The sequence below is a fragment of the Blastococcus sp. TF02A-35 genome, from assembly GCF_004571075.1.
Classification (GTDB): Bacteria; Actinomycetota; Actinomycetes; order Mycobacteriales; family Geodermatophilaceae; genus Blastococcus.
Window position 1 is genome coordinate 1 of sequence record NZ_SPQP01000015.1, and the last position, 56,298, is coordinate 56,298.

General features: G+C 74.7%; 57 protein-coding genes (1 of these 57 only partly in view). 16 read left to right on the forward strand and 41 right to left on the reverse strand.

Annotated features, from left to right (window positions below; translation table 11 throughout):
* The coding region (locus E4P43_RS09205; RefSeq protein WP_209313807.1) for a hypothetical protein at positions 1 to 1,149 on the reverse strand (1,149 nt) is incomplete at its 3' end.
* A gap of 67 nt (positions 1,150 to 1,216) precedes the next feature.
* Between E4P43_RS09205 and E4P43_RS09210 the strand changes: the two genes are divergently transcribed.
* From E4P43_RS09210 to E4P43_RS09230, 5 genes are all read left to right on the forward strand, one after another.
* Positions 1,217 to 2,509 carry a polysaccharide biosynthesis protein gene (locus tag E4P43_RS09210; RefSeq protein WP_135145158.1) on the forward strand — a complete coding sequence of 431 codons (1,293 nt, stop codon included), beginning with the start codon at positions 1,217 to 1,219 and terminating at the stop codon, positions 2,507 to 2,509.
* A gap of 141 nt (positions 2,510 to 2,650) precedes the next feature.
* Positions 2,651 to 3,052 carry a cupin domain-containing protein gene (locus tag E4P43_RS09215; protein WP_135145159.1) on the forward strand — a complete coding sequence of 134 codons (402 nt, stop codon included), beginning with the start codon at positions 2,651 to 2,653 and terminating at the stop codon, positions 3,050 to 3,052.
* Between the two features lie 104 nt (positions 3,053 to 3,156).
* The gene (locus tag E4P43_RS09220; protein ID WP_135145160.1) at positions 3,157 to 6,030 is read left to right on the forward strand and encodes an FAD-binding and (Fe-S)-binding domain-containing protein; all 2,874 of its coding nucleotides are present in this window, start codon (positions 3,157 to 3,159) and stop codon (positions 6,028 to 6,030) included.
* A 22-nt stretch (positions 6,031 to 6,052) separates the two neighbouring features.
* Positions 6,053 to 6,538, forward strand: coding sequence for a cation:proton antiporter regulatory subunit (locus E4P43_RS09225; protein WP_135145161.1), 486 nt, complete (start codon positions 6,053 to 6,055; stop codon positions 6,536 to 6,538).
* 6 nt (positions 6,539 to 6,544) lie between these two features.
* Positions 6,545 to 7,708, forward strand: a complete 1,164-nt coding sequence (locus tag E4P43_RS09230; protein WP_135145162.1) for a cation:proton antiporter — start codon at positions 6,545 to 6,547, stop codon at positions 7,706 to 7,708.
* 15 nt (positions 7,709 to 7,723) lie between these two features.
* On the opposite strand, the gene E4P43_RS09235 is transcribed toward E4P43_RS09230, so the two are convergent.
* From E4P43_RS09235 to E4P43_RS09300, 14 genes are all read right to left on the reverse strand, one after another.
* Positions 7,724 to 8,362, reverse strand: a complete 639-nt coding sequence (locus tag E4P43_RS09235) for a GDSL-type esterase/lipase family protein (RefSeq protein WP_245159037.1) — start codon at positions 8,360 to 8,362, stop codon at positions 7,724 to 7,726.
* Between the two features lie 42 nt (positions 8,363 to 8,404).
* Positions 8,405 to 9,931, reverse strand: a complete 1,527-nt coding sequence (locus tag E4P43_RS09240; protein WP_135145163.1) for an MDR family MFS transporter — start codon at positions 9,929 to 9,931, stop codon at positions 8,405 to 8,407.
* 120 nt (positions 9,932 to 10,051) lie between these two features.
* Positions 10,052 to 10,654: a TetR family transcriptional regulator gene (locus tag E4P43_RS09245; RefSeq protein WP_209313808.1), complete on the reverse strand. Its 603-nt coding sequence runs from the start codon at positions 10,652 to 10,654 to the stop codon at positions 10,052 to 10,054.
* A 57-nt stretch (positions 10,655 to 10,711) separates the two neighbouring features.
* Positions 10,712 to 11,479 (reverse strand): crotonase/enoyl-CoA hydratase family protein, encoded by a 768-nt coding sequence (locus E4P43_RS09250; RefSeq protein WP_135145164.1) that lies wholly within the window; start codon positions 11,477 to 11,479, stop codon positions 10,712 to 10,714.
* A 79-nt stretch (positions 11,480 to 11,558) separates the two neighbouring features.
* Positions 11,559 to 12,326 (reverse strand): 3-oxoacyl-ACP reductase FabG, encoded by a 768-nt coding sequence (fabG, locus tag E4P43_RS09255; RefSeq protein ID WP_135145165.1) that lies wholly within the window; start codon positions 12,324 to 12,326, stop codon positions 11,559 to 11,561.
* A gap of 96 nt (positions 12,327 to 12,422) precedes the next feature.
* A complete protein-coding gene (locus E4P43_RS09260) occupies positions 12,423 to 12,845 on the reverse strand; it encodes an ATP-binding protein (RefSeq protein WP_245159038.1) in 423 nt (140 codons plus the stop codon).
* Between the two features lie 17 nt (positions 12,846 to 12,862).
* Positions 12,863 to 14,200 carry an AI-2E family transporter gene (locus E4P43_RS09265; RefSeq protein ID WP_135145166.1) on the reverse strand — a complete coding sequence of 446 codons (1,338 nt, stop codon included), beginning with the start codon at positions 14,198 to 14,200 and terminating at the stop codon, positions 12,863 to 12,865.
* Between the two features lie 68 nt (positions 14,201 to 14,268).
* On the reverse strand, positions 14,269 to 14,667 hold the full coding sequence (locus tag E4P43_RS09270; protein ID WP_135145167.1) for an ankyrin repeat domain-containing protein: 399 nt from the start codon (positions 14,665 to 14,667) through the stop codon (positions 14,269 to 14,271).
* Between the two features lie 48 nt (positions 14,668 to 14,715).
* Positions 14,716 to 15,189, reverse strand: coding sequence for a GNAT family N-acetyltransferase (locus E4P43_RS09275; protein ID WP_245159039.1), 474 nt, complete (start codon positions 15,187 to 15,189; stop codon positions 14,716 to 14,718).
* A gap of 2 nt (positions 15,190 to 15,191) precedes the next feature.
* Positions 15,192 to 15,944 (reverse strand): dienelactone hydrolase family protein, encoded by a 753-nt coding sequence (locus E4P43_RS09280; RefSeq protein ID WP_135145168.1) that lies wholly within the window; start codon positions 15,942 to 15,944, stop codon positions 15,192 to 15,194.
* Positions 15,945 to 15,960: 16 nt separating this feature from the next.
* Complete coding sequence (locus tag E4P43_RS09285) at positions 15,961 to 16,506, reverse strand: hypothetical protein (protein ID WP_135145169.1); 546 nt, start codon at positions 16,504 to 16,506, stop codon at positions 15,961 to 15,963.
* A 70-nt stretch (positions 16,507 to 16,576) separates the two neighbouring features.
* Positions 16,577 to 17,101 carry a hypothetical protein gene (locus E4P43_RS09290; protein WP_135145170.1) on the reverse strand — a complete coding sequence of 175 codons (525 nt, stop codon included), beginning with the start codon at positions 17,099 to 17,101 and terminating at the stop codon, positions 16,577 to 16,579.
* The gene (locus tag E4P43_RS09295) at positions 17,098 to 17,685 is read right to left on the reverse strand and encodes a hypothetical protein (protein ID WP_135145171.1); all 588 of its coding nucleotides are present in this window, start codon (positions 17,683 to 17,685) and stop codon (positions 17,098 to 17,100) included. The genes E4P43_RS09290 and E4P43_RS09295 overlap by 4 nt, the downstream gene beginning before the upstream one ends.
* Positions 17,686 to 17,723: 38 nt before the next feature.
* Positions 17,724 to 18,191, reverse strand: a complete 468-nt coding sequence (locus E4P43_RS09300; protein WP_135145172.1) for a PPOX class F420-dependent oxidoreductase — start codon at positions 18,189 to 18,191, stop codon at positions 17,724 to 17,726.
* A gap of 78 nt (positions 18,192 to 18,269) precedes the next feature.
* Here E4P43_RS09300 and E4P43_RS09305 point away from each other — a divergent pair, with 78 nt between their 5' ends.
* Complete coding sequence (locus E4P43_RS09305) at positions 18,270 to 19,562, forward strand: AI-2E family transporter (protein ID WP_135145173.1); 1,293 nt, start codon at positions 18,270 to 18,272, stop codon at positions 19,560 to 19,562.
* Between the two features lie 93 nt (positions 19,563 to 19,655).
* A complete protein-coding gene (locus E4P43_RS09310; protein WP_135145174.1) occupies positions 19,656 to 20,603 on the forward strand; it encodes a PAC2 family protein in 948 nt (315 codons plus the stop codon).
* A 66-nt stretch (positions 20,604 to 20,669) separates the two neighbouring features.
* Here the strand turns inward: E4P43_RS09310 and E4P43_RS09315 are convergent, their stop codons facing one another.
* From E4P43_RS09315 to E4P43_RS09350, 8 genes are all read right to left on the reverse strand, one after another.
* Positions 20,670 to 21,971 carry an aromatic acid/H+ symport family MFS transporter gene (locus E4P43_RS09315; RefSeq protein ID WP_135145175.1) on the reverse strand — a complete coding sequence of 434 codons (1,302 nt, stop codon included), beginning with the start codon at positions 21,969 to 21,971 and terminating at the stop codon, positions 20,670 to 20,672.
* Positions 21,972 to 22,149: 178 nt separating this feature from the next.
* The gene (locus tag E4P43_RS09320; RefSeq protein ID WP_135145176.1) at positions 22,150 to 23,811 is read right to left on the reverse strand and encodes a catalase; all 1,662 of its coding nucleotides are present in this window, start codon (positions 23,809 to 23,811) and stop codon (positions 22,150 to 22,152) included.
* A complete protein-coding gene (locus E4P43_RS09325) occupies positions 23,808 to 24,296 on the reverse strand; it encodes a Fur family transcriptional regulator (protein WP_135145177.1) in 489 nt (162 codons plus the stop codon). The genes E4P43_RS09320 and E4P43_RS09325 overlap by 4 nt, the downstream gene beginning before the upstream one ends.
* A 97-nt stretch (positions 24,297 to 24,393) precedes the next feature.
* Positions 24,394 to 25,269, reverse strand: coding sequence for a formyltetrahydrofolate deformylase (gene purU / locus E4P43_RS09330; protein ID WP_135145178.1), 876 nt, complete (start codon positions 25,267 to 25,269; stop codon positions 24,394 to 24,396).
* 33 nt (positions 25,270 to 25,302) lie between these two features.
* Positions 25,303 to 26,232 carry a non-homologous end-joining DNA ligase gene (gene ligD, locus E4P43_RS09335; RefSeq protein ID WP_135145179.1) on the reverse strand — a complete coding sequence of 310 codons (930 nt, stop codon included), beginning with the start codon at positions 26,230 to 26,232 and terminating at the stop codon, positions 25,303 to 25,305.
* Positions 26,233 to 26,260: 28 nt separating this feature from the next.
* A complete protein-coding gene (gene ligD, locus E4P43_RS09340; RefSeq protein WP_245159040.1) occupies positions 26,261 to 27,229 on the reverse strand; it encodes a non-homologous end-joining DNA ligase in 969 nt (322 codons plus the stop codon).
* Position 27,230: 1 nt separating this feature from the next.
* Complete coding sequence (locus tag E4P43_RS09345; protein ID WP_135145180.1) at positions 27,231 to 28,241, reverse strand: Ku protein; 1,011 nt, start codon at positions 28,239 to 28,241, stop codon at positions 27,231 to 27,233.
* A gap of 140 nt (positions 28,242 to 28,381) precedes the next feature.
* Complete coding sequence (locus E4P43_RS09350) at positions 28,382 to 28,957, reverse strand: DUF1360 domain-containing protein (RefSeq protein WP_135145181.1); 576 nt, start codon at positions 28,955 to 28,957, stop codon at positions 28,382 to 28,384.
* 188 nt (positions 28,958 to 29,145) lie between these two features.
* On the opposite strand from E4P43_RS09350, the gene E4P43_RS09355 reads away from it, so the two are divergent.
* Both E4P43_RS09355 and E4P43_RS09360 read left to right on the forward strand, forming a co-directional pair.
* A complete protein-coding gene (locus E4P43_RS09355) occupies positions 29,146 to 29,559 on the forward strand; it encodes a hypothetical protein (RefSeq protein WP_135145182.1) in 414 nt (137 codons plus the stop codon).
* A 264-nt stretch (positions 29,560 to 29,823) separates the two neighbouring features.
* Positions 29,824 to 30,216 (forward strand): STAS domain-containing protein, encoded by a 393-nt coding sequence (locus tag E4P43_RS09360; RefSeq protein WP_135145183.1) that lies wholly within the window; start codon positions 29,824 to 29,826, stop codon positions 30,214 to 30,216.
* A gap of 67 nt (positions 30,217 to 30,283) precedes the next feature.
* Here the strand turns inward: E4P43_RS09360 and E4P43_RS09365 are convergent, their stop codons facing one another.
* Together E4P43_RS09365 and E4P43_RS09370 are read right to left on the reverse strand one after the other, a co-directional pair.
* Positions 30,284 to 31,309 (reverse strand): DNA topoisomerase IB, encoded by a 1,026-nt coding sequence (locus tag E4P43_RS09365; protein WP_245159041.1) that lies wholly within the window; start codon positions 31,307 to 31,309, stop codon positions 30,284 to 30,286.
* Between the two features lie 58 nt (positions 31,310 to 31,367).
* The gene (locus E4P43_RS09370; RefSeq protein WP_135145184.1) at positions 31,368 to 33,197 is read right to left on the reverse strand and encodes a SpoIIE family protein phosphatase; all 1,830 of its coding nucleotides are present in this window, start codon (positions 33,195 to 33,197) and stop codon (positions 31,368 to 31,370) included.
* A gap of 222 nt (positions 33,198 to 33,419) precedes the next feature.
* On the opposite strand from E4P43_RS09370, the gene E4P43_RS09375 reads away from it, so the two are divergent.
* A complete protein-coding gene (locus E4P43_RS09375; protein ID WP_135145185.1) occupies positions 33,420 to 33,914 on the forward strand; it encodes an ATP-binding protein in 495 nt (164 codons plus the stop codon).
* On the forward strand, positions 33,911 to 34,843 hold the full coding sequence (locus E4P43_RS09380; protein WP_135145186.1) for an RNA polymerase sigma factor SigF: 933 nt from the start codon (positions 33,911 to 33,913) through the stop codon (positions 34,841 to 34,843). The genes E4P43_RS09375 and E4P43_RS09380 overlap by 4 nt, the downstream gene beginning before the upstream one ends.
* A 52-nt stretch (positions 34,844 to 34,895) precedes the next feature.
* Here the strand turns inward: E4P43_RS09380 and E4P43_RS09385 are convergent, their stop codons facing one another.
* Together E4P43_RS09385 and E4P43_RS09390 are read right to left on the reverse strand one after the other, a co-directional pair.
* Entirely contained in the window at positions 34,896 to 36,116 is a 1,221-nt protein-coding gene (locus tag E4P43_RS09385) for an SPFH domain-containing protein (protein ID WP_135145187.1), read from the reverse strand.
* 76 nt (positions 36,117 to 36,192) lie between these two features.
* Positions 36,193 to 36,630 carry an NfeD family protein gene (locus tag E4P43_RS09390; protein WP_135145188.1) on the reverse strand — a complete coding sequence of 146 codons (438 nt, stop codon included), beginning with the start codon at positions 36,628 to 36,630 and terminating at the stop codon, positions 36,193 to 36,195.
* A gap of 109 nt (positions 36,631 to 36,739) precedes the next feature.
* Here E4P43_RS09390 and E4P43_RS09395 point away from each other — a divergent pair, with 109 nt between their 5' ends.
* The 4 genes from E4P43_RS09395 to E4P43_RS09410 are packed head-to-tail and all read left to right on the forward strand — an operon-like array spanning position 36,740 to position 40,060.
* Complete coding sequence (locus E4P43_RS09395) at positions 36,740 to 37,477, forward strand: hypothetical protein (protein ID WP_135145189.1); 738 nt, start codon at positions 36,740 to 36,742, stop codon at positions 37,475 to 37,477.
* A 44-nt stretch (positions 37,478 to 37,521) separates the two neighbouring features.
* Positions 37,522 to 38,973 carry an argininosuccinate synthase gene (gene argG / locus E4P43_RS09400; RefSeq protein WP_135145190.1) on the forward strand — a complete coding sequence of 484 codons (1,452 nt, stop codon included), beginning with the start codon at positions 37,522 to 37,524 and terminating at the stop codon, positions 38,971 to 38,973.
* Positions 38,974 to 38,986: 13 nt separating this feature from the next.
* Positions 38,987 to 39,400: a shikimate kinase gene (locus tag E4P43_RS09405; RefSeq protein WP_135145191.1), complete on the forward strand. Its 414-nt coding sequence runs from the start codon at positions 38,987 to 38,989 to the stop codon at positions 39,398 to 39,400.
* 9 nt (positions 39,401 to 39,409) lie between these two features.
* On the forward strand, positions 39,410 to 40,060 hold the full coding sequence (locus E4P43_RS09410) for a hemerythrin domain-containing protein (RefSeq protein WP_135145192.1): 651 nt from the start codon (positions 39,410 to 39,412) through the stop codon (positions 40,058 to 40,060).
* Positions 40,061 to 40,184: 124 nt separating this feature from the next.
* Here E4P43_RS09410 and E4P43_RS09415 read toward each other — a convergent pair whose 3' ends face one another.
* From E4P43_RS09415 to E4P43_RS09435, 5 genes are all read right to left on the reverse strand, one after another.
* Positions 40,185 to 41,465, reverse strand: coding sequence for a cutinase family protein (locus E4P43_RS09415; protein ID WP_135145193.1), 1,281 nt, complete (start codon positions 41,463 to 41,465; stop codon positions 40,185 to 40,187).
* Positions 41,466 to 41,612: 147 nt separating this feature from the next.
* Positions 41,613 to 42,758 carry a ferrochelatase gene (locus E4P43_RS09420; RefSeq protein ID WP_135145194.1) on the reverse strand — a complete coding sequence of 382 codons (1,146 nt, stop codon included), beginning with the start codon at positions 42,756 to 42,758 and terminating at the stop codon, positions 41,613 to 41,615.
* 37 nt (positions 42,759 to 42,795) lie between these two features.
* Entirely contained in the window at positions 42,796 to 43,578 is a 783-nt protein-coding gene (gene fabI, locus E4P43_RS09425) for an enoyl-ACP reductase FabI (RefSeq protein ID WP_135145195.1), read from the reverse strand.
* Positions 43,578 to 44,291 (reverse strand): beta-ketoacyl-ACP reductase, encoded by a 714-nt coding sequence (locus tag E4P43_RS09430; protein WP_167759135.1) that lies wholly within the window; start codon positions 44,289 to 44,291, stop codon positions 43,578 to 43,580. The genes fabI and E4P43_RS09430 overlap by 1 nt, the downstream gene beginning before the upstream one ends.
* Before the next feature lie 168 nt (positions 44,292 to 44,459).
* Positions 44,460 to 44,966 (reverse strand): hypothetical protein, encoded by a 507-nt coding sequence (locus E4P43_RS09435; RefSeq protein ID WP_135145196.1) that lies wholly within the window; start codon positions 44,964 to 44,966, stop codon positions 44,460 to 44,462.
* Between the two features lie 71 nt (positions 44,967 to 45,037).
* On the opposite strand from E4P43_RS09435, the gene E4P43_RS09440 reads away from it, so the two are divergent.
* Positions 45,038 to 45,433, forward strand: a complete 396-nt coding sequence (locus E4P43_RS09440) for a DCC1-like thiol-disulfide oxidoreductase family protein (protein WP_135145197.1) — start codon at positions 45,038 to 45,040, stop codon at positions 45,431 to 45,433.
* On the opposite strand, the gene E4P43_RS09445 is transcribed toward E4P43_RS09440, so the two are convergent.
* From E4P43_RS09445 to uca, 9 genes are all read right to left on the reverse strand, one after another.
* Complete coding sequence (locus E4P43_RS09445) at positions 45,421 to 46,668, reverse strand: hypothetical protein (RefSeq protein WP_135145198.1); 1,248 nt, start codon at positions 46,666 to 46,668, stop codon at positions 45,421 to 45,423. The genes E4P43_RS09440 and E4P43_RS09445 overlap by 13 nt on opposite strands.
* Complete coding sequence (locus E4P43_RS09450; protein ID WP_135145199.1) at positions 46,665 to 47,204, reverse strand: sigma-70 family RNA polymerase sigma factor; 540 nt, start codon at positions 47,202 to 47,204, stop codon at positions 46,665 to 46,667. The genes E4P43_RS09445 and E4P43_RS09450 overlap by 4 nt, the downstream gene beginning before the upstream one ends.
* A gap of 96 nt (positions 47,205 to 47,300) precedes the next feature.
* Entirely contained in the window at positions 47,301 to 48,332 is a 1,032-nt protein-coding gene (locus E4P43_RS20820; RefSeq protein ID WP_280790953.1) for a transglycosylase family protein, read from the reverse strand.
* A gap of 284 nt (positions 48,333 to 48,616) precedes the next feature.
* Entirely contained in the window at positions 48,617 to 49,027 is a 411-nt protein-coding gene (locus tag E4P43_RS09460; RefSeq protein ID WP_245159042.1) for a hypothetical protein, read from the reverse strand.
* A gap of 2 nt (positions 49,028 to 49,029) precedes the next feature.
* A complete protein-coding gene (locus E4P43_RS09465; protein ID WP_135145200.1) occupies positions 49,030 to 50,265 on the reverse strand; it encodes a 3-deoxy-7-phosphoheptulonate synthase in 1,236 nt (411 codons plus the stop codon).
* The gene (locus tag E4P43_RS09470) at positions 50,262 to 50,981 is read right to left on the reverse strand and encodes a TetR/AcrR family transcriptional regulator (protein ID WP_209313809.1); all 720 of its coding nucleotides are present in this window, start codon (positions 50,979 to 50,981) and stop codon (positions 50,262 to 50,264) included. The genes E4P43_RS09465 and E4P43_RS09470 overlap by 4 nt, the downstream gene beginning before the upstream one ends.
* Positions 50,982 to 51,035: 54 nt before the next feature.
* Positions 51,036 to 52,517: a sodium:solute symporter gene (locus E4P43_RS09475; protein ID WP_135145201.1), complete on the reverse strand. Its 1,482-nt coding sequence runs from the start codon at positions 52,515 to 52,517 to the stop codon at positions 51,036 to 51,038.
* Positions 52,518 to 52,597: 80 nt separating this feature from the next.
* On the reverse strand, positions 52,598 to 54,364 hold the full coding sequence (gene atzF, locus E4P43_RS09480; protein WP_135145202.1) for an allophanate hydrolase: 1,767 nt from the start codon (positions 54,362 to 54,364) through the stop codon (positions 52,598 to 52,600).
* Positions 54,361 to 56,298: the 3' portion of an urea carboxylase gene (uca, locus tag E4P43_RS09485; RefSeq protein WP_135145203.1), read on the reverse strand. The gene runs 1,716 nt beyond the window's last position; the window shows 1,938 of its 3,654 coding nt (coding positions 1,717-3,654); the start codon falls outside the window, past its right edge — the gene reads right to left on this strand; it ends in the stop codon at positions 54,361 to 54,363. Before uca ends, atzF begins: the two co-directional genes overlap by 4 nt.

Below are 56,298 nucleotides of genomic sequence, written 5' to 3' on the forward strand. Positions count from 1 at the left end.
GTCCCGCGCTCTCCGCCACGTCGGCTGACAGTACGCACCGTGCGTTGCGTGCGCCCCGCTCACCCCACGTGTCCGCGCATTAGCGCACCGGGGGCGGCGGCGCGAGGCGAAACGCTCGGCCAGGGGCAGCGCCCACCACGCGGCCCACTTCTGGCCGTCGCGCAGCAGCCCGGCCCCGGGGACGGACCCGACGGCCCACTCGAGCAGCTGGGTCGCGCCGGGCAGCGCGCCGGCGCAGGCCAGCAGCAGGCCGGCGCCACCGAGCACGAGCAGGCCGCGGGCCGCCGGCGAGCGCGCGCCCACGCTCGCCCAGCCGAGCACCGCGACCGCCACCAGCAGCAGGGTCAGCACCGGGACGAACGCCGACGTCCGGCTGCCCGGCACCGCGTCGGCGTTCCAGATGCCCCCGGTGCCCAGGACCGCGACCAGCGTCCCGCCCCAGTTCTCCGCCCGGGCCGCGAAGGCGGCGACACCTGCGGGGTCGGAGGCCCCACCGGCCGGGTGCAGCGCCCCGGCCACGACCCACGGCAGGGACAGCAGCACCCCGCCGGCGGCGGAGGGCAGGCGGGCCCGGCCGACGAGGGCCAGGACCAGGCCACCGGCCAGCAGGGAGCCGGTCGGCGTCAGCGCCGCCGGCGCGCACACCAGGAGGAGCCGGGGCAGCGCGCCCGGCTCGCCGGCGCGCACGCGCAGCGCCGCGCGGGCGATCCAGGGCAGGGCGGCGTAGGCGACCAGCAGCGTCCAGTGGCCGATCAGCAGCCGCTCGCCGAGGTAGGGGCTCCAGCCGTAGACCAGCCCCGCCACCAGCCCGGCGGTCCCGCGGCGCCCGTCCGCCGCGGGCGGCACGAGCCGGGCAGCGCCGAGCACCGCGGCGTAGACGGTGGCGACGAGCACCAGCTTCTGCACAACGTCGCCCGGTACGACGGCGGTGAGGACCGCCATCGCCGCGTCGGCCGGGACCGCGCGCGGCAGCGAACCGCCCAGGCCCAGCGCGTCGGCATCCAGATCCTGCCGCGGGACGAAGACCATGTCCCGGAGGAGCACGAAACCGGGGCCCAGCGCGGGCCCGGTGACCAGGAGGGCGACGACCAGGGCCAGGACGCGCGCCGGCCACGGCGCCGCGTCGGCGCGGGCCCATCGCTCGTCCACCTGCTCGGTCTCTCCCGTTCCGACACCCGCGCGCCGGGTTCCCGGCCGACGTGCGCAGAGTAAGGGGGTGAGTGCGCTGCGATCGAGGACCCGCCAGGGACGGCGCTCCCCCGGCGCAGCCCCGTCCTCCGGGCTGCTCGGGGCGACGGCGGTCGTGTCCGTCGCCTTCCTGGGTGCGAACGCGCTGGCCTACGTCTTCACCGTCGTCGCCGCGCGGCAGCTGGCCCCCGCGGCCTACGGCGAGCTGGCCGCGCTGCTGAGCGTCCTGCTCGTGGGCTCGGTCCCGGCGGCGGGCCTCCAGACGGCGGCGGCGCTGCACCTGGGCGGCCGCCCCGGCGACGAGCGGACGATGGCCCGGCTGCACGCCTCGAGCGCCTTCCTGGCCGTCGGCGTCTGCGCCCTGGGGCTGGTCCTGGTGCCGGTGCTCGTCGCCGCCCTGCACCTGCCGGCGGCCTCCGCCGCCGTGTGGCTGGCGGCGCTGCTGCTCCCGCACACGCTGGTGCAGGGGTACCAGGGGATGCTGCAGGGGTCGGGCCGCTACCGGCAGCTGGCCCTCGTCACGCTGGTGCTCGGCGCCGGCAAGCTGGTCGGCGGCGTCGCCGGGCTGCTGCTCGGCGGCACCACGTCCGCGGCCCTGGCGGGGATGGCCGCCGCCGCTGTCGTCGCCGCCGTCATCGGCTGGCTGGCCGTGGGGCGGCCGGGCCTGGGCCGCGGCACCCGGGCGCCGGTGACCGCCGCGCTGCGCGCGGCCGGCGCCCTCCTGGGGTTCACCGTGCTGCTCAACCTCGACGTGCTGCTCGCGCGGCACCACCTGCCCGCCGCGGTCACCGGTGAGTACGCCGTCGCGGCGATCGTCACGAAGGTCGCGTTCTGGCTCCCGCAGGGCGTGGGGGTGGTGCTGCTCCCCCGGCTCGCCGACGCCGCCGGCCGCCGGCGGGCGCTGCCCGCCGCCCTGGCCGCGGTGGGCGGTCTGGGCGCCGTACTCACCCTGGGCACGGCCCTGATGGGCGAGCGGGCGCTGCCGCTGATCGGCGGGGCGGCCTACGGCGGCACGCTCGGCTCGGCCACCTGGGTGTTCGCCGCGCTGGGCACGCTCCTGGCCCTGGCGCAGCTGCTGCTGTTCTCCGGCATCGCCGCCGCGGACCGGCTGGCCACGGTGGCGGTCTGGTCAGCGGCCGGGCTGGAGGCGGTGGTCGTGGCGCTCCTGGCGACGACGGACCGGCTCACCCTGCTCTCGCTGGCGACGACCTCGGTGCTCACCGCGGCCGCGCTCGTGGCGACCGGGCTGGTCCGCTCCCGCCGCGACCGCGCCGTCCCGGTGCTGGCCCCCGAGGGGGTCGTGCCGGCCCCCACCGCCTGACCGGCCCGTTCGTGATCAACACCGCGGGCCGGGGAGGACTACTCCGCCTCCGGTCAGGGCAGGAGCACCTCGTCGTCCGCCCGGAACGCCCTCCGGCGACCGGGCGGCAGCCTCGGCCCCGAGACGAGAGGAGCGCCGCCCATGGCGTCCGTCATCCACTACACGATCGCCACCGAAGCCGAGAAGAGCCCCGACTTCCGTCGCGTGCTCTGGACCGGCACGAAGACCCAGCTGGTCATCATGACCATCCCGCCGGGCGGTGAGATCGGCGAGGAGGTCCACGAGGACATCGACCAGATCCTCACCTTCGTCAGCGGGACCGGTAAGGCGATCGTCGCCGGCTCGGAGAAGAACGTGGCCCAGGGCGACCTGGTCGTGGTGCCCGCCGGCAAGAAGCACAACTTCGTCAACACCGGCGCGAACCCGCTGATCCTCTACACGGTCTACGGCCCGCCGGAGCACGCCGACGGCGCGGTGCACAAGACCAAGGAAGAGGCCGACCGCCTCGAGGAGGAGGGCAAGGACGAGCCTCCGACGGAGTGACGTCGACGTCCCACCGGCTGTGGCCGGGCACCGCGGGTGCCCGGCCACAGCCGTGCCGGGGGCCGGACGTGCCCGCCGGAGAGGCCCGGGCGAGACTCGGCGTCATGAGCGCACCCGCGGCCCCTCCCTCGACCGACGCTGCCGACGCCGCCCGTGCCGTCGTCGACGAGCTCCGGCGGGCGGGGATCGCCGACGTCGACGACTCCGGGCTGGCCCGCGCCCTCTACTCCTCCGACGGGTCGCTGTACCGCGTGCTCCCGCGGGCCGTGGTCCGCCCGCGCAGCACCGACGAGGTCGTCGCGGCCCTCGACGTGTGCCGCCGGCTGGGGGTGCCGCTGACCGCCCGCGGCGCGGGCACGTCGATCGCGGGCAACGCCGTCGGCACCGGGGTGGTCCTGGACACCAGCCGCCACCTGGCGCGGGTCCACGCGGTCGACGCCGAGGCGCGGACGGCCACCATCGACCCCGGGGTCGTCCAGGCGGCCCTGCAGACCGCCGCGCGCCCGTACGGGCTGCGGTTCGGGCCGGACCCGAGCACGCACAACCGGTGCACCGTCGGCGGGATGATCGGGAACAACGCCTGCGGCTCACGCGCCCTGGGCTACGGCCGGACCTCGGACAACGTCGTCGGCCTGGACGTGGTGACCGGGTCCGGGGAGCGCCTCACCCTGGCCTCCGGCAGCACACCCGGGGACTCGGCCGTCCTGACGGCGCTGCGCCGGGTCGTGGACGGCGACCTCGCCACCCTGCGGACCGAGTTCGGCCGCTTCGGCCGGCAGGTGTCGGGCTACTCGCTCGAGCACCTGCTGCCCGAGCGGGGCTTCGACGTCACCCGGGCGCTGGTGGGCAGCGAGGGCACGCTCGCCGTCGTCCTCGGGGCCACGGTGAAGCTGGTCGCCGACGCCCCGGTGCGCGGGCTGGTCGTGCTGGGCTACCCGAGCATGCCGGAGGCGGCCGACGCGACCCCGGCGCTGCTCCCCCACGAGCCGACCGCCGTCGAGGGCCTGGACGCCCGCATGGTGCAGCGCCTTCGCGACGTGCCGGCCGCCGTCGTCCCCGACCTGCCCCGGGGCGAGGGCTGGCTGGTCGTGGAGCTGACCGGTGACACCGAGGCCGAGGTCGTGGCCAAGGCCCGCGGCGTGCTGGCCGACGCCGGCGCCCTGGACTCCCTGGTGGTCACCGACCCGGCCGAGGCCGCCGCGATCTGGCGGATCCGGGAGGACGGCGCCGGGCTGGCCGCCCGCACCTCGGACGGGCACCCCGCGCACGCGGGATGGGAGGACGCCGCCGTCCCCGTGGAGCAGCTGGGCGCCTACCTGCGCGAGTTCGACGCGCTGCTGGACCAGCACGGCCTCCAGTGCGTCCCCTACGGCCACTTCGGCGACGGCTGCGTGCACGGCCGGATCGACTTCCCGCTCGGGTCCGGCGACGACGCCGGGCGGAGCCGGTACCGGGCGTTCGTGCGCGACGCCGCCGGGCTGGTCGCCGGCTACGGCGGCTCGCTCTCCGGGGAGCACGGCGACGGCCGGGCGCGCAGCGAGCTGCTGCCGCTGATGTACTCCCCCGCCGCGATCTCGCTGTTCGAGCAGGTCAAGGCCGTGTTCGACCCCGACGACGTGCTCAACCCGGGGATCCTGGTCCGCCCCGTCCCCGTCGACGACGACATCCGGATGGCCCAGGCCCCGCGGAAGCGCGACGGTCTCGCGCTGGCCTACCGGCACGACGGCGGCGACTTCTCGGCCGCCGTGCACCGGTGCACCGGTGTCGGCAAGTGCCGGGCCGACCTGCAGTCCTCCGGCGGGGTCATGTGCCCCTCGTGGCCGGCCACCCGCGAGGAGAAGGACACCACCCGCGGCCGCGCCCGGGTGCTGCAGGAGATGCTCGCCCCCGGCGGGCCGGTCAAGGACTGGCGCTCCCCCGAGGTGCACGACGCCCTCGACCTCTGCCTCTCGTGCAAGGGCTGCTCGCGCGACTGCCCGACCGGCGTGGACATGGCCTCCTACAAGGCCGAGGTGCTGCACCAGTCCTACCGCCGCCGGCTGCGCCCCCGCGCGCACTACACGCTCGGCCGGCTCCCGTTCTGGGCCGACCTGGCCGCGAGGGCGCCGCGGCTGGTCAACGCCGTCCTGCGCTCCCGGCTGGGCGGGCGGGTCGCCAAGTGGGGCGCGGGGATGGACCAGCGCCGGGAGGTGCCGCCCTTCGCCCAGCGCACCTTCCGCGACGAGTGGGCCGCCCGCCCCCAGGGTCAAGATGGCCATTCTGGCCCTGGGGAGGGGCGGCCGGTCGCGCTATGGGTGGACTCGTTCACCGACCACTTCGCCCCCGAGGTCGCGCACGCCGTCGCCCGGGTCCTGGAGGCGGCCGGCTACCGGGTGCAGGTGCCCGGCGCCGACACCTGCTGCGGCCTCACCTGGATCACCACCGGCCAGCTCGACACCGCCCGCGCGACCCTCGCGCACACGGTCGACACCCTGCTGCCGCTCGTGGACGCCGGCATCCCGGTCGTCGGCGTGGAGCCCTCGTGCACCGCCGCGCTGCGCGGTGAGTCCCTGGAGCTGGTCGGCGGGGAGGCCGCCGAGCGCGTCGCCCGCGGCACCCGCACGCTGGCCGAGCTGCTCGCGGCCACCCCCGGCTGGGAGCCGCCGTCGCTGGCCGGCGTGCAGATCGTGGCCCAGCCGCACTGCCACCACGCCTCGGTGCTCGGCTGGTCAGCCGACGCCGCGCTGCTGAAGAAGGCGGGCGCGACGGTGACCCGGCTCGGCGGCTGCTGCGGCCTGGCCGGCAACTGGGGCGTGGAGAAGGGCCACCACGACGTCTCGGTGACGATCGCCGAGCAGCAGCTGCTCCCGGCGGTGCGCGACCTGCCGGACGGCGCGGTGGTCCTCGCCGACGGGTTCTCCTGCCGGACCCAGCTCGACCAGCTGGCCGGGCGCCGCGGCCAGCACCTCGCCGAGCTGCTGGCCGACCGCCTGGGCTGACCCCGTCTGGGACCATGCGGGGGTGGACCTCGAGGAGACCCTGCTGCCCGGTGTCGGCGTCCGCTACGAGCTGCGCTGCAGCTCGGGGCAGGTGCTCGGCATCGTCGTCCAGCGCGAGGGGGGCGCGGAGATCGCCGTCTACGACCGGCGCGACCCCGACCGGGCGCAGGGCATGTTCCGGCTCAGCCCCGCCGAGGCCGACGCCGTGGCCGAGGTGCTCGGCGCCCCGCGGCTGACCCAGCGCTTCGCCGACCTGTCCAAGGAGGTCCCCGGCCTGGAGTCGGCACGGCTGGGCATCCAGCCGGGGTCGCCGTTCGACGGCCGCCCGCTCGGGGACACCCGGGCCCGCACGCTCACCGGCTGCTCGATCGTCGCCCTGGTGCGCGGCGCCGACGTCGTCCCATCCCCGGGGCCGGAAGACGTGCTGCACGGCGGGGACGTGCTGGTGGTGATCGGATCCGGCGCCGGCCTCGCGCAGCTCGAGCGCCGGCTCGCCGGCCGGGAGTAGCCCCGCGTGGACCACGTCGCCGCGCTGCTGGTCGAACTCGGCCTGCTGTTCCTCGGCCTGTCGGTGCTGGGCATGGTCGCCCGGCGCCTGGGCCTCTCCCCCATCCCCTTCGTGCTGCTCGCCGCCCTGGCGGTGGGCAACGGCGGGCTGGTCCCGCTGAGCACCGCCGAGCCCTTCCTCACCGCCGCCGCCGAGATCGGCGTGGTCCTCCTGCTGCTCACCCTCGGCCTGGAGTTCTCCGCCACCGAGCTGTTCAGCTCGTTCCGGCGGCACGCGCCGTCGGGGGTCGTGGACCTGGTGCTCAACGCACCCCCGGGCTTCGTCGCCGGGCTGCTCGTCGGCCTGCCGTGGCAGGGCGCCCTGGCGCTGGCCGGCGTCACCTGGATCTCCTCGTCCGGGATCGTCGCGCGGCTGCTGGGCGACCTCGGCCGGCTGGCCAACCGCGAGACGCCGGCCGTGCTCGCCGTCCTCGTGCTCGAGGACCTGGCGATGGCCCTGTTCCTGCCGCTGCTGGTGGTCGCCCTCGCCGGCCAGGGCCCGGCGGCGGCGGTGGCCGGTATCGGGCTGGCGGTCGGCGCGGTGGTCCTGGTGCTGTTCGCCGCGCAGCGGCACGGCCACCGGCTGGGCCGGCTGCTCAGCCACGACGACGACGAGCAGGTGCTGCTGCGCCTGGTCGGGCTGACCCTGCTGGTGGCCGGCGCCGCGCAGGCGATGGGCGCCTCCGCGGCGGTCGGCGCGTTCCTGGTCGGGCTGGCGCTCCCGGCGGACTTCGCCGAGCGGGCGCGGGCGATCCTCGGGCCGCTGCGGGACCTGTTCGCGGCGCTGTTCTTCGTGGCCTTCGGGTTCGCCACCGACCCCGGCGCGATCCTGCCGGTGCTGCCGGCCGCGCTGGCGCTGGCCGCCGTCAGCACCGCGACGAAGATGGGGACCGGCTGGTTCGCCGCCCGGCGGGACGGCGTAGGGGTGCCGGGACGCCTGCGCGCCGGCACCGCGCTCGTCGCGCGCGGCGAGTTCTCCATCGTGATCGCCGGTCTCGCGGTGAGCGCGGGACTGGCCGACGTCGGCCCCGTCGCCACCGGCTACGTGCTGGTCCTCGCCGTCGCCGGGCCGGTGATCACCCGGTTCGCCGACTCCGCGGCGCTCCGGCGGCCGGTCACCGCCCCGGCCTGAACCTCAGGTCGAGGGTCAGGCTGCTGCCTCGTCCCGCCGGGCGCGGGCCGCGGCCAGGACGTGCGGGGTGAGCGCCCGGGCGATCCGCGCGTAGCCGGCCGAGGAGGGGTGGAACCGGTCGGCGGAGAACAGCCCCGGGTCGGCGACGAAGGCGGTGGCCAGGTCGGCGACGACCGAGGCGACGGTGGCGCCCCCGGCCTCGGCCACCCGCGTCTGCCCCTCCTGCAGGACGGCGCAGGCCCCGCGGACCAGCGGCCGCAGCGCCGGCGGGACGAACGGGACCATGGACATGTCCGGCGCCGGCACGACCACCACGGCGCTGCCTGCGGCGCGCAGTGCAGCGACTGCAGCTCCCAGCGCCGCGGTCGCCTGCGCGGCCGGCACGAAGCGGGCGAGGTCGTTGGCGCCGATGACGACCAGGGCGAGGTCCGGGCCGAGCGCGACGGCGCGCCGCACCTGCGCGGCGAGGTCGGCCGAGACGGCACCGGGGACGGCCAGGGCGTGCAGGTCGACGTCGAAGCCGTCGGCGGTCAGCTCGGCAGCGAGCCGGCGGCCGATGGTGTCCTCGGTACGGGCCGCACCGGTGCCGTACGCGATCGAGTCACCCAGGACGACCATGCGCACGGGAGCGCGGCGGGAAGCAGTGGGGGCCACGACCGGACAACGCCGGTCGTGGCCCCCGTATGCCGCCGCGGGTCAGTGCAGCGGCAGGCCCGCGGCGCCCTGCTCCTCGGCCAGGCGCTGCGCGCCCGACGTCGTCTTGAGCGCCTTCTCCTTGATGAACAGCACCGTGACCAGCGCCAGCGCCGCCAGCGGCACGGCGATGCGGAACAGCTCCGCCGTCGCGTCCGCGTAGGCGTTGCGGATCAGCTCGCGCACCGGCTCCGGGAGCATGGACATGTCCGGGGCCGCGGCCTCGCCGCCACCCTCCACCGGGCCGAGCACGCTGAGGTCCTCGGCCACCCGGGTGGCCAGCAGGGCACCCAGGACGCTGACGCCGACCGTGCCGCCGAGGCTGCGGAAGAACGAGACCACCGACGTGGCCGCGCCCAGCTCGTGCGCCGGGACGTCGTTCTGCGCGGCCAGGACCAGGTTCTGCATCAGCGCACCGACGCCGGCGCCCAGGACGACCATGAACAGGCCGAGCACCCAGGGGGAGGTCTGCGCGTCGATGGTCGAGAACAGGGCGAAGCCGACCGTCATGAGGACCGCGCCGGCGACCAGCCAGCCCTTCCAGCGGCCGGTCTTGGTGATCAGGGCGCCGGCGACCGTCGAGGACACCAGCAGGCCGCCGACCAGCGGCAGGGTGAGCAGGCCGGACTCGGTCGGCGAGTAGCCGAGCGAGACCTGCAGGTACTGGGCCAGGAAGACGGTCCCGCCGAACATCGCGACACCGACCAGGGCGCTGGCGACCACCGACAGCGTGACGGTCCTGCTGCGGAAGATGTCGAGCGGGATGACCGGCTCGGACACCTTGGACTCGACGACCACGGCCAGGCCCAGCAGCACGACGGTGCCGCCGACCATGAGCGCGGTCTCGGTGGACAGCCAGTCGTACCTGTCCCCGGCGAAGGTGATCCAGATCAGCAGCAGGCTGACGCCGGCCGTGATGAGCAGCGCGCCCCACCAGTCGATGCTGGCCGTCCGCCGCGGGACGGCGGGGAGCTTGAGGGTGCGCTGCACGAGCACCATCGCCAGCAGCGTGAACGGCACGCCGAGCAGGAAGCAGAAGCGCCAGCCCAGCCAGTCGGTGTCGACGATGACGCCACCGATCAGCGGGCCGCCCACCGTGGCGACGGCGAAGATCGCGCCGAAGACACCGGCGTACCGGCCGAGCTCGCGCGGCGGGATCATCGCCGCCATCACGATCTGCACCAGGGCGGTGAGGCCACCGGCACCCATGCCCTGCAGCGCGCGGGCGACGATCAGCATGGTCGTGTCCTGCGAGAAGCCGGCGAGCAGCGAGCCCACCACGAACAGGCCGAACGAGAGCTGCAGCAGCAGCTTCTGGCTGAAGAGGTCGGCCAGCTTGCCCCACAGCGGGACGGTGACGGTCATCGCCAGCAGCTCGGCGGTGACCACCCAGGTGTAGATCGACTGGCTGCCGCCGATCTCGGGGATGATCACCGGGAGGGCGTTGGACACGATGGTCGCGGCCAGGATGGCCACGAACATGCCCATGAACAAGCCGGAGAGTGCCTGGAGCACCTCCTTGCGCGTCATCGGTGCAGCGACCGCGGGGTCCCCGCCGGGCGGGGTCGCCGCAGCGGCAGGTTCGACGGACGTGGACACGGTTCTCCTCGTGGTGCTTCGGGTCCCGGACGGCGATCGGCCGCCGGGGGGTCAGTGGGTGCGCGGGGCGGGCAGGCCGGCGGCGAGGACGTCGACCGCCTCGTCGAAGAGCGCGGCCAGCGGGCGGGTCTCGCCCAGGGCGTGCCAGCGGCCGAGGCTCACGCGGAAGGCGGCGCCGAGCACTGCGGCGAGCAGCGCCGGGTAGAGGTCGCCGTCGACGTCCTGGCCGGTGCGCTCGGCGATGGCGTCGGCGACCTCACGCTCGCCCGTGCTGCCGATCTCCAGCACGCGGGGCAGCGCCTCCGGTGCGGCGGCGAGCACGGCCAGCCGCTGGCGCCAGCTCTCCTGGTCCTCGTCGAACGCCTGGAGCTGGGCGCGCATCGCCCGCCGGGCCGCCTCCAGCACCGGCAGCGCCGGGTCCTGGTCGCGCAGGTGGGGGCCGAAGGTGGCGTCGCCACCGTCGGGCCGCAGCAGCGCCTCCTCCTTGCCGGAGAAGTAATTGAAGAACGTCCGGTAGGAGACGCCGGCGCGGGCCGCGATCTGCTCGACGGTGACCGCGGCCAGGCCGTGCTCGACCGCGAGGTCCAGGGTCGCGCGGGCCAGGGCGGCCCGGGTGCCCTGCTTCTTGCGCTCGCGCAGGCCCGGTTCGGTCACCGGCCCACTGAAGCAGATTTCTTGCACACCGTGCAATCTTTCACGGTGTGCAACGCATCACCGGCCGCGCCACACCGGCGCGCGCCGCTCGGCGAAGGCGGTCGACCCCTCGCGCGCGTCCTCCGAGGCGAAGACCGGGCGCACGACCTCGTCCTGCCGGTCCCACGCCTCCTCAGGGGACCACCCGGGGGCCGACAGCACGACCTGCTTGGTGGCCGCGACGGCCAGCGGCCCGTTGGCCGCGACCCGCTCGGCCAGGGCCAGGGCCGCCTCGAGCGCGTCGCCGTCGTCGACCACCCGGTTCACCAGCCCCACCGCCGCGGCCCGCTCGGCGTCCACGGGGTCGCCGGTGAGCAGCAGCTCGAGCGCGACCGCGCGCGGCACCCGCTGCGGCAGGAGCAGCGCGGCGCCGCCCGCCGCGACCAGCGAGCGCTTCACCTCGGGGACGCCGAACCGCGCGCTGCGGCCGGCCACCACGAGGTCGCAGGCCAGCACCAGCTCGAAGCCACCGGCCAGCGCACCGCCCTCCACCGCCGCCACCAGCGGCTTGCGCGGCGGGGTCCTCGTGATGCCGCACAGCCCCCGCCCCTCGATGGCCGGCGTCTCGCCGCGCAGGAACGCCTTGAGGTCCATGCCCGCGGAGAAGAAGCCGCCCGCGCCGGTGAGCACGCCGGCGCGCAGGTCCTCGGAGGCGTCCAGCTCGTCGACGGCGGCGGCCACGTCCCGGGCCACGGCGGCGTCGAGCGCGTTCTTCGCCTGCGGCCGGTTGATCGTGATGACCTGCACGGCTCCACGGCGCTCGACGAGGACGGGCTGCTCGGACACGGGACCTCCGGGGTCGAGGATGACGCTGGGCCGGGCAGCCTAGTGGCTGCCCGGCCCAGCGAGAGGGAACTGCCGTGCGTCAGGCCTTGGGGCCACCGGCGGCGTAGACGACCTGGCCGGAGACGAAGCCCGCGCCCTCGCTGACGAAGAACGACACGAGGTGCGCGATGTCCTCGGGCTGCCCCACGCGGGCGACCGGGATCATCGAGGCGGCGCCCTTGATGAAGTCGTCGAACGGCACGCCCATGCGGTCGGCCGTCGCCTTGGTCATCTCGGTCTGGATGAAGCCCGGGGCGATCGCGTTGGCGGTGACGCCGAACTTGCCCAGCTCGATGGCGAGGGTCTTGGTGAAGCCCTGCAGGCCGGCCTTGGCGGTGGAGTAGTTCGCCTGGCCGCGGTTGCCCAGCGCGGAGGTGCTGGACAGGTTGACGATCCGGCCCCACTTCTGGTCGATCATGTGCTTCTGGGCCGCCCGGGTCATGAGGAAGGCACCGCGCAGGTGCACGTTCATCACGATGTCCCAGTCGGAGTCCGACATCTTGAAGAGCATGTTGTCGCGGAGCACACCGGCGTTGTTGACCAGCACGGTCGGCGGGCCGAGCTCGGTGGCGATCCGCTCGACGGCGGCCTCCACGGCCGCGGAGTCGCTGACGTCGGCGCCGACGGCCAGGGCCTTGCCGCCCGCGGACTCGATCGCCTCGACGGTCGCCTTCGCGGCGCCCTCGTCCAGGTCGAGGACGGCGACGGCGAAGCCGTCCTGGGCCAGCCGGATGGCGGTCGCCGCGCCGATGCCCCGGGCCGCGCCGGTCACGATGGCCACGCGGGACGTGGTGCCTGCCTCGCTCATGAGAGATCCCTTCAGGTCGGATGCCGGCGGTCACCGGGAGCCCCGGTGCGCGGCGAGCTGCGCCCGACACGTTACGGCCGCCCGTTGCGGCCCCCGTCACAAGGTCCGCGGCGGCCCCGGCCGGACGACGTCGACCCGGTCGAACCCCTCCGCCACCGACGGCGGCACGAAGCGCGCCCGGGTGGCGAACACCCCCACGGGCGGCACCCGGGCCGCCCCCTCCCGGGCCTCGTTGCGGGCCAGGCTGACCTCCGGTGGGGTGTCCAGCCACACGGCCCGCACGGGCACGCCGGCCGCCCGCGCCGCGGCCACCAGCGGCGCCCGCTCCTCCGCGGAGGCGTTGGTGTTGTCGACGACGACGCTGCGCCCCGCCGCGAGGAGCATGGCGACCACCCGCTGCTGCCGGGCCTCGCGCCGCCGGGCGCGCGGCCAGTGGTCCTTGCTGACCACCGCGTGGGTGCCGGCCAGGTGCGCGGCGACCCAGGTGCTCTTCCCTGCGCCCTGGAGGCCGACCACCACGACCAGCTCCTGAGCGGTCAGCCCTTGTCCGTGGCGTCGACCGTCTCGGGCGCCTCGACCACGACCGGCTCGGCCACGGCCGGGTCGGCGGCCTCGGCCGCCTCGGCGGACGAGGACCGGCGGTGCGGGTGGTGGTGCAGGCGGCGCATCGAGGCCAGCGTCGCGTGCCGGGCGGCCATCCGCCGGCGGGCGCGGTTGGTGCGGGGGGCGCGGGGCTCCTCCCGCAGCAGGGCGTCCAGCCAGTGCCCCCGCGGGTCGACGTCGACCAGCAGCGCCTTGACCAGCAGGGTCAGCGGGATGGCCAGGAGAGCGCCGAGGGCGCCGAGCACCCAGCTCCAGAAGAGCAGCGCGATGAACGTGACGGTCATCGACAGACCGACCGAGTCGCCCACGAACCGCGGCTGGACCAGCGTCTGGACGACGAAGTTCAGCAGCGAGTAGACGACCAGGATGGCCACGAACTCGCCCCAGCCGCCGGCGAGCAGCCCGAGCACCGCGGGGGGCGCGACCCCCAGCACGAAGCCGATGTTCGGCACGTAGTTCGTGATGAACGCCAGCAGGCCCCACAGCGGCGCGGCCGGCACGTCCAGCCAGACCAGCGCGATGGTGTCGCCGACCGCCACGATCGCGCCGAAGACGGTGCTCACCAGCAGGTAGCTGCGGGTGCCGCGGGTGAACAGGGTGAGCGCCACCGGGAGGTGCGGCCGCTCGGAGGCGACGAGGGCCATGCGCCGGCTGAAGCCGCTGGACTCGATCGCCATGAAGACCAGCGCCGAGAGCAGGAGCACCAGCGTGGAGGCCGCGCTCGTGAGCCGGGCCAGCAGGTCGGTGGCCAGCCCGACCAGCGAGCCGTAGTCGATCTGCTGCACCAGGTCCGACACCTGCCCGGAGACGATCCCCCGGTTGTTCAGGTCGGCGACGACGTCGTTGATGAGGACCTGCGCCTGGTCGGCGTAGTCCGGGAGCAGCGCGGCGAACTGGGCCACGGAGACGACCAGCAGCGCGACGAACCCGAGCAGCACCGCCCAGACCAGCAGCAGGAGGACCGTCGTCGCCACCCAGCGGGGGGTGCCGATCCGCCGCAGCCAGCTCTGCACCGGCGCCAGGGCGATCACGACCACCAGCGCCAGGAACACCGGGGCCACGAGCCAGGCCACCGCCTGCAGGCCGGCGATGGCGATCGTGGCCGCGGCGGTCCCGCCGACCACCACCAGCCACCGCGGCAGCCCGGACGTGGCGGGGGCCTCGGGCGGGTCGGCGGGGACGGCGCCCGACCCGGGCGCGACGTCGTCCTGCTGCGTGCCACGGGCCGCCGTGCGCGGGCCCGCCGCCGGCAGGTCGCGTGCTGCTGCCATGCCCGCACCCTCCCCCTCGGTGCCGCCGATCATGCCCTCACCCTCGCCGGGAGGCGACGGCGGTGGCGCTAGGCGCGCCCGTCCAGCAGCGCGGCCATCGCCGGCAGGTCGAAGAAGGTCGCCATCTCGCGGGCGCTGGGCCCGCCGGCGTCGGGGTCGGCACCGGCGGCGAGCAGCGCCTGCACGGTCTCGGTGGACTGCTTGAAGACCGCCGCCGCGAGCGCCGTCTGGCCGCGGTCGTTGGCCCGCGCGTGGTCGGCCCCGCGGGCCAGGAGGGCGGCCACCGTCCCGGGGTGGCCGTGGTAGGCCGCGAGGATCAGCAGGGTGTCGCCCTTGTCGTTGGTCAGGTTGGCCGGCACCCCGGCGTCGAGGTAGGCGGAGAGCTCCTCGGTGTATCCGCCGCGTGCCAGGTCGAAGACCCGGCCGGCGAGTTCGATGACCTCGGGATCGATCTGCTGTCCGCTCACGCCTCCAGCGTAGGAGGCGGTCACGGCGCCGGCCCGCCACCTGCCCCGTCAGAGTGGGAGCTTGAGCCCCGCGTGCGAGTGGACGAACCCGAGCGCCTCGTAGAACCGGTGGGCGCCGGGGCGGGACAGGTCGCTGGTGAGCTGCACCAGGGCGCACCCCTGCCGGCGGCACTCCTCGACAGTCCAGCGGAGCAGCGCTCGCCCCAGCCCCTCGCCGCGGCGGTCGGCCCGCACGCGGACGGCCTCCACCTGGCCCCGCAGGGCACCGCCGCGGGCCAGCCCGGGCAGGAGGGAGAGCTGCAGGGTGCCGACGACGTCGTCGCCGTCCGCGGCCACGACGAGCAGGTGCGCGGGGTCGCCGTCGATCCGGTCGAACGCCGCCCGGTAGGGCGCGAGGTCCGCTCCCTCCCGGCTCCGGCCGAGCGGGTCGTCGGCCAGCAGCGCCACGAGGGCCGGCAGGTCCTCGGCCGTCGCCGGCCGCACCCGCACGGCGGTTCCGGGCAGCGGCCCCCAGGCCGGCACGCTCAGCGCCGGGCCACCTGGTCGGTGAGGGCGAGCAGGTGCTCCCACGCGTCGTCGCAGGCGTCGGCCCAGTCCCCGTAGGAGCGGTCGAAGAAGGAGTGCGGCGCGCCGTCGTAGACGACGGCGTCGACCTCGGCACCCGCGGCACGCATGCGCTCCGCGAGGGCCAGCTGCTCCTCGACCGGGGTGGCGGTGTCGGCACCGGCGATGAGCATCACCGTCGGCAGGTGCGCCCGGTCGGCGGCGTCGCCCACCAGCGAGGGCCGCCCGTAGAAGCCGGCGCAGCCGGCCAGGTCGAGGTCGCCGCCGGCCAGCCGCCACGCGTGGCTGCCGCCGAAGCAGAAGCCGACGGTGACGACCGGGAGGTCCTCCCCCGCCTCGGCCCGGAGGTGCGCCACGGCGGCGGCGACGTCGGCGTCGATGCCCTCCGGGGCGGTCCGCGGGATGTGCTGCTGCCAGTCGAAGTCCTCGCCGCGGGTGCCGCCCTCGCACACGCCCGCGGTGCGCCCGAACCAGTCGATCGCCACCGCCGCGACGCCGGCCTCGGCGAACCGCTCGACCAGTGCCACGTAGTAGGGGTGCAGCCCGCGGATGTCCGGGAGCACGACGACGCCGGTCCGCGCCGGCTCGGCGGGCAGGGCGGTGCTCACCGTGAACTCGGTGCCGTCGGCCGCGGTGAGCGTCGAGGACGAGGTGGCCCCGACGGCGCCGCTGCGCGGCGGTGCCGGGGGGCGGCTGTCGTGGCTGTGGCACATGCGGCGGTCCCCCGGATCAGGTGTCGGCGGCGTCGGACGCGGCCTCGGAGCGGCCACCGAAGACCTGGCCGGCGACCTCGCGCCGGGCCTCGGCCAGCCAGGTGTGCTGGTCGTCGGCCTGGTCGATGAGCCGCTCGAACAGACCGGCGTCGATCCGGTGGTCGACCTCGCCGAGGGCGCGCAGCGTCTCGAAGCCGGCCCGCTTGGCCAGCACCGCGGTGGCGATGAACTCGAACTCCACCAGGTCGCTCAGCGGCGACCGGGAGAACAGCCGGCCGTTGAGCTTGCCGCGGCTGAGCTTCTCCGCGACCCAGGTGGCCGCGAGCTTGTACTGGCGGACCGGCAGGCCCAACGCGCCCATCGTCGTGCGCAGCGCGGCCCGCTCCTCGCGCAGCTCGTCGAGCAGGCTCTCCATGGGGCCCTCGAACCGGGTGCCGCGGTAGCGGCCGATCATCCGGCCGACCAGCTCGATGCCGCCGGTCGCCGCGGCCAGGTGGTCGTTGCAGTAGATGGCCAGCAGCTCGGGGTTGCGGACGGCGCCGGTGGCGGACGGGTCGGGCACGGGGCCTCCAGGAGGGACGACGGTGTGCCGTCATTGTCGTCGCCTGGTGATCACCGCGCTCGGCGTGCGCTCACCCGCGCAGCAGCACCGCCACCCCGACGCACGCCGCGGCCCACAGCGCGCTGGCCAGCGTGCCGACGATGAAGCGCTCGGCGGCGGCGGGCGCGCGCAGCTCCGAGAAGCGGCCGAGACCCTTCACCGCCAGGATCACGGCCAGCCCCTCCGGCCACCCGACCAGCAGGGCGACGGCGAGGGCGGCGCGCTCGAGCACGCCGATCCAGGCCCCGCCACGCAGGATGTCGGGGTCCTGCGGGCCCCCGGAGACGCCGGCGGCGGCCGGGTCGGCCGCGTGCAGCACCGCCGTCGCCACGGGACCTCCGCCGCCGACGGCGGCGAGGACGGCGAGGACCGCCCCGGCCTGCAGCGCCCCCTCCCCAACCTGCTCGCCGAGCCAGGAGAGCACCGCGGCGACGGCGAGGGCGCCGACCAGCGCCACGGCGCCGCCGGCGACGACGGGCCTCCGCTCGCCGCGGAGGGTGAGGAACAGGCCCGCCAGCGCCACGAGCCCGAGCAGGACGAGGACGGCGGTGGTCATCCGGCGGCCCTCGCGAGGAGCCGGGCGCCGGTGGGCCGCAGCTCGCGCTCGAGCTCCCAGGCCGCGGCGGCCAGCCGCTGGCCCACCGCCTGCCGCGTGATGCCGAGCTCCGCGGCCGCCTCCGCCTGCGTGCGGCCGCCGTCGACCAGGTCGATGGCCTCCCAGGCCTGGGCGCTGCGCCGGCCGAGGAGGACCGCCAGGGCACTGAGCACCGACTGCGCGTCGGCGGCGTCCGGCGGCACCGCCCCGCGGACGGCGAGCCGCATCGGGCGCTGCTTGGCGGCGTCGACGGCGCGGCGGGCGGACAGGAAGGCCGGGCCGGTCGCCGCACGGGTGCTGGGCGGCAGCGGGGTCTGCACGGGGCCGGCGCCGATGCCGATGCTCCAGCCGCCGAGCCGGAGGAGCCGCACGGTCACGTCGACCACCGCCTCGGGCGTTCCCAGGACCCCCTGGAACTCGTCACCGGCGGTCCGCTCGAAGGGCAGCACGACGCGCACCCCGGTGGTGAGCTCGGCGAGGGCCTCGCCCACCCGGTCGGGCCCCCGGCGGCTGCCCTGCTGGTCCACGGTCAGTACGTACGGCACTCGACAAGGCTGACACCTTTCCTCGGCAGATGCAAGCCTCAGAGCTTGTCGGCCACCTCGGCGGGGAAACCGCCCGTGGCGATCGGCCCCCAGCCGGTGATGGTGACCCGCACCAGGGACTTCCCCTGCTTGGCCATCGCGGCCCGGTACTCGTCCCAGTCGGGGTGCTCCCCGCTGATGGAGCGGAAGTACTCGACCAGCGGCTCGAGCGCCTCGGGCAGGTCCAGCACCTCGGCCTGCCCGTCGACCTGCACCCACGGCCCGTCCCAGTCGTCGGACAGGACGCAGAGCGAGACGGCGGGGTCACGCCGGGCGTTGGCCACCTTGGCCCGCTGCGGGTAGGTGGAGACCACGACCCGCCCCTCGGCGTCCACCCCGCAGGTGACCGGGGACAGCTGCGGGGCACCCGAGGAGCGGCGGGTCACCAGCACCGCGCGGTGCCGGGGCCGGAGGAACTCCAGGAGCGCGGCGCGGTCGACCTTGTCGGCGGTGGCGATCTTCGGCATGCACGGAACGCTACGACTCGGGTGTGATGATCGTTTCCCGACCGGTCCCCGGGCGCGATCCGTGATGGGATCGCGGGCATGAAGCTGCGCCTGCCTGGTCGGACTCCCGCTGCCCCGCGCAGCGAGGACGAGCCGCGTCCCCAGCCTGCGCCCCCGCAGGACACCGTCGCCCCGGAGGTCTCGGGCTCGCCGGCGCCCACGCACGGCCGTGGCCCCAAGATGCAGCGCGCGCTGCGGACCCTGGCCACGACGTCGGCGCAGCTGCTGCTGATCCTCGCGGCCGTCTACGTGCTGGGCTACGTCCTCGGCAAGCTCTGGGTGATCCTGCTGCCGATCGTGCTCGGCCTGCTCATCGCCACCGTGCTGTGGCCGCCGACGCGCCTCCTGCGCCGGGTCGGCGCGCCGCCGGCGCTGGCCGCCGCCGTCGTCCTGCTCAGCTTCCTGGCGATCTTCGGCGGCATCATCGCCGCCATCGCCCCGCAGGTGGCCGACCAGGTGACCGAGCTGGCCGACCAGGCGACCGCAGGGCTGCAGGACGTCCAGGAGTGGGTGCAGGGGCCGCCACTGAACCTCGGCCAGGACCAGGTCGGCGACGCGGTCGACTCGGTCATCGACTCGATCCAGGGCAACGCGCAGAACATCGCCGGCTACGCCGTCACCGGCGTGTCCGCGGTCGGGAACGGTCTCATCAACCTGGTGCTGGCCCTCGTCCTGTGCTTCTTCTTCCTCAAGGACGGGACCCGCTGGGTGCCGTGGCTCTCCGCGCAGACCGGCCCCCGGGCCGCCCGCCACGTCGCGGCGCTGTCCTACAAGACCTGGTCCACGCTCTCGGAGTTCATCCGCCAGCAGGCCCTCGTCGGCTTCGTGGACGCCTTCTTCATCGGCATCGGCCTCTGGATCTTCGACGTGCCGCTGGTGATCCCGCTGGCGATCCTGACCTTCTTCGGCGCGTTCATCCCGATCATCGGTGCGTTCGTGGCCGGCGCCTTCGCCGTCCTCATCGCCCTGGTCAGCCAGGGCTTCACGACCGCCCTGATCATCCTGGTCATCGTGCTGGTGGTGCAGCAGCTCGAGGGCAACGTGCTGCAGCCGATCATCCAGGGCCGCGGGTTCAACCTGCACGCCGCCGTCGTCATCCTCGCGGTCACCGCCGGCGGCAGCCTGGCCGGCATCATCGGCGCCTTCCTGGGCGTGCCGGTCGCCGCGCTCATCGCCGTCGTCTACCGGTACGTGCGCGACGAGCTCGACGACAAGTCCCCCGAGGTCGCCGACGACGGCACCCGGGCGCGGGTCGACGGCGACGACTCGGGTACCACCGTGACGCGCGAGCAGGTGGCGCAGCCGCCGTCGTCGGAGCCCCGGCGGGCCTGACCCTCCCCCCGCGGGAGGACCACGGGAATGCCGGACGGGCGCCCGCGCGCTGCACCACCTGTCCGGCGTCAACACCCACCAGGAGGTCCCACCGTGGCCCAGTCACCGGAGGAGCTGTTCGAGCTGCTCCCCGCGGCAGACCGGTTCCTCGACCGCGAGGCCGCGGTCACCGACCCGGCCGAGCGACGCGGGCTGGTGCTGGTGCACGACCTGGCCGGCGACTTCGACGCCGCGTCGGCGGGCAGCCTGGCCGGCGCCCACCTGCTGAGCGCGCTCCCCCACGAGGTGGTCGCCCGGTTCGACGCCGACAGCCTGGTCGACTACCGCGCCCGCCGCCCGCGCATGACCTTCAACGCCGACCGGTACGAGTCCTTCGCCGCGCCCGAGCTGCTGCTCTACGCCGTCGAGGACGACACCGGCGAGTCGTTCCTGCTGCTGCACGGCGCCGAGCCGGACTACGCGTGGGAGCGGTTCGTCGCCGCGGTCGGGTCGCTGGTCGACCAGCTCGGCGTCACGAGCGTCGCCGCCCTGCAGGCCATCCCGATGCCCGTGCCGCACACCCGGCCGGTCACCGTGACCGCGCACGCCACGCGCCGCCAGCTGATCGAGCCCTACCCGGTGTACTGGGGCGAGATGAGGATCCCGGGCAGCGTCTCGGCGCTGCTGGAGCTGCGGATGGGCGAGGTCGGGGTGGACGCCTTCGGCGTGGCCGCGCACGTGCCGCACTACCTGGCGCAGGCCACCTACCCGGCCGCCTCGCTCACCCTCATCGAGCACCTGGAGCGGCTGACCGGCCTGCGGCTGCCCACCGACGCGCTGCGCGAGGCCGCCGAGGCCAACCGCACCGAGATCGACGAGCAGATCGCGCGTTCGGCGGACAACACCGCCGTCGTCGCCGCCCTGGAGCAGCAGTACGACTCCTTCGCCGCCGCCCGCGAGGGATCGGACCTGCTCGGCTCCGCCGGCGAGGTGCCCAGCGCGGACGAGATCGGCGCGGAGTTCGAGCGGTTCCTCGCCGACCAGGACCGCAAGCGCGACTGACCCGGCCAGATCTGCACACTCGCCCCCATCAGCGTGCTGATGGGGGCGAGTGTGCAGATCTCGTCGCTAGCGGCGGGCCGTGCGGGTGATGCTCAGCGCCAGCGCACCGAGGACGCCGACGACGGCGAACATGTAGAAGCCCCACGGGAAGGCGATCCCGGCGCCGACGAGCAGGCCGGCCAGGATCGGCCCCACGATGGCGCCGACGCGGCCGGCACCGGCCGACCAGCCCAGCGCCGTCGCCCGCACCTGCGGCGGGTGGTTGGCGCTGACCAGCGCGTACACCAGCACCTGGGCGCTGAAGACGAAGCAGCCGGTCAGGAAGACCATCACGTAGATGCCGGCGATCGGCAGCTTGATCGACAGCAGCGCCAGCAGCAGCGCGGCGGCGGCGAACCAGGCCATGCCCGCCTTGCGGGCACCGATGCGGTCGGCCACCCCGCCGGCGACCAGCAGACCGGCGATCGCGCCCAGGTTCAGCACGGTGAGGAAGGCCAGCTGTGCGCCGAGCTCGTAGCCGGCCTCCCGCATGATGCCGGGCAGCCAGTTGTTCAGGCCGTAGACCAGCAGCAGGCCCATGAACGAGGTGACGCCGATGGCCACCGTGTTGCGCAGGTAGCTGCTGCTGAACAGCGTCCGCAGGTTCGCGGCGGCACCCCCGGCGCTCGCCTCGCTGGCGTGCGGGTCGACGGCGGCGGCGGGCGCCTCGAGCTCGAGCCCGTACCGGCGGGCGACCTCCTCGGCCTCGGCGCGGCGGCCGTGCGAGGCCAGGTAGGCGGCCGACTCGGGCAGGTGGCGCACCATGAGCGGGACGAGCACCAGCGCGGGCAGGGCGCCGATGACGTACATCCAGCGCCAGCCGATCGGCTCGACGACCAGGATGCCCAGCGCCGAGGTGGCGACGGCGCCCACGTGGTAGCCGGTCATCATCGTCGTCGTCGCCCGGCCGCCGCGCGCGCCCCGGCTGAACTCGTTGACCATCGCGATCGCCGTCGGCAGGGCGCCGCCCAGGCCCAGGCCGGCGAGGAACCGCAGCACCCCGAACACCGTCGGGTTCGGCGCGAACGCGCAGAGCAGGGTGAGCAGCGAGAAGGCCACCACGGCACCGATGAGCGCCTTGCGGCGGCCGAGCAGGTCGGTCAGCGTGCCGATGCTCAGGGCGCCGACCATCATGCCGACGAGGCCGACGGTGATCAGCGTGCTGGCACCGCCGGCGCTCAGCTCCCACTCGGCGGAGATGCCGCTGAGCGTGGTCGGCACGACCACGAGGTCGAAGCCGTCCAGGAGGACGGCGATCCAGCAGAGCGGGGCCACCCACCCTGCGGCGCGGGCGGTGGTGCCACCGGTGGCGGTGGAGGTGGAGCTCACGGCGGTTCCCCGGGGGTCGGTGGTCAGGTCGCCGGGAAACGCTAGGTCCTCCCCCGGCCGCGTCCCAGTCGGGCCTCCACTGGACGGAACGGCGACGGGCGGAACGGCGGGCGGGACGACGACGGGCCGCGACCGGGAGATCCCGGTCGCGGCCCGCCGCGGTGCTGGCTGGTGACCGTCAGGCGACGGTCACGTGCTCGTTCGGCACGCAGTGCGTCATGTCCTTGCCGGTGACGTCGCGCGGACCGTTCTTGCCGAGGTTGGCCGCACGGGCCAGCTCGTCCTCGGTGAGGGTCTGCGTCTGCAGCGGCTCCAGGCCACGGACGTCGTCCGCCGTGATGCCCAGGCCGTCGCCGACGCGCTGGCCCCACTCGTCGTCGCACATGAAGAAGTGCCAGACCATCCGCTCCTGGATGTCGCGGCGGCACTGCTCGAGGGCACCGACGAGGTTGGCGACCAGCTCGTCCTTCTCCCACTGCTCGGAGAGCTGGTAGCGCTCGCCGGCCTGCTGGTAGTCGTTCGTGCGCGGGATCCGCTTGCGGGTGAGCCGGCCGGTGATGACCGGGCCCTGCTCGTCGTGCGTCGGGTACTCCGCCTCGCGCAGGCCGCCCAGGATCGACGGCTCGTAGTTCACGTGCGGGTTCGTGCCCTCGGCGCGGTCCACGCCGTAGGCCATCTGGCCGTCGCGCTGGTTGGTGGCGACCCGGGCCTTGGGGGCGTTCACCGGCAGCTGCAGGTAGTTCGGCCCCACCCGGTAGCGCTGGGTGTCGGAGTAGGAGAACGTCCGGCCGACCAGCATCTTGTCGTCGGAGAAGTCCAGGCCGTCGACCAGCACACCGGTGCCGAACGCGATCTGCTCGTTCTCGGTGAAGTTGTCCACCGGCATCCGGTTGAGGGTCATCGTGCCGACCTTGCGGACCGGGAAGAGCTCCTGCGGCCAGGTCTTGGTGTCGTCGAGCGGGTCGAAGTCCAGCTCCGGGTGCTCGTCGTCGCTCATGATCTGGACGTAGAGGTCCCACTGCGGGAAGTCACCGGCGGCGATGGCGTCGTGCAGGTCCTTGGTGTGGGTGCCCAGGCTCTTGGCCTGCGCCGCCGACGCGTCGGCCGCGCCCCAGGACTTCACGCCGTCGCGGGGGTACCAGTGGTACTTGACCAGCACGGACTCACCGGCGGCGTTGAGCCACTTGTAGGTGTTGACGCCGAAGCCCTGCATGTTCCGGTAGTTGGCCGGGGTGCCGCGGGGGCTGAAGACCAGCGAGATCATGTGCATGGCCTCGGGGGTCTGGCTGAAGAAGTCGAACGCGCGCTCGGCGACGTTGGCCTCGAAGGTGACCGGGTCCGGCTTCTGCGAGTGGATGAAATCGGGGAACTTGATGGCGTCCCGGATGAAGAAGACACCCAGGTTGTTGCCGACGAGGTCCCAGTTGCCGTCCTCGGTGTAGAACTTCACCGCGAAGCCGCGGGGGTCACGGGCGGACTCGGAGGAGTCGCGGCCGCCGGCGACCGTGGAGAACCGCAGCGCGACGTCGGTGCGCTTGCCCTTCTCCTGGAACAGCTTGGCGCGGGTGTACTTGCTGATCGGCTCGTCGCCGACGGTGCCGTCGGCCTCGAAGTAGCCGAACGCGGTGATGCCGCGGGCGTGCACCACGCGCTCCGGGATGCGCTCCCGGTCGAAGTGGCTGATCTTCTCGAGGAACTGGTAGTTCTCCAGGGTGGCGGGGCCACGGGCGCCCACCGTCCGCTGGTTCTGGTTGTCGTAGACCGGGTGGCCCTGACGGTTGGTCAGAACGGGGCGGTCGGCCTCGCTCGGGGCCGGGCCCTGCGATGAGACGTCGGTCATGCGCGTGCTCCTCCTCGGATTTCCTGCTGTTCGTACTGCACGGCTTCGGCGCCGGCCGCGACCTGACGGGCGCGGTCCTGACACTGCCGACAAAGACCCCAGAACACGACCTCGGCCTCGTCGATGACGAAGCCGGCCGTGTCCGACGGGATCAGACAAGGGGCTGCGCCCACGGTGCAGTCGACGTCGGCGACCGCACCGCACGAGCGGCAGACCAGGTGGTGGTGGTTGTCGCCCACCCGCAGCTCGAACAGCGCGGGGGCGCCGGCCGGCTCGATCCGGCGGGCGATCCCCGCGGCGACGAACGCCTTGAGCACGCCGTACACGGCCTGGGGGGACAGCGACGGGTGCTGCTCGCGGGCGCCGTTCACGATGGTCTCGGCGTCCGCGTGGGGGTGGTCGGCCAGGACGCCGAGCACGGACAGCCGGGGCCGCGTCACGCGCAGCCCGGCCTCCCGCAGCTGGTGCGCCCAGGTCGTGTCCATCGGTGACCACCCAACACCCTTTTCTTGACTGGGTCAAGAAAAGGACACGCGCGTGTGGTGCGGACCACCGCTCCGCGAGCGCCCGCGCACGCTCCGCTCAGGCGAAGACGATGGTCCGCGGGCCCTCGACGATGACCCGGTCCTCGACGTGCCACGTCACCGCCTGCGCCAGCACCTGGCGCTCCACGTACCGGCCCACCCGGCGCATGTCCTCCACCGTCGCCCGGTGGTCCACGCGGGCGACCTCCTGCTCGATGATCGGCCCGGCGTCCAGCTCCGCCGTCACGTAGTGCGCCGTCGCCCCGATGAGCTTCACGCCCCGGTCGTGCGCCGCCCGGTAGGGGTTCGCACCCACGAACGCCGGCAGGAAGCTGTGGTGGATGTTGATCAGGCGCTCCGGGAACCGCGCGCAGAACTCCGGCGAGACGATCTGCATGTAGCGGGCCAGCACCACGAGGTCCACGTCCCCGACGATCTCCAGCGCCCGGGCCTCGGCCTCGGCCTTCGTCCCCGGCGTCACCGGCACGTGGTGGAACGGGATGCCCGCCGCCGCGGCGACCGGCTCCAGGTCGGGGTGGTTGGAGACGACGGCGACGATGTCGGCCTGCAGGTCACCCGCGCGGACCCGGTAGATCAGCTCCTGCAGCACGTGGTCGGTGAGGCTGACGAACACCGCGACCCGCGGGCGGTGCGAGGCCTCGACGAGGCGCCAGGTGAGCTGCCACTCCCCCGCCAGCTCGCCCAGCCGGCCCTCCAGCTCCGCGCGGCGGGCGGGCAGGTCGGCGAGCACGAACTCCAGCCGCAGCGTGAAGGTGCCGCCGCGGGGGTCCGACGAGTGCTGCTGGGAGTCGGTGATGTTGGCGCCGACGTCGGCCATGAGCCCGCTGATCGCGGCGACGATCCCCGGCCGGTCGGGGCAGCGGACGACCAGCCGTCCGGCGTCGGCGGGCTGGGCCTGGTGCGGGGAAGCCATGATCGCGATCCTCCCAGACCCCCTCCCCGCGGCTCAGAGGTCGGGCAGGGGGGCGCGGCGGGCACCGGCGACGTCGAACAGGTCGCCGTACTCCTCGACGCGGGCGAGGACCTCGTCGGTGGTGAAGCGGAGCGCGGCCGGGTCCAGCGAGCCGTCGCGGACCGCGTCGACCTCGTCCCAGCCGATGGGAGTGGAGACGGTCGCCCCGGCGCGGGCCCGCAGCGAGTACGGGGCCACCGTCGTCTTCGCGGTGTTGTTCTGGCTCCAGTCGATGAGCACCTTGCCCGGGCGCAGCGCCTTCTCCATGCGCCAGACGACGTCGTCCGGCGTCTCGGCGGAGAGCTCCTGCGCCAGCGTCTTCGCGTACCGGCTGGGGTGGTCGCGGTCGGCGGCCTCGACCGGCGCGTAGACCTGCATCCCCTTCGAGCCCGAGGTCTTCACCACGGGGTCCAGCCCGTCGGCCTCCAGCCGCGCACCGAGCCGCTCGGCCACGTGGCAGCACTCGAGGATGCCGGTGTCGGGGCCGGGGTCCAGGTCCAGCACGAGCAGGTCGGGCAGCTGCGGCTCGCCGTCGTCGTCCACCTGCCACTGGGGCACGTGCACCTCCAGCGCGGCGAGGTTCGCCGCCCACGCCAGGTCGGCGACGTGCTCCAGGACCACCATGTCCAGCGTCTCGCGACCGCGGCTGCTGCCGGGGCTGGGGATGGTCACCCGCCGCACCCACTCGGGCGCGTGCCGGGCGCTGTTCTTCTCGTAGAAGGCCTGCCCTTCCACGCCGTCGGGCCAGCGGGTGAAGGTGACCGGCCGCCCCGCCACGTGCGGAAGCAGGACCGGGGCGATGCGGACGTAGTAGTCGATGACCTGCGCCTTGGTGAACCCCACCTCGGGGAAGAGCACCTTCTCCAGGTTCGAGACGCCGAGCTGCCGCCCGGCGATCTCGACCCGCTGCTTCGCGGGGCTCATGGCTCGCGCACCTGCCCGCGCACGGCGCTCACGACTCCCGCACCACGTCGTCGGGCTCCAGGTCGTCGCGGACCCCCCGCCAGGCCGGGTGCCGCAGCCGGTTCTCCGCCGTCCACACCGCGTAGGCCACCTCGCCGACGAGGTCGGGCTCCACCCAGTGCGCGTCGCGGGTCACCTCGCGCGGCAGCGCCCCCTCGAAGGGGGCGGTCCTGCGCGGCGTCAGGAGGCGCTGGAGGTCCCGCAGGGCCTGGTCGGTGAAACCGGTCCCCACGTGCCCGACGTAGACCAGCCGGCCCTCGTCGTCGGGCACCCCGACCAGGAGCGAGCCGATCGTCCCGGCCCGCCGTCCCTGGCCTGGCCGCCACCCGCCGACGACGACCGACTGCGTGAAGAAGTTCTTGACCTTGCGCCACTCCGGGCTCCGTGCACCCTCCCGGTACGGGGAGGCCAGCCGCTTGGCGACGACGCCCTCGAGGCCGTTCTCCTCGCTGGCGGCCTGCACCTCCGCGCCGTGCCCGGGGAACCACGGCGTGAGCACCCAGCGGTGGCCGGCCGGCGCCAGCTCGTCGAGCAGCGCCCGGCGCTCGGCGTAGGGGCGGGCCCGCAGGTCCTGCCCGTCGAGCGCCAGCAGGTCGAAGACGAGGTAGGTCACCGGCGCGGCGGCGGCCATCCGCGGCACCTCGGGGCCGGTGCGGTGCATCCGGTTCTGCAGCGACCCGAAGTCCGGCCGCCCCTGGGCGTCCATCATCACGATCTCGCCGTCGACGACGGCGTCGTGCCCGGCGAGCGCGCCGGGCAGGCGCCCCACCTCGGGGTACCGGACGGTGATGTCGCCGCCCTTGCGCGAGGCCAGGGTGAGCCGGCCCCCGCGCACGCCGGCGACGGCGCGGACGCCGTCCCACTTGAACTCGTAGCCCCACTCGCCGTCGTCGGCGGGCAGGTCACCGGCGACCGCCAGCATCGGCAGCGGGAGGTCGGTCGGCTCGGGCGCCGCCACCTCAGGCGCTACGGCGGGCCCGCTTGGCCGGCGGCTTGTCGCCGGCGGCGGCCCGGGCGGTGGTCTTCTTCGCGGGGGTGGCCGCGGCCGTCTTCTTGGCGGCCGCCTTCTTCGCCGGCGCCTTCTTCGCGGGAGCCTCGTCCTCGGTGGCGGCCTTCTCCTCGGCGGCGGCCTTCTTCGGCGCGGCCTTCCGGGTGGCCGCCTTCTTCGGCGCCTCCTCCGGCTCGTCGTCGGCCGCGCCGCCCCGGGCGCGCTCGACGCTACGACGCAGCGCGCTCATCAGGTCCACGACCGCCGCGCCGTCGTCCGGCGTCTCGGGCACCTGCGCGACCTCGCCGCCGGTCTGCTTCGCCTCCAGCAGCGCGGTCATGGCCTCGCGGTAGTCGTCGGTGAACTCGGTCGGGTCGAACTCCGCCGTCATCGAGCCGATGAGCGCCTCGGCCATCTTCAGCTCCTGCGGCCGGACCGAGATGTCCTCGTCGAGGAAGGCGAAGTCGGGACGACGGATCTCGTCGGGCCAGCGCATCGTGTGCAGCACGAGGATCCCGTCGCGCACGCGGAGGGCGGCCAGCGACTCCCGCTGGCGGAGCGCGATCTTGGTGATCGCGACCTGCCCGGCGTTCTCCAGCGCGTCGCGCAGCAGGACGTAGGGGCGGGCGGCCGGGCCGTCGGGCTCGAGGTAGTAGGTCTTCTCGAACATGATCGGGTCGATCTCGGAGCGGTCGACGAACTCCAGGACCTCGATCTCCCGGCGGGTGCTGAGCGGGAGCTCCTCGAAGTCCTCGTCGGTGAGGATCACGACCTCGCCGCTGGGCAGCTCGTAGCCCTTGGCGATGTCGGAGTACTCGACCTCCTCGCCGTCGATGGAGCAGACCCGCTTGTACTTCACCCGGCCACCGTCGGCGGCGTGCACCTGGTGGAAGCGGATGTCCTTGTCCTCGGTCGCGGAGTACAGCTTCACGCCGATGCTGACCAGGCCGAACGACACGGCGCCGCGCCAGATCGATCGCATGCCGCTCCTCCCTCGCGCCCGGCCCTCCGGACGCTCCAGGACCCGAGGTCGGGTCAAGATCGCAGGATAGGTCCGGAGCGGTACCCGTGGCAGCCCGGACGACGCGGCCGCTCCCTCCTACGGGCGACAACCCCCGCCGGTCAGGACTCGACGCCCGCCTCGTCCTCCGACGGCGCCAGCGCGCCGTTCTGGATCGCGTCGTAGACGAACTGCAGCACGTCGGACCCGGCGACCGTCGTCATGGTGAGCGCGGCCAGCCGCGTGGCGCGCGGCGCGGTGACGTAGCCGAACACGAAGGCGGTGCCCACCCACTGGGCGAGGCAGAAGGGGCAGGTCAGCAGCTCCCCCACCGCGTGCTTCACGCCCCCGTGCTCGCGGACCTCCTCGGCCACCTCGGCGTGCCCCGAGGGGCCCTCGAACTTCACGAACGGCGCCCGGACCGGCGCGGTGACCGGGTCCTTGGCGATCCGCCGGGCCAGCCGGAAGGTGGCGACGGTCAGCAGGGCCGCGTCCCCGAGCGGGATCCGCTCCGGCAGCTGCTTCCCCGAGGCGCGCACCGCCGCGGCGCCCCCGGCGACCAGGCTCACGTAGACCCCCATCGCGCCGAGGTCACCGGCCAGCGGACGCGCCTCCCCCTGCGTGTACTCGCGCTTCTGGGTCCGCGCCCACCGGCGGATCGGTGCCCCGACCCGCTGCACCTCGTCTGCGAAAGCCATGGCCCCCCGCTACCCCGCGATCCCCCGGCCATGCCCGGGAACACGGTGGGGTGCCGCGACGCACACCGGCGCATGGCCGCCGGGCACCCGGGTAGGGCGGAGGTCCGACCGGTCCGCCGACCGGCTCCGGCGTCCACCGACGCCACGACGCACACCGCGCGCACGCCGCGCAGAGACGGAGGCACCGCATGACGCAGCCCGAGGGCCAGACCGCGCGCGACGTCTTCCCCGAGGACGAGGGCATCCCCGAGGTCGCCCAGGACGACTCGCCCACCCTGCAGACCGCCGAGGACCCGCAGTTCGAGCCGCTCCCTGGCGAGCGGCCCGGCGCGAGCGTCGACTTCGGCACCACCGCCTTCGAGCAGTCCGAGGGCGAGTCCCTGACCGGCCGCCTGGACCGCGAGCTACCCGACGACGCGCTGGACGTGCGCCCGGCCGAGGACCCCAACCGCGCCGACGCGCAGCTGGAGCAGGACACCTCCACGACGCCGTTCAGCGACTCCGGGACCAACCGCACGGCCGACGACGTCGAGGCGACCGCCGACGTCCCCGTGGGCGGCGAGGGTCCCGAGGAGGCCGCGGTGCACATCACCGACGGCTGACCGCCGGCCCCGGTTCCTCCCGCCGACCCGCTCCCCGGCCACACCCCCTCGGGTGTCTCCCGGGGGGCGGGTTGGCGCGGTCGCGGTCGGTTGTCTACGTTGGGTCAGCGGTTCAGCAGGTAGCCGCGCCGTGCCGGACCGGACGTCCGGCACTCCACACGTTCGACCACCGGCGCACCGGGGACCTCCGAGCCCCCGGCGCGCACAGCGGTAGATTGTCCGGGCGGTCCGCCGTCCGGGTGCCGCCGAGAGGAGCCACTGTCCGTGACCACTTCCGACTTGCCCGCCGAGGGGCAGCCCGACGTGTCGACCGAGGGCACGGAGGCCCCCTTCGACGACGTGATCACGCTCTCGACCTCCACCGGTGAGGACGGCGCGGTCACGGTCACGGTCGTCGGCGAGGTGGACACCTTCACCGCGCCCGTGCTGCGCTCCACGCTGGACAGCCAGCTCGAGCAGTCCCCGAGCGAGCTGGTCATCGACCTGTCGGGCGTGCAGTTCCTGGGCTCGGCCGGCCTGGCCGTGCTGGTGGAGACGCAGAAGTCCGCCCGCAGCCGCGAGGTCGCCCTGCGGCTCATCGCCACGACGCGCGCCGTCACCCGGCCGCTCGAGGTCACCGGTCTGATCGACCTGTTCACGATCGCCGACGCTCGCTGACGTCGCGCACGACGAGGGGCCCCGCCGGATCCGTCCGGCGGGGCCCCTCGTCGTCGTGGGCCGGCCGCTAGGCCGAGAGCAGCTGGCAGACGGCCTGCTCCAGCACCTTCTGGGTGTCGCGGTCGGCCATGCCGCCGGAGGACAGCGCCTCGTCGGCGGCCCGTAGCGCCTGGGCGACCGTCTCGCCGTGCTCGAACCGGTCGACCACCCGCGGGTCGACGTAGCTGGCCTTGCACACCGCCGGGGTGTTCCCCAGCTGCTCGCTGACCTGCTTGTAGGCGGCGCTGACGACCTTCTTGCGGGCCGTCTTCGTCGCCGGCGGCGGTGCCTCGGCGAGCGCAGCGGCCATGAGCACGGTCGCCGTCCAGGTGCGGAAGTCCTTCGCCGTGATCTCCGCGCCGCTGATCTCCTTGAGGTAGGCGTTGATCTCCGCGCTCGTGACGTCCCGCCACTCACCGTCCTCGGTCTGGTAGGCCAGCAGGTCCTCCCCCGCGTCGGCGGGCCGCTCCAGGAGCTGCCGGACGACGGTGGCCACCGGCCGGTCGGTGATCTCCACCTCGCGGTCGATGCCGCCCTTGGCGGTGTAGGAGTAGAAGGTCCGCTCGCCCCGGACCGACACGTGCGCCCGCTTCAGCGTCGCCAGCCCGTAGGTGCCGTTCTCCTCCTCGTACTGCTCGCTGCCGATGCGGAAGGCACCGAGGTCCAGCAGCCGGATGGCGGTGGCCAGCACGCGGTCCCGGTTCAGCCCGCGCGTGCGCAGGCCGGCCTTCACCGCGTCGCGCACGTCGGGCAGCTGTCGGGCGATGTCCAGCACCCGCTCGTGCTTCTCGGCGTCCCGCCGCGCCCGCCACTGGTCGTGGTACCGGTACTGGCGGCGCCCGGCGGCGTCGACGCCGGTGGCCTGGATGTGGCCGTTGGGCCAGGGGCAGATCCAGACGTCCTTCCACGCCGGTGGGATCGCCAGGCCGCGGATGCGGTCGAGCCGCTCGTCGTCCTTGACCAGCGAGCCGTCGAGGTCGTAGTAGGCGAAGCCGCGCCCGGCGCGCCGCCGTCGGTAGCCGGGGCCGTGCACGTCGCTCCGCCGCAGTCTCACGGGCGGTGGATGGGCACCGGGGGCGTTCCGCAAACGCCCGGGTACCGACCGTCACACGTCAGCGCAGGTCGACCAGGCCGTCCAGGCCGCTGATCTCCAGCACGTGCCGGGTCACCCCGCCGGCCGGCGCGCGCACCACGAGGCGCCAGCCCTCGTCCCGCGCGATCCGCGCCATCGCGAGGACGACCCGCACCGCGGCGCTGCTGAACAGCGTGACGCCGGTCAGGTCCAGCTCCATCGGGGCGGCCCCGCCGTGGCTGGCCTCCAGCAGGCGGATGCGCAGCTGCTCGGCGCACAGGCTGTCGACCGGGCCGCGGGCGTGCACGACCGGCCGGTCCCCCTCGCGGTCGACCACGACGTCGACGCTCTCGGCCGCACGCGGCTGGTCCAGGTCGGCGTCGGGCGCCTGCCGCAGCCGGAAGCTCAGCGTGACGGTCGTGCCGTGGTCCTCCACCAGCGTCACGCCGTCGACGAGCTGCCGCATGATCAGCAGGCCGCGCCCGCGGTCCCCGGGGTCGCGGTCCGGGGGGCGCCAGGTGCCCTCGTCGTGCACCGTCACGGTCAGCACGCCGTCGACGTCGACCTGGGCGGTCACCGACATCGGACCGGGCTCGGTGCCGGCGTAGGCGTGCTCGGCGGCGTTGGCGCAGGCCTCGCCGACGGCGACCATCACGCCCACGCGGTCCTGCTCGCCCATGCCCAGCGCGGTCAGCCAGGCGTTGAGCCGCCGGCGCACGCCGGGCAGCGCCTGGGGCACCGCGGTGAGGTCGAGCCGGAACGCCTCCTGGGTGGTCGCCCGGCGGTGGGCCACCAGGACGGCGACGTCGTCCAGCCACCCGTGCGGGCGCCGCACCCCGTCGGCGATCGCGTCGGCCAGGGAGGTCGCGGCGTCCGCGTCGTGCTCGTCCAGCCGGGCCAGGACCTGGCGGGAGACCTCGCCCAGCCGGTCCAGCGCCTCCGTGGGCCGCTCGTCGCTGCCGGCGACGGCGCCGTTGGAGAAGAGGACCAGCGTCGCACCGTGGGCCAGCACGTCCTCGTGCACGGGCGTGGGGACGCCGGGCACGCTGCCGAGCGGGGGCCTCGGGGTCACCTCCAGCCAGCGGCGCCCGCCGCCCGCGGCGACGACGAGGGGTGCGGGGTGCCCGGCCGCGGCGTAGACCAGCCGACCGCTGGCCGCGTCCAGGACGCCGTAGAAGACCGAGGTGCCCTCGACGTCCTCCATGTCGGCGGCGAACGCGTCGAGGGTGGCCAGCACCGCCGAGGGCTCGCTCTCGTGCAGCAGCGTGGAGCGCAGGGCGCCGCGGAGCCGGCTCATCGCCCCGGCGGCCGCCACCCCGTGCCCGACGGCGTCACCGACGACGAGCGCCAGCCGCCCCTTGCCGAGGGGCACCGCGTCGTACCAGTCACCACCGGCCACGGAGGCGTCCGTGGCGCGGTGGTAGCTCCCGGACAGCCGCAGGTCCGGCAGCATCGGCAGCGACGGCGGGAGCAGCGCCAGCTGCGCGCGCTGGAGGTCGTCGGCCGCCTCGCCGTCGACCTCCTCCAGCACCAGGATGGCGGCCGGCTCGCCGCCCACCTCGAGCGGCCGTGCGGTGGCCATCGTCTGCGGCCCCCCGGCCCCCATCGCGCCCAGCACCGTCTCCGCCCGGCCGCTGCGCAGCGCGGCCGCGACGGTGTCGGCCACCGGCCGGCCCGAGATCTCCGGCAGCCCGCCTCCGCCGTCCTCCAGCTCGCGTGCCCGGGCGTTGCGCCACAGCGGCTCCGCGGTGCCGGCGCGGAGGAAGAAGATGGCCTGGGGTGCCGCCTCCAGGGCGGCGACGAGCACGGCGGAGCCCTCGTCCAGGGTGGTGTCCGAGGGGGGTGGCAGACTGCCGGAACTGGCGCTCATCACCGGCCAGGGAACAACAGGGTGGGGGGTGCGGCAACCGCGCCCCGGGGGTTCCCGCCCGTGGGCAGGGCCACGTTTCCGGCCTGGTCCACGGCGGGTATGCAGTCTCCTTGTGCAGTGACCGGGACGACGGCCCACCCCACCGGTGGTCGGGCCCCCGAACAGGATGGACCGCCGCGGCTCGAGGGCCGAGCGCGCCGGGAACGAAGGAGCGGACGACGGATGGTCGACTCGAGGGGCACCCTCGCGCAGGACGCACGACGCCCGGAACGGCTGGAGCTGCGCGTGCCCACGACGGCCACCCAGCTGCCCGCGGTCCGGGCCATGGCCGGTGACCTGGCGATGCGCATGGACTACGACCTCGACGCCGTCGAGGACCTGCGCCTGGCCGTGGACGAGGCCTGCGCGACGCTGTCCACGATCGCCGAGGGCGACGCCCCTCTGACCGTCGTCTTCGAGACCACCCGCAGCGGGCTGCACATCGACGCCTGGGTGCCCACCGCCGACGGCACCGAGGTGCCCACCGACGGGTTCGGCTGGGCGATCCTCGCCTCGCTCGTCGACGCCGTCGACGGGCGACGTGCCACGCAGGCCGAGGTCCCGGCGGGCAACGGCACGCCCGAGCCGGTCGCCGTCATCTCCCTGGACAAGTACCTCCCGGGCCAGAAGCCCTCCGGGGTGGGCAGCGGCGACCAGAACCTCTCGGTGGCCCGGTGACCCCCTCGTCCGCCCCCGACTCCGTCGAGGAGCCGCTGGACGCCCCCGCGGGCGAGGACACGGAGCCGGCGGCGACGCCGGGCACGAGCACCCCCGGCGAGACCCCCGAGGGCGAGGGCCCGGAGGCCGAGGCACCCGTGGCGGAGCCCGACGCCGTCCCGATGTCGGAGAACCGGCGCCGGGCCGAGCGCACCGCGCCGCTGTTCGCCGAGCTGGCCTCGCTGGAGAAGGACGACCCGCGCCGGGAGCGGCTGCGGGAGATCCTGGTCGAGGAGCACCTGCCGCTGGTCCGGCACTTCGCCCGGCGGTTCAGCAACCGCGGCGAGCCCTTCGACGACCTGCTGCAGGTCGGCACGCTCGGCCTGATCGCCGCGATCGACCGGTTCGACCCCACGCGCGGGGTCGAGTTCCTGTCCTTCGCCGTGCCGACCATCACCGGTGAGATCAAGCGGCACTTCCGCGACCAGGGCTGGTCGGTGCGGGTGCCGCGCCGGCTGCAGGAGCTGCACCTGTCGCTGAACTCCGCCGTGGGCGAGCTGGCCCAGAAGAACGGCCGGGCGCCGACGCCCAGCGAGCTGGCCGAGCACCTGGGCATCCCCCGCGCGGAGGTGCTGGAGGGCCTGGCGGTCGCCAACGCCTACCGGAGCAGCTCGCTGGACGAGCGGCTCTCCGGCGAGGACGACTCCCCCACCCTGGCGGCGACGCTGGGCGAGGAGGACGCCGCGCTGGAGGGCGTGGAGTACCGCGAGTCGCTGCAGCCGCTGCTGGCCACGATCCCGGCCCGCGAGCGCCGCATCCTGATCCTGCGGTTCTTCGGCAACATGACGCAGTCGCAGATCGCCGCCGACATCGGCATCTCGCAGATGCACGTGTCACGGCTGCTCAGCCAGACGCTGGCCAAGCTGCGCGAGGGCCTGCTCAAGGACTGAGGACACGAGAGGCCGGCACCCCGCGGGGTGCCGGCCTCTCGTCCGCCGCGGGTCAGCGCGGCGGGACCTCGCCCTGGTCAGGCACGTCGAACTGCTCGCGGACGGCGGGGTCGGCGGCGGGGCCGCTCTCCCGCACCTCGGCGGTGACCTCCGACAGCGACGGCGGGCTCGGGATGGCCGGCGCGGAGTCGGCGATGCTCGACAGCTCGATCTTCGCCTCGGGCTGGTCGGCGGCCGCCGGCACCTGCGACTCGAACCAGCTGCTGGTGTCCAGCCCGCTGCCCTTCGGGCCGCCGCCGTTGCCGTCGCCCGGCTGCACGTCCATCCAGGAGCGCCCCTCGCCGGCACCGCCGAGGTTGGCCAGGCCCTCCAGCGCCTTGCTGAACTCGCTGGGGACGATCCACATCTTGTTGGCGTCGCCCTGCGCGATCTGCGGCAGCGTCTGCAGGTACTGGTAGGCGAGCAGGCCCTGGTCGGGCTTGCCGTCGTGGATGGCCTGGAAGACCGTCTCGATCGACTTCGCCTGGCCCTGCGCTTGCAGGAACAGCGCGGCGCGCTCACCCTCGGCGCGCAGGATCCGGCTCTGCCGCTCGGCCTCCGCCTCGAGGATCGCGGCCTGCTTGCGGCCCTCGGCGGAGAGGATGGCCGAGGCCTTCTCGCCCTCGGCCGAGGTGATGGCGGCCTGCCGCTCACCCTCGGCGGTGAGGATCATCGCCCGCTTGTCGCGGTCGGCGCGCATCTGCTTCTCCATCGAGTCCTGGATGGACAGCGGCGGGTCGATCGCCTTGATCTCCACCCGGGCGACGCGCAGGCCCCAGGGGCCGGTGGTGCCGTCGAGGACCTCGCGCAGCTGGCTGTTGATCCCGTCGCGGCCGGTCAGCGCGCCCTCGAGGTTCAGCCCACCGACGACGTTGCGCAGCGTCGTCGTGGTCAGCTGCTCCATGCCGGTGATGTAGTTCGCGATGCCGTAGACGGCCAGCCGCGGGTCGGTCACCTGGAAGTAGACGACGGTGTCGATGCCGACCTGCAGGTTGTCGGCGGTGATCACCGGCTGCGGCGGGAACGAGATGACCTGCTCGCGCAGGTCGATGGTGGCGCGCACCCGGTCGATGAACGGCACCAGGATCGACAGGCCGGGCGAGAGGGTGCGGCTGTAGCGCCCCAGCCGCTCCACGACCTTGGCCTGCGCCTGCGGAACGATGGTCACGCTCTTGGCGAGCAGGACGATCACCAGGATGGCGATGACGAGCAGTGCGATGAGCGCCGGTTCCACGGCTGGCTCCCTTCCTCGGGGGTCGGTGCAGATCCTGCCCGGCCCGGTCCGCCGGGTCTGCACCCCGGCGAGTTCTTCACTCCAGCGCGTCGCCGACGATCGCCGTCGCCCCGTCGACCTGCAGGATCCGCACGGTCGCCCCGACCGGGAAGGCCTCGCCGGAGTGCTGGCTGCGCGCGGTCCACTCGTCGGCGCCCAGGCGGATCCGCCCGCCCGCGACGTCGACGGCCCGGCTGACCTGCGCGGTGCGGCCGATGAGGGTGTCGGTGCCGTCGAGCTGCAGCGGCGTCCTGCTCTCCAGGTGCCGCTTGGCCAGCGGGCGGACGCCGCCGAGCAGCAGCCCCGAGACGGCGATGAACGCCACCACCTGCAGGACCGCGCCACCACCCGCCAGCGCGGCGGCCATGCCGCCCAGCGCGCCGCCGGCGAGCATGAGCAGCACCAGGTCCAGCGTCAGCACCTCGCCGACGGCGAGCGCGACGGCACCGATCAGCCAGATCACCCAGGCAGCCATGGCGGGAGTCTGGCAGAAGCGTGGGCCTCGTCTCACCCACCGCGCCCGAGCTGGGGAGACGTCGGAGGGCGCCGTCCCGGTCCCTGAGCGCCTCCGTAGCCTCGCTGCCGTGCACGACTTCCCCGCGGGCCGGTTCGCGGTGTGGGCCACCGCCTGGCTCACCGGCCGCGCCTCCTTCGACGACGCCCTCGACGGGATCGCCGGCGACGACGCCCACCGGGTCGTGGGCCTCGCGGGAGACCAGGCGGCGGTGCCCCTCGGCGAGGCGTTGAGCGCCCTGCGCGGGCTCGGTGAGCGGCGCGTCCGGCTGGTGCTCCCCGCGCCGGGCGACGTCCGCGGGCTGCCCGCCGTCCCCGGGCTGGCGACCTCGGCGCTGGAGGCGGGCCAGGCCGCCGTCGGCGAGCGGGTGGTGCTGGTGCCGGAGCCGCTGGGCTCAGGGGTCGTGCAGTGGACGGCGTTCGCGCTGGACGGCGTCCCGGCTCCTCCCCCGGCCGTCGAGGGCACGCTGCGCGCGGCGTCGGGTGCCCTCGACCTGGCCGTCACCGACTCGGCGCGGACGCTGGCCGAGCTCGACCTGGCCCGGTGGCATCCCGAGGTGCCCACGCTGCTGGCCGGGCTCGCCCGGCCGCGGCCGGCGCCGGGGCTGCCCGAGGACCACGACCCGCTGGCGCTGTCCATCCTCGGCCGGGCGCTGCGGCTGGCCGCCGTCCTGGACCTCGCGGCGACCGACGCCCCGGGTGCCGCGGTCAACCAGGCCCAGGCTGCTCGCCGGGACGAGGCCCTGCGGCCGCTGGGCAGCGCGGTGCGCGAGGCGGTGACCGCGGCCTACAACGCCGTGCCGCGCTGACCCCGGTCATGCATGGTCATGCATGACCATGCATACTTGTGCCCGTGTCCAAGGTGCTCACATCCCTCCCCGTCGGCGAACGCGTCGGCATCGCCTTCTCCGGTGGCCTCGACACGTCGGTCGCGGTCGCGTGGATGCGCGACAAGGGAGCGGTCCCCTGCACCTACACCGCCGACATCGGGCAGTACGACGAGCCCGACATCGCCTCGGTGCCCGGCCGGGCCACGGCCTACGGCGCGGAGCTCGCCCGGCTGGTCGACTGCCGCGCCGCCCTGGTCGAGGAGGGCCTGGCCGCCCTGACGTGCGGCGCCTTCCACATCCGCTCCGGCGGCCGCAGCTACTTCAACACCACCCCGCTGGGCCGTGCCGTCACCGGCACCCTGCTGGTCCGGGCGATGCTCGAGGACGACGTCCAGATCTGGGGCGACGGCTCCACCTACAAGGGCAACGACATCGAGCGGTTCTACCGCTACGGCCTGCTCGCCAACCCGGGGCTGCGGATCTACAAGCCGTGGCTGGACGCCGACTTCGTGACCGAGCTGGGCGGCCGCAAGGAGATGTCGGAGTGGCTGGTGGCCCACGGCCTCCCGTACCGCGACAGCGCCGAGAAGGCGTACTCCACCGACGCCAACATCTGGGGCGCCACCCACGAGGCCAAGACCCTGGAGCACCTGGACACCGGCATCGAGACCGTCGAGCCGATCATGGGCGTGCGGTTCTGGGACGAGTCGGTGGAGATCGCGCCCGAGACGGTGACGATCGGCTTCGCCCAGGGCCGCCCCGTCACCATCGACGGCAAGGAGTTCGACTCCGCCGTCGACCTGGTCACCGAGGCCAACGCGATCGGCGGCCGGCACGGGCTGGGCATGTCCGACCAGATCGAGAACCGGATCATCGAGGCCAAGAGCCGCGGCATCTACGAGGCCCCGGGCATGGCCCTGCTGCACATCGCCTACGAGCGGCTGGTCAACGCGATCCACAACGAGGACACCCTCGCCACCTACCACTCCGAGGGTCGCCGGCTGGGCCGGCTCATGTACGAGGGCCGGTGGCTGGACCCCCAGGCGCTGATGCTGAGGGAGTCGCTGCAGCGCTGGGTCGGCATGGCCGTCACCGGCGAGGTCACGCTGCGGCTGCGCCGCGGCGAGGACTACTCGATCCTCGACACCACCGGGCCGTCGTTCAGCTACCACCCGGACAAGCTGTCGATGGAGCGGACGTCGGACTCCGCGTTCGGCCCGGTCGACCGGATCGGCCAGCTCACGATGCGCAACCTCGACATCGCCGACTCCCGGGCCCGGCTCGAGCAGTACGCCCGCATCGGCATGGTCGGCGGGGCCGCCTCGCACGCGACCATCGGCGCGGCCCAGGCCGCCTCGACCGGGCTGATCGACGCCTCCGAGGCCGGCGGTGCCGAGGCGATCGCCTCGCGCGGCGAGGTGTCCGCGCACGACGAGCTGCTCGACCGCGCGGCGATGGAGTCCGGCACCGACTAGGCGGGGTCCGGCCATGGCCGTGGTGCTGGTGACGGGCATGTCGGGTGCCGGCAAGTCCACCGTCCTGGCCGAGCTGGCCAGGCTGGGCCACCGCGTCGTCGACACCGACGACGGGGGCTGGATCGAGGCCGCGCGCGTCGACGGCGCCGGGGAGGCCGAGCCGCTCCGGCACGAGCAGCGGATGGCCGCGCCGCTGGACGTGCTGCTGGAGCGGGTCTCCACGCGTCCGGCGAACCCGTTCGGGCGGACCCCGGCGGACCGGGCACGGATCGCCGAGGACACCCTGGCCGTCGAGCCGCTGCTGCGCCGGCGGGCCACGCACGAGATCGACACCCGCCGGCCGCTGGACGACGTCGTCCGGGCCGTGCTGGTGGCCGCCTCCGGCGGCGCGAGCGAACCTCCTGACCGGAGCACCGGACGCGGCTAGCGTTCCTCCATGGCTGCGCCCATGACGATGAACCGCGTGATCCACGCCGCGGTGCGGCGGGACCTGCAGCGCCTGGAGACGGCGCTGGACGACTGGCGGGAGGGCGACCGCGCCCGCGGCGGCGAGCTCGACCGGGCCTTCGCGAACCTCCGCGCGGAGCTGACCCACCACCACGAGACTGAGGACACCCACATCTGGCCGATGCTGGCCGCCAAGGGGGTCGACCCCGAGCTGCTGGCCGCGATGGAGGACGAGCACGAGGCGATGGCCGAGGCCCTCGCCCGCACGGCCACGGCGCTCGGGGCACTGGCCGCCACGGGCAGCACCGCGGACGCCGCCGCCGCGAGCGCGAGCGTGGGCCGGACGCGGGAGATCGTGGAGCGTCACCTCCGCCACGAGGAGGACGACCTCGAGCCGCAGCTGGCCCCCCACCACGGCTCGCCGGAGTGGAAGGCCGTGGAGCGGAAGCTGCGCAGCCGGCCGCTCGGCGACACCGGCCGCTTCTTCGCCTGGCTCACCGACGGGGCGGCCGAGCCGGAGCGTCAGTTCCTCCGGTCCACCGTGCCCGCGCCGGTGCTCACCGTCTTCACCCGCGTGCTGGGCCGCCGGTACACCCGCGAGGTCGCGCCCCTGTGGCGGGCGCAGACCTCACGGCACTGATCAGGCGGGCCGGCCGCGGCGGGAACCGTCGCTGTCGCGCCACGTCCGTGTTCGTCGAACACTCGCCACCTGCCCCCTCTGCCCGAGCAGGACGCGAGCTGCTCGGGCGGGGTCGGCGCGGCTCCTAGCGTCCGAGTGCCCTCCTGGCATCGGAACCGGAGTGGCTGCCCATCGCGCGCAGCAAGTGCGCGGAGGTACGCGCGTAGGCGAGATGTGCGTCCACCCCACCCTTCACGAGGCTGCCCCCGGCAAGGCCGCCGAGAGGCCCTCCAGCGAGGAGGAGAGGTAGCAATGGGGCGTAGGACCGGTTCGTCGTGTCGCAGACGACGTCCATCTTGTTGCAGATGTTGAACGTCTTGTCCTCCAGGGCCCGCGGAAGCGGTGTCGCAATCTCCATCCCAGCGGCATAGACGCCACGGTTCGCACCAGCGGACCCGAAGTCCATCCCGTCTCGCCCGGGAAAGCGATTGGGGTCGGCGATGAGGTTGACCGCCGCGAGGTGCTTGTCTCCGCCCCAGCCGCGGCTGGCCAGGTTGACCACCAAGGCTCCCTGGCTGTAGCCCGCGAGGATCCACTTCTCATCGGGGCAGCTCGTAGCGGCACGGGTGAGCAGCCGGGTAAGCCGGTTCTGCCCATCAGCGATGCTGTCGAAGTACTGCCCGTAACCGTTCGTGGCGATAGACGTCACCGAGGCTGCGGTGTAGTTGATATAGACCTGACGCAGCGAGATGCTGCGGGGCAGCAGACGGTCCACCTGGTTGGCGACAACGCTGACCTCGCCACCCCAGCTCTGGGTCTGCCCTGAGCCGCGGACCCCCACGAACATCACGTCGGCGCATCCTTGGCCGATCGCTTCCGTGTCACTGACGGGAGGGACGTGTCCGACGATCCGCGGGACCGACGGTCGGCCGATCGTGAGGACGGGAGTCGCCGAGGCGTTGACGGTGCTGTACTCCACGGAGACGTACGCCTGGGCCGTGCCCGGCTGCGCCCCGGCTGCCACTCGGAGGGTGAAGACGTCCGTCTTCACGGCGCCTCGTCCGGCATACGACTCCGGGCACTCCGCTTGAGCAAGACCTCCCGCGTACCCGGCCTGGGTGACCGTGCATGAGCCAGCGTTCTGACGGCCGACGAAGGACAGGACGGCGGGGTCGTAGGAGACCGCGAAGTAGCCCTGATCCAGCGGCCGCGGCTCGTAGACCGGGTTGGGAACCGCAGGCTCACGCGTGCTGATAGTGAGCTGCACGGTGCTTCCGGGTGCCGCAGAGCTCAGGAAGCGGGCCTCGACAGTGCCCGAGCTGGGCCCGGCGTGCGCCACTCCGGCGAATGCCAGCAGCAGCACCGCGCTGAGCACCGCCGCGAGCGCACCAGAAATGATCTTTCGAGCACCGGTCGGCTTCCGCATGTCTCCCCCAGACAGCCGGACGCTCCACCATCAGGTGGCTGTGCGGCCGCACGGTAGCCATGGTGCCGACCACCCACCAGAGGCCTGTGCGCGCCGGTTGAACGCCGAGGCGTGCGGCTAGGGCGATCGCCGAGACGGCGACACCGATCAGGTGGTCGGGCGGGCCGGCCGCGGCGGGGTGAAGCAGCAGGCCGCCGGGCAGTTCGTGCCCAGCCGCGGCTCGCCGCCGGCCCGGCGCTCGGCGAGCAGCCCGACCAGCGACGACACGAAGTCCGGGTGCGTGCCCGCCGTCGCCGCCCGGGCGAAGGCCAGGCCCAGCTCGGCGGCGGTCTCCCGGGCCTCGTTGTCGAGGTCCCAGATCACCTCGAGGTGGTCGCTGACGAACCCGACCGGGAAGAGGACGACGGCCTTCTCCCCCGCCTCGGCCAGCGCCTTGAGGTGGTCGTTCACGTCGGGCTCCAGCCACGGCACCGACGGCGGGCCGGAGCGGCTCTGCCAGACCAGGTCGAAGTCGCGGCCGGGGACCGCCGTCTCCACGACGCGGCGCGCGGTCTCCATGAGCTCTGCCTCGTAGGCGTGCCCGTCCGGCCCGGCGACGGCGGCCATCGTGTCGGGGATGCTGTGCGCCGTCGCCACCAGGCGCGCGGCGTCGCGCAGCTCGGCCGGGATGTGCGCCAGCGCCTCGACGAGCGCGTCGGCGTTGGCCCGCACGAAGCCCTCGGCATCGAAGTAGTGCGGCAGCTTCTCCGCGGTCGGCCCGCCCGGGGCGGCGGCGGAGCCGGTCATCGCCGCGCGGGCCCGGGCGATGTCCTCGTGGTACTGCCGGCAGCCGGAGAACGACGCGTAGGCCGACGTCGCCAGGACGTAGGCGTGCTGGATGCCGTCGTCGGCCATCTGCTGCCAGACGTCCTCGACGTAGGGCGCCCAGTTCCGGTTGCCCCAGTAGACCGGCAGGTCGATGCCGGCCGACCGCAGCTCGCCCTCAAGCGCCGCGATCAGCGCCTTGTTCTGGTCGTTGATCGGGCTGACGCCGCCGAAGTGGTGGTAGTGCTCGGCCACCTCCTCCAGCCGCTCGCGCGGGATGCCGCGGCCGCGGGTGACGTTCTCCAGGAACGGCATGACGTCGTCATGGCCCTCCGGGCCGCCGAACGACAGCAGCAGGAGAGCCTCTCGGCGGCCGGCCGGGGCCGGGGCGGACGACGGCTGCGCACCGCCGTTGTTGCGGACGGCGAGCGAGGGGTCCTCGTCGGGTCGCTGGCCGTCAGGGGTGATGTCGACGAGAGCGCGGGGCACGGCAGTTCTTCCTGTTGCGGGGTGCAGCTGGATGCAGTCACACGCCGACGGCGTGGAAGCCTCCGTCGACGTGGACGATCTCGCCGGTGGTGGCCGGGAACCAGTCTGACAAGAGGGCGACGACGGCCTTGCCCGCGGGTTCGGTGTCGGTGACCGACCAGCCCAGCGGGGCGCGGCCCTCCCACGCCTCCTCGAACTGCTTGCTGCCGGGGATCGACTTCATCGCCATGCTGCGCAGCGGCCCGGCGGCGACGATGTTGGAGCGCACGCCCTCCGGGCCGAGCTCGCGGGCCACGTACCGGGAGGTGGACTCCAGCGCCGCCTTGGCCGCGCCCATCCAGCCGTAGACCGGCCAGGCCACGGAGGCGTCGAAGGTCAGCCCGACCACCGACGAGGGGTTGGCCAGCAGCGGCCGGCAGGCCTGGGTGAGCGAGGCGTAGGACCACGCCGAGACCTGGAACGCCGTCGCCGCGTGCTCCCACGCGACCTCGGGGAAGCCCTCCCCCATGGCCTCCTGCGGCGCGAAGCCGATGGAGTGGACGACGCCGTCCAGGCGGTCGAAGTCCTGCTCGCGCAGCCGCTCGGCCAGCGTCGACAGGTGCTCGGTGTTCGTCACGTCGAGCTCGACGACAGCGGCCTCCTGCGGCAGCCGCTTGGCGATCCGCTGGCACAGCGAGAGCGCGCGGCCGAAGTTGGACAGGACGACGGTGGCGCCCTGCTCCTGGGCCAGCCGGGCGGTGGCGAAGGCGATCGACGCCTCGGTCAGCACGCCTGTCACCAAGACCTTCTTGCCCGCCAGGATCCCGTCGATGCCGCTCATCAGTGCCCCATTCCCAGTCCGCCGTCGACCGGGACGACCGCCCCGGTGATGTACCCCGCTGCGTCGCCGGCCAGGAAGCGCACGACGCCGGCGATCTCGTCGGCGTCGGCGTACCGGCCCAGCGGGACCTGCCCGAGGATCTCCTTCTGCCGCGCCTCGCGCAGCTCCGCGGTCATGTCGGTGGTCACGAACCCCGGCGCCACCACGTTCGCGGTGATGTTGCGGCTGCCCAGCTCCCGGGCGATGGAGCGGGCCAGCCCGACCAGCCCGGCCTTCGACGCCGCGTAGTTCGTCTGGCCGGCCGAGCCGAGCAGCCCGACCACCGAGGACACGAAGATCATCCGACCGCTGCGGGCGCGCACCATCTTCGGCGTCGCGCGCTTGGCGACCCGGTAGGCGGCGGTGAGGTTCGCGTCGAGGACGTCGGTGAAGTCGTCCTCCTTCATGCGCATGAGCAGGCCGTCTCGGGTGATGCCGGCGTTGCTGACCAGCACCTCGACCGGGCCCTGGTGGGCCTCCACCTCGGTGAACGCGCGGTCGACGTCCTCGCTGCTGGTGACGTCGCACCGCACGCCGAACAGCCCGTCGGGGGCGCCGCTGCCGCGGTGGGTGACGGCGACGGCGTCGCCCTGCTCGGCGAACGAGCGGGCGATGGCCAGCCCGATCCCGCGGTTGCCGCCGGTCACCAGCACAGATCTGCCGCCTGAACTCACCGTGCGCCACTCCCCTGCCGACGACCTTGTCGGACCGAACCTAGCCCCTGATCGCGGGTCCCACCGGCTACCGGCGAGTAAGTGATCACCGCCTCCCGCGGGCCGGCGGGAAGGCAGGTCGGCCAGCACGCACGGACCACCGGTCGCCGGCCTCACCGCAGCGCCGGACTACGCCGCGAGGTAGGCGTACAGCTTCGCGCGCGCGTCGTGACGGGCCAGGTCGCGGAGGTTCCGCAGCATCTCCAGCAGGTCGGCCGGGTCGGCGTGCGCGAGCTCCTCGGTGCGGCTCCACGCCTCGGCCACCTCGGTGAGGCGGGCGTCGCCGGCGGCCGCGACCGCTTCGCGCAGCGCGTCGCTGACGGTCATGACCACGACGTCGCCGGTGGGGGTGGCGGCCACCTCGGCGCCGTGCCGCGGGTCCTCCTGCACGGTGTCGTAGCCGACGCCGGTCAGCAGCTCGGCGAGCGTCCCGAGCGCGACCACGGGGTCGGCGGCACGGGTCGCGAAGGCCGGGTAGCCGGGACCGAGCTCGGTGACCACCGGCTCCGTGCGGAAGAGCCCGGTCTTCCGGTGGCCGGTGACCTCCGGCCACCCGAGCGGCCCGCCCGGCCTGGTCAGCGCTGCCGCGGCGGCCGCGTCGTCGTCGGCCAGGAAGTAGACGTAGTCGACACCCACGGCGGGATCCTGGCAGGTGGGAGCCTCGCGCATGGGAGAGTGCCGCGTCCCACCGACCGCCGGGAGTCCTCGTGCAGCGACCCGCCCTCGTCTTCGACGGCGACTGCGCCTTCTGCAGCCGCAGCGCCGGGCTGGCGCGCCGGATGCTGCCGGCCGACGCAGACGTCGTCCCCTGGCAGCAGGTGGACCTCGCGAGCGCCGGGGTCACCGCCGAGCGGGCGCAGCGAGAGGTGCTGTGGGTCGACCGCCACGGGACGGTCACGGGCGGCGCGGCCGCCGTCGCCCTCGCGCTGCGGGCCGCCGGTGGGCCTTGGGCGCTGCTCGGCTTCCTCCTGTGGCTGCCGCCGGCCCGCTGGCTCGCGCCGTCGGTGTACCGGCTGGTGGCGGCGAACCGGTACCGGCTGCCCGGCGGGACGGCGGCCTGTCGCGTGCCGTCCGCCCCGCCGCAGGCCGATCAGGGGTCGTAGCTCATCCCCTCGGCCATGGCCAGGACGTCGTCGCGGGTGAGGGTGTCCGGTGCCTGGAAGAGGAACCCGGTGCCGTCGGGGAACTCGGCAGCGAGGTACCACATCCGCTTGCCCGTGCCCAGGTCGGCGAAGTGGTCGGGCACCGACACCAGCCGGGCCGGGCCCCCCTTGACGGTGACCTCCTCGACCGGGTTGCCGTCGGCCATCCCCTGCAGCACGACGTCCGGGGAGTCGTAGCCGCGCCACCGCTCGAGCAGGCTGACCGCCACGCGCTCGCTCGGGTTCGTCGGGTCGGCCTCGTCGATGAGCGCGAGGTTGCCCAGGCTCTCGTAGCTGGACACCACCCACCCCTGGGGCGCGAGACCGAACTGCAGCTGCACCGGCTGGGGGCGGTCGACGATCGACTCACCCACCGACACCAGAGCGGCCTCCGAGCCGTACCGGTCGCCCCACCCCCACACCCCGACCCACAGCCCGTCGGCGCGCTGCCAGTAGAGCTCGGCGTAGGTGTCGCTGCACAGCTCCTCCGGCTCGTCCTCCTGTGCCGGTGAGGCGAGGGCGTAGGTGCAGGACGGCTCGGACAGGGTGGCGCGGGCGAAGTCGGCCGGCCGGCCGCCCACGGTGGTGGTGCCCCGGTCCTGGACCTCGTCGTCGGTGTAGGGCGGCGCGATGTAGCTACCGGGCGGCGGCACCCGCGGATCCCGCTCGGAGACGGTGAACGTGAACCCCGGGTCGTCCTCCGAGCTGTACCGGGCGGAGTAGGTCAGCGGGTCCACGGCGCCGAACATCTCGAGTCCTCCCGCACGCACCAGGATCGGCGTCAGGCCGTCGGGCGCCGGGTCCAGCGAGTAGGGGAAGGTGATCGCCTCGGCGCCCACCAGCGTGAGTCCGCCCGGTGGGTCCAGCGGCAACGGCGCGGGCTCGACCGTGGCCGGGGCGGGCGTGGCGACCGGCTGCCGTACCGGCGCAGGCCCGTCCACGACGACGGCGGTGGCCCACGCCGCGGCGAGCACGAGCACACCCGCGCCGGCGCGGACCAACGTCCTCCGGCTCGGACGCCGACGGCGTGGTGCGGTGCGGGCCTCGGCAGCCAGCTGCCGGGCGGCGACGACCGAGGCGGGCTCGTCGGGCCCGGTGACGAGGCGGAGGAAGTCGGCGGGCAGCGCGGGAAGGTCGGCGTCGCGGACGCCGGAGGCCGCGGCCAGGCGGTCGTCGAGCTCTCGGTCGATGCTCATCGGGCGGTCTCCTCGTCGGTGGAGGGGTCGAGGGCGGCGCGGAGCCGGCCGCGGGCGCGGTGCAGGCGGACCCGTGCGGTCCCGGCCGTCAGACCGAGAGCCGCGGCGGCCTGGGCGGGGGTCAGCCCCTCCCAGGCGACCAGCGTCAGCAGCTCGCGGTCGTCGGCGGACAGCTGCTGCAGGGCGGTGCGCACGAGGGCGTTGTCCGCCGACCGCTGGAGCAGGTCGGCGGGGTCGGGGACGGCGTCCGGGGCGAAGGACCGGGCGAGCCGCTCCCCCAGCCGGCCGGCACGGTCCTGCCCGCGCAGCGCGTTGGCGAGGTGCCGGCGGGCGATGCCGAACAGCCACGGCCGCGCGTCGTCCGGGTCCGGCGGCATGTCGGCCCGGCGCCGCCACGCGGTCGCGAACGTCTCGGCGACGACGTCGAGGGCGTCCTCCCGGGTGGCCGACCTCCGCAGCGCGTAGCCCAGCACCGCGGTGCCCGAGCTCCGGTAGACCTCCTCGAAGAGGTCCCGGCCGGATGGCGGTCTGGTCATGGGTGGTGGCGGCCCCTGCGTCGCGATCACATCCGGTACTTGTCCGGACCGTACTGATCGTTACAGCGCCGCCACGATCCGCTCAGGGACCAGCGGTCAGAGGAGCTTGCCGCAGGTCGGCCAGGCCCGCGGTCCCTGCGTGGCGAGGACCTTCTCCGCGACCGCGATCTGCTGCTCCCTGGTGGCCAGGTCGGCCCGGGAGGCGTAGGCACCGCCACCGAACGACGTCCACGTCGTCGGGCTGAACTGGAGGCCCCCGTAGTAGCCGTTGCCGGTGTTGATGCTCCAGTTCCCGCCGGACTCGCACTTCGCCACGGCGTCCCAGTCGTGGCCGCCGACCGGGCCGGGCACGGGCACCGGGACCGGTGCCGGGGCCGGGGCCGGGGACCCCCGGCCGGGCTGCGGCGTGGCCGGCTGCGGGGTGGCCGGCGGCGCCGTGGCCCGCGGAGCGGCCGCGACCTGCGCCTCGAGGGTGACCAGCGTCGTCCGCGCCTGCTGCAGCTGCGCCTGCATGGCGTCCTGCTCGGCCCGCAGCTCGCCCAGCTGCTCCTGCGCGCGGCTCTGGGCCGCGTCGGCCGAGGCCAGCACCGCCTGGGCCGACTGCTTCGAGCGGTCGACCTCGGCGACGGCGGCCTGCGCGGTGGTCTCCGCCTCCACGGCCCGGGCCTGGGCCACCGAGACGACGGTCAGGACCTCGCTGCGCCGGGCGCCCACGGCCTCCAGCAGCGCGGCCCGCTCGATCACCTGGGTGAGGCTGTCCGACGTGACCAGGCTGCGCAGGCCGGGGGTCGTCGCCCCGGACATGTAGCTGGTGCGGGCGAACGCACCGACGGCGTCCTGCGCGTCGGCCAGCTCGGCGCGGGCCTGCTCGGCCGCGGCGCGGGCGGCCTGCGCGGCGGCGTCGGCCTGCGCGTAGGCCTGCTGCTGGGTGTCGAGCTCCGCGCGGGCGGCGGCTGCGCGGCCCGCTGCCGCGTCCGCCGCGGTCTGCGCGGCGCCGAGCCGTTCCAGCAGCTCGCCGACCTGCGCGGCCGCGGCGTCCGCGGCCTGCTCGGCGGCGCTCACCTCGGAGTCGGAGGGTGCGGCCGCGGCCGCGCCCGGGAGCACCGCGAGCCCGAGGACCGCCGCCACGAGGAGGCCGCCGCTCCGACCGGTCCGACCCCTGCGCCGGTTCGGCCCATGACCGAGCGGATCGCCCACGCGTGCTCCTCCTCCGTCGCCGGACGCCGGCGCGTCGCCCGGCCCGTCGTCCCAGGGTGCCCAGGGCGGGCCGGGGCGACGCCTCGACACGCGCAGCCGTCCGGCCCGGCGCGCCGGATCGTTATCGGTGCCGACGGTGCGCAGTGCGCCCGGTCGACTCGCACGGCCGACCCCTGGACCGCGTCACAGCGCGGTCCAACGGTCGACGGCGTGGCTCAACCCGGACCGGCCGAGCGCCTCCGGCGCAACCAGCCGCCGCCGTACAGCGCCCAGAGCACGAGCAGCGGCTGGAAGAACAGCCGCACCAGGCGCTTGCGGTCGGTGTCGAGGCCGAAGGCGTCGGTGCCCTCGAGGTACTGCGCGACGTTGCCCGGGAAGATGACGACGAAGAACGCGGCCAGCAGCCCGCCGACGAGCCGCTTCCGCCGCGGCAGGGCGACGAAGGCCGCCCCCAGGGCGATCTCGGCGACCCCGGACCCCAGCACCGTGAGGTCCTCGTCCAGCGGGAACCACGCGGGCACCTGCGCCCGGAACTCCTCCCGCTGTGTCGTCAGGTGCAGCACCCCGGCGCCCACCATCGTCGCCCCCAGGACGAGTCGGGCGGCGGTCCGGGCGCGGGCGGCCACGGTCAGCTCCTCCGGGCGCGGGCGGCTCCGGCCAGCTCGGCCAGCATCGCCTCGGTCGTCGGGAGGTCGACGCAGGCGTCGGTGACGCTCCGGCCGTGCTCGAGGCGCTCCGGGTGCTGCCGGTCGAGGTCCTGCCGCCCGGCCACCAGGTTGCTCTCCACCATGACGCCCCGGATGGCCGTCTCGCCGCCGGCGACCTGCCCGGCGAGGTCGTGCACGACCTCGATCTGGCGCAGGTGGTTCTTCTGGCTGTTGCCGTGCGAGGCGTCGACGACGACGACCTGCGGCAGCCCCCGCTCGGCCAGCCGCTGCCGGAGGTCCGCGATGTGCTGGGCGGAGTAGTTGGGGCCGTCCTTGGCGCCGCGCAGGATCACGTGCCCGGTGTCGTTGCCCGTGGTCGACAGCTGGGCGGAGACGCCGTGGGCGTCCACGCCGAGGAACTCGTGCGGCGACCGCGCCGTCACCACCGCCTGGATCGCGGACTCGACGCTCCCCTCCGGGGAGTTCTTGAAGCCGACGACCGAGGAGAAGCCCGACACCCGCTCGCGGGCGGTCTGGTCGGTGACGTTCCGCGCCCCGACGCCGTTGTAGGTGACCAGGCCGTTGACGTACTGGGGGGTGAGGGCGTTCAGCGGCTCCGCGGCGACCGGGACGCCGAGGTCGGTGATGGCGCACATGAGCATCCGGGTGGCGACCAGGCCGACGCTGATCCGGCTGGAACCGTCGAGGAAGGGGTCGTAGGCGAAGCCCTTCCAGTCCACCTCGGTGCGCGGCTTCTCCGTGTAGGTCCGCATCAGGATCTCGAGGTCCGCACCGTGCCGCTCCCGCATCCGCGCGATGAAGCCGGCGTACTCCAGCGCGGCCTCCGCGTCGTGGATCGAGCAGGGGCCGGCGATGACCGCGAGGCGCCGGTCGGCGCCGGACAGGATGCCGGTCATGGCCCGGCGGGCGGCCCGGGTGGTCGCGGCGGAGGTCTCCGACAGCGGGACGACGGCGGCCACCGACGCCGGCGTCACGACGACGCTCAGCCCGGTGATGCGGGCGTTGACCAGGTCGCCGAGGTCGGCGGCGTCGTCCGGCGCGACGCCGAGCTCCCGCTGGACCCCAGGCAGCAGGTCGGCCAGCGCCGCGTCGATCTGCCCGTTGACGCGGGTCTGCACCTCCAGCAGCAGGTCGGCGACCCGTGCCGCCCGGTCCAGGATGCGGTTCGCAGCGATGGGAGCCTCCTCGGTCGTCACCGGCCCGTCGACCGGCCGGCCCCGCCATCCTCCCCGACCGGCTCCGCGAGCGGTCGGCTGACCGCCAGGGACGCCGCCCGCAGCGCCGTCCGGTCCCCGCGCCAGCCGAGCGCGTGCAGGCCGAGGTCGGCGGTGCGCAGCGGCTGGTCGGGCCGGCCGGTGGCGTCGGCGCGCAGGTTCGGCAGGGTCTCGGTCAGCCGGAAGACGACCTCGTCGTCGGGGTCGGCCACGAAGTCGCCCGGCACCGCCGGTGGCAGGGCCTCGACCACCGCACGGGAGAGGTCGCGGTACCGGGTCCGCAGGTGGTCGCGGTCCCGCGAGAAGCGGGCGAAGCGCTCGGTCCGGACCTCGGGCAGCAGGTAGAGGATGCCCAGGTTCCAGGGGCTCTCCCACAGCTGCCGGCAGTCCAGGTGCGTGAGGGCGTGCAGGCGCACCTCCGGCGCCAGCGGCAGCCGGGCCAGCCGCTCCGCCCACGCCAGCGGACGGGTCACCGTGCCGCTGAGCAGCGCCTCGAGGATGTCGTCCTTGGTGCGGAACCAGTGGTAGAGCGAGGCCTGCCGCATCCCGACCGCCTCGGCGATCTGCCGGGTGGAGGTGGCGGCGTAGCCGCAGGTGGTGAACAGCTCCCCCGCCGCGTCGAGCACCTCGTCGCGGGCGGTGTCGCCGGCCCGCCTCCGGTCCTCGAGCCGGGGGCGCCCGGTGGCGGCAGCACGCACGGCCCCGATGCTGCCGGACAGGGCCGTCGCCGTGCGCGCTGCCGCCACGCCCGCCTACCGGGCGACCGCGAGGTCGGGCACGGCCGGCGCCGGGAGCGGCGCGGGCCCCTCGTCGGCGGCGCGGCGCCGGGAGACGGCGGCGACTGCGACGTAGGTGACCAGGCATGCGCCGGCCGCCCAGAAGGTCGACCAGCCGTCCGCGGAGGCGGAGACCAGGTCGTTGTCGACGTGGAACAGGGTGTTCTCGACGCCGTAGATGGTGGGCGTGAGGACGAAGAACGTGAGCCGCACGCCCATGCCGACGACGATCGCGGCGGCCGCGGCGGCCGCTCCGCCCCGCTGCCAGTACAGCCCGAGGGCGAACGGCACGACCAGGCTGGCGAGCAGCAGGTCGAAGGCGAGGGTGAGCAGGATGCCGGTCTGCGGCACGCGGAGCGCCACGACTGCGCCGAGCGCGGCCATCGGCAGCGTGGCCCACCGGGTGGCGGTCATGATGCGCGGGGTCATCACCGCGCTGCCGGCGTCGACCTGCAGCACGTTGCGCACCAGGACCGACGCCGTGCTCAGCAGCACCCCGCTCACCGTGGTGACGGTGGCGGCGAGGATGCCGGAGATCACGATGACCGCCAGCCAGGCCGGCGCGTGCTCCCCGAGCAGCGTGTAGAGGATCGGTCCCTCGGCGTCGCCGACGACGCCGACCGCGGCGAGCGCGACGAACGACAGCGGCAGGCAGAACAGCAGGATCCCGGCGGAGGCGGAGAAGCAGGCGCGCTGCGCGGTGCCCGGGCTGCGGGAGGAGAAGCCCCGCTGCATGAGGTCGATGGCCACGAGGTTGCCCAGGCCGAGGGCGATGATCGTGGCCCAGTTGACCACCGCGCCGGAGTCGGCGGAGGTGAGCTGGTCGAGGTTGCCGGCGCCCAGCCCCCCGGGCGCGGTGAAGCCGTGGGTGCTGCCCATCCAGACCACCAGGGCGATCACGCCGACGACGTTGATCGCCACCTGCGCGACGCCGGTGTAGACGCTGGCGAACATCCCGCCGGTGATCGTGTAGAGCAGCGCCAGCGGGATCGTGATGAGGATGCCGACGGTGTAGCTGACGCCGAGGAAGCGCTCGAGCAGGAAGCCGAGCGCGACCAGGTTGCCGGCCAGCAGGAGGCCGAAGCTGGCCACCGTGAGCAGCGAGGCCGACAGCTCGGTCCCCCGGCCGAACCGGCGGCGGAAGAACTCCGGCAGCGTCACCACGTTGGCCGCGTGCATCCTCCGGGCGAAGAACAGGCCCATGAGCAGCAGGCACAGCGCCAGGCCGATCGGCAGCGCGGCGCCGGCCCAGAACCCGAAGGCCGCGGCCAGGTCGGCGTTGCCGACGGTGGCGTTCGAGTCGACGGCCTGGGAGATCAGGACGGCGCCGACCAGGCCGGCGGACAGGGTGCGCCCGGCGACCAGGTAGTTGGCCGAGTCCCCGCGGACTCTTCGTGCGGACACCAGCCCGCTGACCGTGAGGACGAGCATGCACAGACCGACACCAGCAACGACCATGTCGAGACTCCAGAACGGTGGACGGGAGGGGTGGGTGGAGCCCCGGCGACGTCGGCGGGAGGTACTGCGGGGAGGGCGGGTCAGACGAGGTGCGGGACCCCGGCGGGCGGCGCTGCCCGCTGGGCGGTGAGCCAGTCGCCGTGCTCGCTGATGTCCCGGCCGGACTGCCAGGCCTCGAGCGAGCAGCCGAAGCCGACGACCTCGGAGCGGTCGGCGAGCTCCACCCGGCCCAGGTGCATGGGGGCGGGCAGGGCGGCGAGGAACGTGCCGAGCTGCGCGGTCGGCACCAGCCAAAGCTGGCCGCCGATCGCGACCCCGGCGGCGGTGCCGACCCGGGCCAGGCCCGGCTTGGCGGGCACGGTGCCCAGCCGGGCGAGGCGGTAGGCGGCGGCGGTGGTCGCCGGGCCGAGCCACCGCGCGCCCAGCGCGTCGAGCTCGCCCGCGAGGGGCTGGCCGCGCAGGTGCGCGCCGACGACGAGCAGCCGGGTGGCGTCCGCGCCGGCCGCCACCGGCCAGGGCAGGTCGCGGGGCACCGCGACCGCCCGGGCACCGGCCCGGGCCACCGACGGGGTCGGCAGCTCCACCAGCCGCGCCAGGTCGAGCGCGAGGGCGTCGGCCCCGGCCCGCGCGAGGACCGAGACGCCGAACTCGAGGTCCTCGCCGTCGTCGTCCCGCACCGTGCCCGAGGGGACGGCCACGGCGCAGAGGTCCATGAGGTTGCAGAAGTTCGTGTACGTGCCCAGGCCGGAGTTGACGCCCACCGGGTCAGCGGCGACCTCGGCCAGCGTCGGGTGCGAGGTGGTGGTCGGGACGAGCAGCGCGTCAAGCCCGTCGAGCGTGGCCAGCGCGGTCGCCGTCAGCTGCTCCAGGCGCTCCCGGTCGTGCAGCAGCCGGGTCGCGGTCACCGTGCCGGCAGCGCCGATGATGGCGCCGACCACCGGGTCGACGTCGTCGCGGTGCGCGTCGACGAACGCGCCGACGGCCGCGTGCCGCTCGGCCACGAGACCGCCGTCGTAGAGCAGCCGCGCCGCGTCGAGGAACGGGGTGAGGTCGACCGGCTGCACCGCGACGCCCTGCGCGGCGAGCCGCTCCACCGCCACCGCGAAGGCCGCGCGCCGGGACGCGGACAGGCCCGGCAGCTCCGCCGGCACGGCGACCCGCGCCCCCGGACGCGCGGCCAGCGGGGCCGCAGGAGGCCAGGGACGCGCACCGCCGGCCATCTCCGCCATCGCGGCCTCGGCGGTGCCCAGGTCGCGGGCGAAGACGGTGACGCAGTCGTAGGAGCGGCAGGCGGGGACGACACCCTCGACCGGCACCACCCCGACGGTCGGCTTGATGCCCACCACGCCCTGCAGCGCGGCCGGCACCCGCCCGGATCCGGCGGTGTCGGTGCCCACGGCCAGGTCCACCAGCCCGAGGGCGACGGCGACGGCGGACCCCGAGCTCGACCCGCCGGAGATCCGGTCGGGGCGCCGGGCGTCGCGGACCGCGCCGTGCGGGCTGCGGGTGCCGACCAGGCCGGTGGCGAACTGGTCGAGGTTCGTCGTCCCGAGCACCACGGCCCCGGCGGCGCGCAGCCGGGCCACGGCCGGGGCGTCGGCCGCCGCCGGCGCGGTCGCGAAGGCCGGGCATCCGGCCGTCGTGGGGAGGCCGGCGACGTCGACGTTGTTCTTCACCGCCGCGGCCAGCCCGGCCAGGGGCAGCCGCTCCCCCGCCGCGACCCGCCGGTCGACGGCGGCGGCCTCGGCGAGGACGTCCGCCTCGTCCCGCAGGTGGACCCAGACCTCGGGCCGGTCGACCTCGGCGACCGCGAGGTAGGCCGCCCGGACGCGCTCGACGGCGCTCACGCGGACACCAGCTCCGCGGCCTCGGCACCGACGACGACCAGCGGCGTGCCGGCGGAGACCTGCGTGCCCGCGCCGACGAGGACGTGGGTGACCACGCCGTCGGCCGGCGCGGTTAGCACCGTCTCCATCTTCATGGCCTCGAGCGCGAGCAGCGGCTGGCCGGCGGTGACCCGGTCCCCCACCGCGACGTCGACCCGCCACACGTTGGAGACGAACGGTGCGTCCACCCGCTCGGCGCCGTCGGGGAGCACCAGCTCGCCGGCCGGCTCGGCCGCCACCGAGGACTCCGCCCGCTTGGCGCGGTCGAACTCCCCGGCGGCCTCCCAGTCGGCGCGCTCCTGGCCGAACGCGGCGGCCTGCTGCGCGCGGAAGGCGGCGATGGAGTCGGCGTTCTCGGCCAGGAACCGCTCATGCTCGGCGAGGGAGAACGTGCCCTCGGTGATGTCGACCGAGCCGCGCCCCGCCGCCATGTCCGCGCGCAGGTCCAGCAGCTCCTCGGCGGTGACCGGGTACCAGGAGATGCGGTCGAAGAAGCGCAGCAGCCAGGGGCTGCCCGGCTCGAACGGCGCGGTGTGCCGGTACCGGCTCCAGACCTGCGTGGTGCGGCCGACGAACTGGTACCCGCCCGGCCCCTCCATGCCGTAGATGCAGAGGTAGGCGCCGCCGATGCCGACCGAGTTCTCCGCCGTCCAGGTGCGGGCCGGGTTGTACTTGGTGGTGACCAGCCGGTGCCGGGGGTCCAGCGGGGTGGCCACCGGGGCGCCCAGGTACACGTCGCCCAGCCCGAGGGTCAGGTACTCCGCGGAGAAGACCGTCGCCATGACGTCGTCCGCGCCGGCCAGGCCGTTGACCCGGCGGATGAAGTCGATGTTGGACGGGCACCACGGGGCGTCGTCGCGGACGCCGGACATGTAGCGGGAGATCGCCTCGCGGGTGGCCGGGTCGTCCCAGCTCAGCGGCAGCCGCACCGACCGGCTGGGGACGACGAGCTCCGAGGTCGCGGGCAGCTCCCGCTCGACCTCCGCCAGCAGCCCCAGCAGCCGGGCGACCGGGAGCACGTCGGGGTCGACGTGCACCTGCAGCGACCGGATGCCCGGCGTGAGGTCGAGGATCCCCCGGACCTCGCCGGCGTCCTGCAGCCGGGCCAGCCGCGTGTGCAGGGCGTGCACGCGAGCGCGCAGGGCCAGGTCCAGCACGATCTCGCCGTACTCGACCAGCACGTTGTCGTCGCCGCTGCGCCGGTAGGTCACCGACGGCGCACCGTCCACCGCCGGGCGGCGGCCGAGCACGCCGTCGTCGCCGTCGCCGCCGGAGGTGCGCACCAGGGGCGACGCCGCCCGCCGGCCGGCCGACAGGTCCGCCCGGGAGGCCACCTCGGCGACGCGCACCGGCACGAACCGGACCGTGTCGCCCGGCCGGAGCTGGCCGAGCTTCCACCGGTCGGCGGTGACGACCGTGACCGGGCAGACGAAGCCACCGAGGCTGGGGCCGTCGGGCCCGAGCAGGATCGGGGTGTCGCCCGTGAAGTCCAGCGCGCCGACCGAGTAGGCGTTGTCGTGGATGTTCGACGGGTGCAGGCCGGCCTCGCCGCCGTCGGGCCGCGCCCACGCCGGCTGCGGCCCGACCAGCCGGACGCCGGTCCGGGCCGAGTTGAAGTGCACCGTGTACGGGCTGGCGTAGAGGGTCTCGACGTCCTCGCGAGTGAAGAACTCCGGGGCGCCGTGCGGCCCCTCGGTCACCGCGAGCTGCCAGTCGTTCGGCATCGCCGGGCGCACCTCCACCGGGACCGGGCCGGCGGCGCGGCCCGGGGCGTCGGCGGCGCGCAGCACGTCACCGGGCAGCAGGGCCCGGCCGCCGTGGCCGCCGAACTGGCCGAGGGTGAACGTGGCCGCGCTGCCCAGGTAGGCCGGCACGTCCAGGCCACCGGCGACGAG

Bases quoted from the DNA above. Each gene is read 5' to 3' on its own strand.
- E4P43_RS09215 (WP_135145159.1), top strand. From the start codon at position 2,651: ATGGCGTCCGTCATCCACTACACGATCGCCACCGAAGCCGAGAAGAGC.
- E4P43_RS09220 (WP_135145160.1), top strand. From the start codon at position 3,157: ATGAGCGCACCCGCGGCCCCTCCCTCGACCGACGCTGCCGACGCCGCC.
- E4P43_RS09240 (WP_135145163.1), bottom strand. From the start codon at position 9,931: ATGACGCGCAAGGAGGTGCTCCAGGCACTCTCCGGCTTGTTCATGGGC.
- fabG (WP_135145165.1), bottom strand. From the start codon at position 12,326: ATGAGCGAGGCAGGCACCACGTCCCGCGTGGCCATCGTGACCGGCGCG.
- E4P43_RS09265 (WP_135145166.1), bottom strand. From the start codon at position 14,200: ATGGCAGCAGCACGCGACCTGCCGGCGGCGGGCCCGCGCACGGCGGCC.
- E4P43_RS09280 (WP_135145168.1), bottom strand. From the start codon at position 15,944: ATGTGCCACAGCCACGACAGCCGCCCCCCGGCACCGCCGCGCAGCGGC.
- E4P43_RS09290 (WP_135145170.1), bottom strand. From the start codon at position 17,101: ATGACCACCGCCGTCCTCGTCCTGCTCGGGCTCGTGGCGCTGGCGGGC.
- E4P43_RS09300 (WP_135145172.1), bottom strand. From the start codon at position 18,191: ATGCCGAAGATCGCCACCGCCGACAAGGTCGACCGCGCCGCGCTCCTG.
- E4P43_RS09305 (WP_135145173.1), top strand. From the start codon at position 18,270: ATGAAGCTGCGCCTGCCTGGTCGGACTCCCGCTGCCCCGCGCAGCGAG.
- E4P43_RS09320 (WP_135145176.1), bottom strand. From the start codon at position 23,811: ATGACCGACGTCTCATCGCAGGGCCCGGCCCCGAGCGAGGCCGACCGC.
- E4P43_RS09325 (WP_135145177.1), bottom strand. From the start codon at position 24,296: ATGGACACGACCTGGGCGCACCAGCTGCGGGAGGCCGGGCTGCGCGTG.
- purU (WP_135145178.1), bottom strand. From the start codon at position 25,269: ATGGCTTCCCCGCACCAGGCCCAGCCCGCCGACGCCGGACGGCTGGTC.
- ligD (WP_135145179.1), bottom strand. From the start codon at position 26,232: ATGAGCCCCGCGAAGCAGCGGGTCGAGATCGCCGGGCGGCAGCTCGGC.
- E4P43_RS09345 (WP_135145180.1), bottom strand. From the start codon at position 28,241: ATGCGATCGATCTGGCGCGGCGCCGTGTCGTTCGGCCTGGTCAGCATC.
- E4P43_RS09350 (WP_135145181.1), bottom strand. From the start codon at position 28,957: ATGGCTTTCGCAGACGAGGTGCAGCGGGTCGGGGCACCGATCCGCCGG.
- E4P43_RS09355 (WP_135145182.1), top strand. From the start codon at position 29,146: ATGACGCAGCCCGAGGGCCAGACCGCGCGCGACGTCTTCCCCGAGGAC.
- E4P43_RS09370 (WP_135145184.1), bottom strand. From the start codon at position 33,197: ATGAGCGCCAGTTCCGGCAGTCTGCCACCCCCCTCGGACACCACCCTG.
- E4P43_RS09375 (WP_135145185.1), top strand. From the start codon at position 33,420: ATGGTCGACTCGAGGGGCACCCTCGCGCAGGACGCACGACGCCCGGAA.
- E4P43_RS09390 (WP_135145188.1), bottom strand. From the start codon at position 36,630: ATGGCTGCCTGGGTGATCTGGCTGATCGGTGCCGTCGCGCTCGCCGTC.
- E4P43_RS09405 (WP_135145191.1), top strand. From the start codon at position 38,987: ATGGCCGTGGTGCTGGTGACGGGCATGTCGGGTGCCGGCAAGTCCACC.
- E4P43_RS09410 (WP_135145192.1), top strand. From the start codon at position 39,410: ATGGCTGCGCCCATGACGATGAACCGCGTGATCCACGCCGCGGTGCGG.
- E4P43_RS09415 (WP_135145193.1), bottom strand. From the start codon at position 41,465: ATGCGGAAGCCGACCGGTGCTCGAAAGATCATTTCTGGTGCGCTCGCG.
- fabI (WP_135145195.1), bottom strand. From the start codon at position 43,578: ATGAGCGGCATCGACGGGATCCTGGCGGGCAAGAAGGTCTTGGTGACA.
- E4P43_RS09445 (WP_135145198.1), bottom strand. From the start codon at position 46,668: ATGAGCATCGACCGAGAGCTCGACGACCGCCTGGCCGCGGCCTCCGGC.
- E4P43_RS09450 (WP_135145199.1), bottom strand. From the start codon at position 47,204: ATGACCAGACCGCCATCCGGCCGGGACCTCTTCGAGGAGGTCTACCGG.
- E4P43_RS09475 (WP_135145201.1), bottom strand. From the start codon at position 52,517: ATGGTCGTTGCTGGTGTCGGTCTGTGCATGCTCGTCCTCACGGTCAGC.